Genomic DNA, 57671 nt, shown 5'->3' with positions numbered 1-57671 from the left:
GATATTTAGTAAAGCACGAAGATTATTGTATTAAATGGACGTATATTTGGGTAGATTTTTGTCAACATCAAGATACAAATGAAGTCGGAAATAACATTGTATTCAAGCGTGTTAATAGACGTTACCAGCAAGCCGTATGTGATTTTTTAGGCATTCAAGATATGGTTATAGCTTCCTTTGTCTTAAGCTTGGCTAATGGCTTAATTTTAGAAAAACTCTGGTGTAATCAAACAATAGATTTTCAAGAACAATGTGCCTTGCTAGGAAAAATGCTGACACTTTACCTACAGCACAACCAAATAAATCAAGTGAATAATTCTCATTTAAATTAATTCTAATTTACAGCCTAAATAAAATTATTTTGTGAGGGGAATATGAGTCAAAAACTATTATTTAAACCTGCTAATCAAGGAGTAATAGCATTAGTAATTGCTGCTACTGCCATTACATCGGGAATTGTTTTTTATGCAGTTACTCAGTTTGGGCAAGTTAATAAAACTGCTGCATCCGATGCTGCACCGACTGAGGCGATCGCTCCTAAGATAACTGCTCTAGGTAGGCTAGAACCGGAAACAGAAGTTATCAGTCTATCTGCACCATTGGCTTTAGATGGCGATCGCGTCGCCCAAATCTTAGTTAAAGAGAGTGATGAAGTTGAAATTGGACAAGTTGTAGCAATTTTAGACTCTCGCGCCCGCTTGCAAACCGCCGTACTCCAAGCTGAGAAACAAGTGCGCGTTGCTCAAGCCAAACTCAATCAAGTTAAAGCTGGAGCTAAAACTGGTGACATTCGCGCCCAGCAAGCCAGTGTAGAGCGTCTACAAGCCCAATCCCAAGGCGACAGAACAGAGCAGCAAGAAAGCATAGCCAGGATAGAGGCGCAATGGCAAGGAGACAGAACCGCCCAAGAAGCCACCATTAAGAGGGTAGAAGCAGAACTGAAGAATGCGGAAGCCGAGTATCAACGCTATCAGCAACTTTACTCAGAAGGAGCAATTTCTAGTTCAGCAATTGATAGTAGACGCTTGAGTGTGGAAACTGCCAAACAGCAACTAGACGAAGCCAACGCAGTATTGAATCGGATTAACACCACCGCTAGCAAACAACTAGCCGAAGCCAAATTTGCCCTTAACCGGATTAACGCCACTGGTAACAAACAAATTAGCGAAGCCAAAGCCACACTTACCAGTATTGCCGAAGTTAGATCAGTCGATGTGCAAGCAGCACAAACAGAAGTAGAAAGTGCGATCGCATCCCTCAAACGCGCCACAACCGACCTAGAAGCGGCTTACATCAAAGCCCCAATAGCTGGACAGATTCTCAAAATTCATACCCGTGTCGGCGAAAAAATTAGTGATAACGGCATTGCTGACTTAGCACAAACCACTCAAATGCTAGCCGTTGCCGAAGTCTATCAAACCGACATCGGTAAAGTGAAACTAGGACAACCAGCCGTAATTACCAGCCAAGCTTTTGCAGGTGAACTGCGAGGAAAAGTTTCCCACATCGGCTTACAAGTAAGGCGACAAAACGTATTTAGCAATCAGCCAGGAGAAAATCTCGATAGCCGAGTAGTTGAAGTCAAAATTCGCCTCAATCCCGAAGACAGCAAACAAGTTTCAGGTTTCACCAACTTGCAAGTACAAACATCAATTGAACTGTAGGGAGTGGGAGAAGAAGCAGGGGAGCAGGGAGAGAAGAAAACCAATAACTAATAACTAAATAATATGATGTTTGCCAAAATGTTTCACAAAACTCCGCTAGCTTGGCGGCAGTTAATGAAGGAAAAAACTCGGCTGGCGGTTGCTGTTGCAGGTATTACTTTTGCTGATATGTTGATGTTTATTCAGCTAGGTTTTGAAAGTGCCTTGTTTGATGCAGCAGTACAACCTCATCGCAATTTACAAGCAGATTTGGTGTTGATTAATCCTCAATTTCAAACTCTGTTTTCGGTAAAAAGCTTTTCTAGAGAGCGGCTATATCAGACATTAGGTTATGAGGGTGTGCAATCAGTAACCCCCCTCTACATAGGCACAGGACAGTGGAAAAATCCCGAAACTCGTCAGGATCGAGCCATCTTAGTATGGGGTATAGATCCGGCAACATCGGCTTTTACATTTCCAGAAATCAAAAAAAATCAGAGTCAAATCAAACAGTTAAACCAAGTCTTATTTGATCAGGCTGGTCGTCCAGAATACGGAGCAGTTGGCGATATATTCAAGAAAACCAACAACTTTCAGACAGAACTAAATAATATCAGCATCAATGTTAGTGGTGTATTTAGTAATGGAGCCTCCTTTGCGGCTGATGGTAATGTCATCGCCAGTGATTCCACATTTTTAAGATTATTTCCCGAACGAAAAGCAGACCGTATCGAAGTAGGATTAATCACCCTCAAGGCGGGAGCAGATCCAGAAAAAGTGCGATCGCAACTAGCCGCAGGGCTACCCAATGATGTCAGAGTCTTGACTCCAGAAGGGTTTGCTCAAACTGAAAAAGACTACTGGGCAAACGGTACTGGTATCGGTTTCATTTTCGGGTTGGGTGTGGGAGTAGGCTTTATCGTCGGTATCGTGATTGTCTATCAGATTCTCTACTCTGATGTTTCCGACCATCTGCCAGAATACGCCACTCTCAAAGCAATGGGCTACACAGATCGCTATCTTCTAGTAGTCCTACTGCAAGAAGCATTGTTACTAGCCGTCCTTGGTTATCTCCCAGCTTATATTCTGTCCTTTGGGTTATATCAAGTTACCTACGCTGCAACTATGCTGCCCATAGCCATGAAGCTAGAACGGGCAATAACTGTATTTATTCTCACTATTATCATGTGTACCTTTTCCGGTGCGATCGCTATGCGAAAACTACGCTCTGCTGATCCTGCGGATGTTTTTTAGTCCATAGTTATTTTCCTTTGCCCTCATCTTCTTTAACTCTCTCTACTCCCCTGAAAAAGTTTATGTTACAAGAATCTCTACTAGCCAATTCCCAATCCTCGGCTTTAGAACCTGTAATTTCAGTCAGCAATCTCAATCATTACTTTGGTTCAGGGGGGCTTTGTAAACAAGTCCTATTTGACATTAATTTGAATATTAATACTGGTGAAATTGTCATTATGACGGGGCCTTCAGGTTCAGGTAAAACCACTCTATTAACCTTGATGGGTGGCTTGCGTTCAGCGCAAGAAGGGAGTCTGAAAATTTTAGGACAGGAAATTTGTGGAGCTAACAAGCAGCAGTTAACTAAACTGCGTCGCCAGATTGGCTATATATTCCAAGCCCATAACCTTATGACATTTTTAACTGCAAAAGAAAACGTGCGAATGTCCCTAGAACTACATGATGAGTATTTAAATCAGGACATCAACACCAAAGCGATCGCTATGTTAGAAACTGTTGGTTTAGGGGATAGGGTAAATTACTATGCCGAAAACCTTTCTGGGGGGCAGAAACAACGGGTAGCGATCGCCCGCGCCCTCGTCAGTCATCCGAGAATTGTTTTAGCAGACGAACCCACAGCCGCCCTAGACAAAAAATCAGGACGCGATGTTGTGGAACTCATGCAAAAGCTAGCCAAAGAACAAGGTTGTACAATTTTGCTAGTTACCCACGACAACCGCATCTTAGATATTGCCGACCGCATCATATATATGGAAGATGGTCAACTAAAAAGCGATGATCTGGATATTGCGGCTAAGATGCACTAAAATTTGCAGCCCCTATTCAGGGAACTTATTGTCGCGTACATCTTTCCATACTCCGCGTTCCTCTGTGTTGAAAATAGGGGAGTGCTGAGTGAAATTCTCAACTCAGCACTAATTTGTTCCCAATCCCTAAACTACTACCTTTTCTAAAATTAACTTAGACCGCTTCACCTGCTCAGGAATAGTAACAGGGTAATCACCAGTAAAACAAGCAGAACAGAAACTATTTTTGTCTTCTCTTGTTGTTTCTAACATTCCATCCCAACTGAGATAAGCAAGGCTGTCAACTTCTAGCTGCTTGGCAATTTCTTCTACTGACTTCGTAGCAGCAATTAACTGATCTTGAGAATCGGTATCAATTCCGTAGAAACAAGGATGAGTTACTGGTGGTGAAGAAATCCGCATATGTACTTCGGCTGCACCAGCTTCACGCAAGGCTTTAACCAGCTTGCGGCTAGTAGTTCCTCTGACAATGGAATCATCGACAATAATCACCCTTTTACCCGCCAAGACATCTTTGAGGGGGTTGAGTTTCATCTTAATTCCTGACTCGCGCATGGTTTGGGTTGGCTGAATGAAGGTACGCCCAACATACCGATTTTTAATTAACCCTTCACCATAAGCAATTCCAGAAGCCTGAGAAAATCCAATAGCAGCAGGAATACCAGAGTCAGGTACACCAAAAACAATATCAGCTTCTACACAGGATTCGGCTGCCAGTTGCCGTCCTAAACGCATCCGATAGCTGTATAAGCTTTCATTGTGCATTTGGCTATCGGGACGAGCAAAATAAATCATCTCAAAGATACACAGTTTACGCTGGGGCTGTTCGCTCCAGTGATAGGAAGCTAAACCTTCTTCCGTAATCCAAACTACTTCACCTGGTTCAACATCGCGTAAGTATTCAGCGCCAATAATATCTAAACCACAGGTTTCCGAAGATAAAACATAACGCACGGGATTACCAGCCAAAGTCCCAATTACCAGAGGACGAATCCCATTTGTGTCACGTACCCCCATCACGCCAACAGGAGTCCCAACCACTAAACTAAAAGCGCCCTGGCAACGATGGAATGCTTGAATTGCACCTTCTAACCAGTCTGCACCTGCGTTCACTGCTTGAGCGATCGCAAAAGCAATCATTTCTGAGTCTGTGGTTGTTACTAGGTTGCAGTTACTATTAATTAACTCTTCTCGCAGTTGTACAGTATTGACTAAATTGCCATTATGTGCTAAAGCGAGTTTACCTAAACGTGTGTCCAGTACAGCCGGTTGGGCATTAACTTTGCGGCTGGAACCAGTAGTAGAGTAGCGAGTATGACCAACGCCGATGTTGCCGGGCAGCTCTTCTAAAATCGACTCATTAAAGACTTGGGACACTAAACCCATATCTTTGTGTAAGTGAACTTGTGTACCCTCAAACGTGGCAATGCCAGCTGATTCCTGACCCCGATGTTGCAAGGCATACAATCCAAAGTAGGTCAGTTTCGCAACATTTTCTCCTGGGGCGTAAATGCCGAAAACTCCGCAAGCTTCTTCTGGCTTGTCAGGACGATTTTCTTGACTATGGCTTGGGTTGTTAGTCTGATTGGGGGATTCATCCAAAGTGACGGAATCGATGGGAATCATGCTAGCTTTGCTCCTGGTTGGGGTATCAAGTCAAAATAATTCGTAATTAATAATTCGTAATTCGTAATTTTTACTCCACCAATCATGGCGGGGTTTCGCAGCAAACAGTAAAATTTTTGGTTTTCCATCAATCAATTGAGGGCTTTTACGCTGAATTACGAACTACGTAGCTTGCTTCCGCGTAGCGGTATTACGAATTAAAAATTATTGGGTCACTGGGATTATGTCTAAGGATAGTTGCGGAATTTTCTTAATATATCTTTAACCATCTATTAAAACAGTACCCTAATTGTGATTAAAGATGCTATCAATTTCAGAGAATTAAGATTATGGGGAATCCTGAGTCCTGAGTGGGGAGTTGTCAGTAAGACATTATTTCTCTGGCTCCTGTTCCCTGCTCCCTTAACTTCTCAGGTGGTTGTACTAGATATTGCTAATCGCCTAGCGATCGCATTTTGATAAATATCATTCATTTCTTCGATACTAACGTGGATTAAGGTTTGATTATCAGTAGTTAAAACCGTCAAACCTGCATCAGTATTTTCAACCATGCCTAATTTTTGCCAATTTTCTCCTAGATGTTCCTGTAAATAGGATTCCCACGTTTCCTGTTGTGTGGATGCTACAGAAACTAAAATTCTGGCCCCACCTTCACCAAACAGCACTTCATCCAGGCGTTGTAACTGAGTTGCGGAAACCTCTACGTGAATTTGCGCCCCCAGGTTGCCAGCAAGACAAGATTCTGCTGCGGCAATAGCTAAACCCCCCTCAGCACAATCATGGGCTGAACGTACCCAACCAGAACGAATACCCTCACGACAAACTTTCTGCACGCGGCGTTCTAACTCAAAATCTACCCGTGGAGGTCTACCCGCTACAGTGCCGTGAATAGTAGCTAAATATTCCGATGCGCCTAAACTGCTGGCAGATGTTCCCAAAAGGTAAATAACATCACCTGCGGCTTGCCAACCTTGACCGCAAATTTTGGTTAAATCTGAAATCAACCCTACCATTCCCACAACTGGAGTTGGGTAAATCGGCTGGGGATTGCCTTGAGGATCAAGGGTTTCATTATAAAGAGAGACATTACCACCAGTAACTGGTGTTGCTAATTCTCGGCAACCTTCCGCCAAACCTCGACAAGCCTCCGCCAATTGCCAATAACCAATGGGTTTTTCTGGACTACCAAAATTTAAGTTATCAGTCACCGCCAGAGGTTCTGCACCCACACAGCTAAGATTCCGGGCTGCTTCTGCCACCACTGCCTTAGCACCCTCATAGGGATCAAGGTAAACATAACGAGGATTGCAATCAACAGTAGCCGCAACACCACTTAGGGCATTAGTAATTTTCTCTTGCCCTTCCAGGGGTCTTAATCTCACCACTGCCGCATCTGCACCACCAGGTAGGAAAACTGTATTATTCTGCACTTGGTGATCATACTGACGGTATACCCAATTTTTTGAGGCGATCGTTGGGGTATTGAGCAAAGTTAACAAAATATCATGCCAACTTTGCAGATTTCCTTGAATTTCAATACCGGCAATTGTCCAAGCAGGTAAGGAATCAGAAGACCATTCCCATGCTTGACGAGCATATTCTGGGGGTTCTGCCAGTAACTCGCGCTCGTAAAGTGGGGTATTCTCTGCTAAAGCGTCAGCCGGAATTTCCGCAGCAATTGCACCTTGAAAGAAAATCCTGACTATGGGTTCTGCAATTACCTTACCAGCAACAACCGCTTGTAGCCCCCAACGGTGGAAAATATCAATTAGTTCTTGTTCCCGTCCTTGATGAGCCACAAATAACATTCGTTCTTGAGATTCTGATAAGAGATATTCATAAGGAACCATCCCTGTTTCCCGCACAGGAATCTTATCCAAATCTAATTCAATGCCTACACCACCTTTAGCCGCCATCTCGGAAGTAGAACAAGTGATTCCAGCAGCCCCCATGTCTTGAGCTGCAACCACTGCACCTGTCTTAAACGCTTCTAAACAGGCTTCAATTAAAGATTTTTCTAAAAAAGGATCACCCACCTGCACAGCTGGACGGTCATCTATTGACTCATCACTTAATTCCGCACTAGCAAAACTAGCCCCACCCATGCCATCCCGTCCGGTGGTAGAACCTACGTACAACACCGGATTACCGATACCAGATGCCCCAGATTTGACAATTTCTGGTGTTTCCATTAATCCCAGAGCCATGACATTTACCAGGGGATTCCCCGAATAGGCGGGATCAAAGTACACTTCACCCCCAACCGTGGGAACCCCAACGCAATTACCATAGTGTGAAATTCCCGCAACTACGCCAGAGAATAGTCTTTGGGTTTTGGGGTCTTCTAGGGAACCAAAGCGGAGAGAATTTAGCAAAGCAATGGGACGCGCACCCATTGTAAAAATATCTCTAAGGATGCCTCCTACACCAGTGGCGGCTCCTTGAAAGGGTTCAACAGCCGAAGGGTGGTTATGAGATTCAATTTTAAATGCCAGTTGCAATCCCTCACCTAAATCTACAACCCCAGCATTTTCCCCTGGCCCTACAAGAATGCGGGGGCCTGTGGTGGGAAACTGTTTGAGTAAGGGGCGAGAATTTTTGTAGCAGCAGTGTTCTGACCACATCACCCCAAACATTCCCAGTTCAGCTTTATTGGGATGACGGTCTAATCGTCGGACAATCTCTGCGTATTCTTCTGGTTTGATACCTTCAGCAGCAATTTCTTGGGGGGAAAAGGGAATGGGAGATGTGGCGGTCATGGAAATAATGCACCAACAGGACAGAGCATTATTGTATCTATTATGCGAGCAGTACCACCAAATTTTTGAAGTTGGCGTTGATGGATTCTCATAACTTGGATGATGGAAATAAATTTAGGAGTCTGTAAGGCGATAAAAAAGATCCCTGGGAAAAAATTGCTCTTGTAGCAGTAAAACTCCACCAATAGAATGATCCCAAAAGCATTTAGCCAGCTATAAGATAAACAAAGCTCTGTTACATTTTACTTCAAACGTTAGATATACTTGCTTACCTTGAAGTTATGTGTATTTGTTTTTACTAAAAGAATAAATTTTTCGGTAGATACAGCTTATTAGGAAAAATAATGTGATAACAATCACATATGTTTATGATTAAGATCGCTTACGTAGAATCTACGAGATGACAATATTTAAGTATTACTGAACTCTAGCCGAGTCATTAATAGGGAACACACTAATTGCCGACAGTCTTTTACAAAAGGTTGTCGGTTTTTTGTTTGGAAACTGGAAACTGAGAGGCTCACAGGTGTAAGTTTTTTACGCTTTGTATACAAAAAACGGATTCTGGATCAGGGTGTCAGGTTTTATAAAACTATGATTCTCTCCTTGGTTTTATAGTCATCACTCATTGCGCCTTCCTTGGTTTTATAGTCATCACTCATTGCGCCTTGAAAAACCTACACTTGTCAGGGAATCGGAGGAGGCGCAGGGTTAGAATAAATAATGACTAATAAAATTTCCCCACATCTGGTTGGTAACTTGACAGAGAGAGAGCTTGCCAGAGCCACTACCAAATGTGGGGAGGTTATGATCAAAGGAGAATCTTATGGATTTATGAGGTTATTACCTAAGACTCAATTTAGTAAACCAGAAGCACCTCGTGAATCAGCACAGACTTTGTACTACTAAAGCGTTGCGGAAATAAATTTACCATCCAAAATTATTGAACAGCTTGCTTAATCAGCTTTTGGAATTTTGTTGACGCAAGCCTTCCCTACGGAGGCGTTAGCCTAGTGGTAGGCTATTTTGAATTCCGCGTAGCTTTATTTACTAGGACATTGCCTGAATGATGTAGTCAAAGTAAGGTGCAGCTGCGGCTGCGTCTTCTGCACTTAGTAAATCCAGAGAGGCTTTTTTCAGAGAATTGATAGCTTCTACCATACCGGGTACGGGAACGCCCAAGGAATTGTACATTTCCCTCACACCAATGATGCCGATTTTTTCAATTGGCTCTATGTCTCCGGCTAGTACGCCATAGGTAATCAGGCGTAAGTACCAACCAAAGTCACGGATACACAACGCACGCTGGCGTTCACCATAAGCGTTGCCACCAGGTGCGATAAAATCAGGACGCTTCTGCCAAAGTTGTTTGGTTGCTTCCTGAACGATTTTCTTTTCGTTCTCGGCTAAGGTACCAACAATCCGGGTTCTTTGAACACCGGTTTGCAAAAATTCCCTGATACTCTTGAGTTCGCCACTGCTGGGATAACGCAGTTCGTCGTCGGCTTTGAGAATAACTTGGCTAATTACAGTCATGATTATTTAAATCACGCGAAGTATTATTTGCTAGTTTAACGAGTTGGAGGTACAGAAGTGAAGGGGATAGGGAGATGAGGGAGATGAGAGAGATATTTTAACTATGGACTGTGGACGAATGACCATTGATTAATGACTAATGACTAATGACTAAATCTCTTTGGCTTCAGGGTGAATTGATTGAAGTAGCGATCGCCGACTTGAGTGATACTGGTGATGGTGTGGGACGGTTTGAGGAACGGGTGGTGTTTGTCCCAGATACTGTACCAGGCGATCGCGTTTTGGTACGCTTAATACACGTCAAGCCCAAATATGCCCACGGCAAGGTTCACCAGCTATTAGAACCATCTCCTCACCGTATTCGTCCGGGGTGTATTGTGGCTGATAAGTGCGGTGGTTGTCAGTGGCAACATATTGATTATGAATATCAGTTAATCGCTAAACGTCATCAAGTTATCCAAGCTTTACAACGTATCGGTGGTTTTGCTGAACCACCAGTAGATCCCGTATTGGTAACATCCTCATCTTTAGGCTATCGCAATAAAGCTACCTATCCTCTCGATATTTCTGCTACAGGTCAAGTACAAGCTGGTTATTACCAAAAAGGTAGCCATCATTTAGTTAACTTAAATCAATGCCCAGTTCAAGATCCCCGCTTAAATCCCTTACTGGCAGAGATTAAGCCAGATATCCAACAACGTGGCTGGACTATCTACGACGAAAAACGCCACCAAGGACAAATTCGTCATCTTGGTTTACGTATTGGTCGGCGGACAGGTGAAGTTTTGTTAACTTTGGTAGTCAAGGACTGGAACTTACCGGGAATTGAACAACAAGCCGAGGAATGGCTCCAACGCTATCCCCAGTTAGTAGGAGTGTCCTTAAATCGCAATCCTGAACGCACCAATGCGATTTTTGGCAGAGAAACCCGATGTATTGCCGGGGTTCCCTATTTAAAAGAAGTTTTTGCTGGACTGGAATTTCAAGTCCGCCCCGATACATTCTTCCAGGTTTTCACAGAAACAGCCGAGGCATTATTACAAGTAATTCAGTCAGAACTAAATCTGCAAGGGCATGAGACCCTAGTTGATGCCTACTGTGGTATTGGCACGTTAACCTTACCTTTAACTAAACAGGTACACCAAGCTATAGGATTAGAACTGCAACCAGAAGCTGTACAACAAGCTATTTGCAATGCTCAACACAATGGTATTAATAATGTGGAATTTCAAGTGGGAGCAGTTGAGAAATTGCTGCCAAATATGGGAATAATACCAGATGTGGTACTACTTGACCCACCGCGTAAAGGGTGCGATCGCATTGTCATCGAATCTTTATTAGCATCGAAACCTGCCCGCATCGTTTACGTCAGCTGTAAAGTAGCCACTCTCGCTCGTGACCTGAAATTACTGTGTGAAGATGGCTCATATACTATCCAACGCGTCCAACCCGCCGATTTTTTCCCCCAAACATCTCATGTGGAAGCTGCCGCTTTTCTTGTGCTATCACAGTTGCATAAGGATATTTAATCCTTGAGAACAACTCAAATTTCAAATTTGTAGTCTATTGCATAGTAAAAATGCTAAGATCGAATTAACTTAAAAATAGAAATCATTTTGTTAAAAGAACTAAAGTTGCATGGCTCTAATAACCCATGAATAAGATTGTTTAAAGTAAGAATCGGCGATGTAAAGAGAATTTCATAACTCTTACAAAACTCAGAACTTTTTGGTCAGTTATTACTCTCAAAGCCGTTTTATGTATCAACAATCAAACTTCATAAACAGAGTCGATGCTCCCCAGCATTTTCAAAACTTAGTAATAAAGACGCAAGTTTGAAGGCAGCATGACCACCTCCATTTTTATCAGGGTGCCTGTAACAGCAGACTGATGTCTAGCTAACTGAAAGCTATGGGGTTTCTCTCGTGATAACCATTTCCCTCCGTCCTGTTGGGCGTTATTGGGGCACTATTAGTTTCGCCTCAACCCTCTATCTTTGTCCTATATTAGATTTATTGTTGGCAGAAATTCCTGCCAAATTGCAAGCAGAACTGCGACTAGGGCTGCAAGAGGCCTTAGTGAATGCAGCTAAACATGGCAATAATCTTGACCCAAGTAAAACAGTTGTAGTCCGTTTTTCCCTTATAGATAATCAGTATTGGTGGGTGATATCCGACCAAGGTCAAGGCTTTAGCCCCGCAACCAGTGATGATGAAGATCCCACAGATTATTTACCACCCGATGAGTCAGAAAATGGTAGAGGAATGTGCCTTCTCCACCAAATTTTTGACCAAGTAGAGTGGAATCGTAAAGGCACAGAATTAAGATTGTGTAAACAAATGGAAAACCGCCCCCGTTTATCTCTGCGACGATAATGAAGTTAGTGATAGGTGCTGAATACTGAGTGGATAATATTTCACTCGGAATTTAGCCCTGCTTACTCTCTACTTTCTTATCACCATGAGACGGACAAGGAGGGGCGGATATAGAACGATTTAACCAACCAACAGCTTGTTCTAGTCTAGCAAGAGCTTCTGGGGGTTGATTTTTGAGTAAAAATACCATAGCGGCTGCTAATTGTTCACTAGCGCGAGAATTGCGGTTAGACTTGAGGCGATGCCAATCGTCAGGCGAAATACTCAGCCTTTCCATGAGGGCTTGGGCTAGTTCTAAATCGCTAAATTCATTAAGTTGAGTGGTTTTAGACAGCATATTAGGTTATGAGTGCTGAGTCTGATGACTTCCTAAATATTGGCAGATTAGCCTTTAATTTTAGTTTACTACTTGTCCATGAAGCCGCCTAAACAAGCACAGCCACCAGGGGAAAATCAAGAACCGCACTTTGAGCAAGAACTAGAAGAACTAGAGCGATCGCTCTTGAGCTTAAAACAAAGGTATGATCAAGTAAAGAGCGATCGTCAACAACAGGCACAATGGCAACAACGCCGTCAAGAACTACAGCAAAATAAATATCAGACCCCAGAAATTAAAGCAGAGTTACGACAAATCAAACAGCAACTGGAAATGCTAGAACTAAACTTAGAAAGCCAGTTGTTTTCTTGGCGTAGCTTGAAAAAACCTTTCTGGCAAGCCGTCCGCTTTGGTGGAATGGGCGTTATTATAGGCTGGATATTAAAGTCCTGTGCTGGGTAATTATGGTAAATCTACGGATTGCAGAAATATTGCGTAGTGGTCAACCTGATGAGTCTCTGGTAGTTCAAGGCTGGGTCAGAACTAAGCGTGAACTCAAGGGCTTTGCATTTATTGAGGTTAATGATGGCTCATCACTAGCTAATTTGCAAGCTGTCATTAATCAGGATTTGCCAGACTACGAAGCGATTGTCAAACAACTGAATACAGGTGCGTCAGTAGAAGTTGCTGGCGTACTGGTAGCTTCCCAAGGGAAAGGACAGCGTATTGAATTGCAAGCCGAGGCGGTGAAAGTTTACGGCGAAGCTGACCCCGAAACTTATCCATTGCAAAAGAAGCGCCACTCTTTTGAATTTTTACGCACAATTGGACATTTGCGATCGCGTACCAATTCCTTCGGTGCAGTGTTCCGCGTCCGTAATGCTTGTTCAGCAGCCATTCACCAATTCTTCCAAGAAAGGGACTTTTTGTGGGTACACACCCCAATCATCACCGCCAGCGATTGCGAAGGTGCAGGGGAACTATTTAGCGTCACTAGTTTAGATTTAAAGAAAATTCCCCGCGCAGAGAATCAAGCCGTTGATTACAGCCAAGACTTTTTTGCTAAACCCACCTACTTAACAGTAAGTGGACAACTGGAAGCCGAAGTCATGGCGATGGCTTTTAGCAACGTCTACACCTTCGGCCCTACCTTCCGCGCAGAAAATTCCAACACATCCCGCCACTTAGCAGAATTTTGGATGGTCGAGCCAGAAATGGCATTCTGTGACTTAGAAGGTGATATGGATTTAGCTGAGGCGTTCCTCAAACACATTTTTAATTATGTGTTAGAAAAATGCCCAGAAGACATGGATTTTTTTAATCAACGCATTGATAATAGTGTTTTAGCAACAGCAGAAAATATTATTAATAATCAATTTGAGCGTCTGACTTACACCGATGCCATCAAACTATTAGAAAAAGCTGATGTCAAGTTTGAATATCCTGTCAATTGGGGCTTAGATTTACAATCAGAACACGAACGTTATCTAGCAGAACAACTGTTCAAAAAGCCGGTAATTGTCACAGATTATCCAGCACAAATTAAAGCCTTCTATATGCGTTTGAGCGACGATGAAAAAACCGTCCGTGCAATGGATGTTCTTGCACCGAAAATTGGTGAAATCATTGGCGGTTCCCAACGGGAAGAACGTTTAGATGTGTTGGAACGCCGGGTAATTGCACAAGGGATGAAGCCTGAAGATTTATGGTGGTATCTCGACCTACGCCGATACGGTACTGTTCCTCACGCTGGTTTTGGCTTGGGTTTTGAAAGACTCGTGCAGTTTATCACAGGAATGGGTAATATTCGGGATGTGATTCCCTTCCCTCGGACACCACAAAATGCCGAGTTTTAGTACCAGTATCAGTTGGTAGAATTACATGAACAAAACCCGCAAAAGCGGGTTTTATTATTTCTTGTTAAAGTCACGGAAAATTTGTGAATCATCCGTTTAGATGCCAGATTCTTGTATCTCCTTTTGTAAAGACTGGACTTGCTCAAGTGATAATTCAGTAACTTGGGCAATTTGCTCTAAACTCATGCCAATTCCCAGCAAGTTTACAGCTAATTTTCTTGTTGTTTCAGCTTTACCTTCAGCTTTACCTTCAGCTTTACCTTCAGCTTTGCCTTCCTGTAATATTTCTTGATAAATTACTGATTCGCGCATAATCTCACTCCTTAAAAGTCTGCTAATTACATCTTTCTTTAAAACAATACCTGCTAAAATTGCACTGGCTGCTGCAACATTTCTCTGTAGCTGTTGATTTGTAATTGCTTCAACTGCTTTGGCTACTTGGCTTAATACCATTGTAGGATCTTTTGTCTGACTCAAAACAGCAAAGGGTAACAGACCGGGAACACTCATAAATCTATCTGTCGGTTGTTCCCATAGACGTATGACCTCAAACTCATGGTAAGTTTTTTCTAATCTAAAACTGGTTTCATTAATTAATTTTGAGCTATTTTTTCGCAAATAGATAACTATTTGACGCATTTGTTTGTTACGAAAGCGACGATACACCCTTACCCGATAATCTAACATCCGAAAAGGCATTTCTTCGTCTGCATTAGTTTGAAATTCTGTATGTAGAACTAAGTCATCTGATTATAATAAGATTAACGAATCAGCCCGAATGGGTTCATTTGATAATTCGGTAGGACTCAGTTCTGTTAATTTAATTGGTGAGCCTAGTAACCATGTTGCTAAGTCATCCTTGAAGTTTTCAGCAATGAATTTGCAAATGTTGTCATACATAATGGATTGATAGAAGTAGAATTAGGAAATTTGGATAACTATTAAACATAGATTACAAATAATACCAGAAAAGCGATCGCTACAGATTTAGGTTGGTTTGAGAGATGTTAACACAGCTTTCTCGTAGGGTAAATTAACACCTAAGAACTCTGTCTGTATTGGGTTTCACTTCGTTTTACCAAACCTACGCATCTGTAGCATTCTTTAATTGGTATGAACTATTAATACTAGAAAAAAGACTCCTAGCAAATAACTCTAATAAAACTGTATTTCTGATATCAAAAATATATTCAAAAATTAAATAATTCAGACCATACTAATAAGCCGGAAATTAATGTTTAGGTCCAGGAAAAGTAAATAATTATTCCCTGATTTATGGTGTTCTGTATAAGATGACAATAACCACTGATAAACCAAAATTAACTGTACCTGGGCCTAATCCTTTACCCATTTTTGGGCGTATCATACCGCTTGTAGGATATATCCGAGACTCCATTGATTTATCGCGTTGTCTATTTAAAAAATATGGTTCAGTGGTTTCTCTAGTAGCGGGAGGTGGGACAAATCTTTACTCATCAGAAGATTATTGTCCTGGTACTGTACTAGCTTACGGGTCGGAAAATGTTCGAGAAGTCACAAGTCAGCATGAGGTTTATCATAAATACCCGTTAACTGGAGGCTTGTATCGCCAACGCAATGACTCTCCACGCACAGAAACTCTCAAGCATTTTGGTGTCGGGTTATTTGGAGTTAACAGCAAAACTCATCGTCAACACCGCCAGCTATTAATGCCGGCGTTTCATAGACAGCGCATCGAGTCTTACTGCGATGATATTGTAGCTATTACCCAGTCAGTATTGGAACAATTGCCAGTTGGTAAAGCTATTAATCTTTGTGAAGTGATGCGAACGCTGACTTTACGCGTCGCTACAAAAACCTTGTTTGGTGCTGATATTGGTGATGAGGGTGGTAATAGTGCGAAATTATTGCAGAAAATCGGGGCTTTACTAGGTTCGCCTGCGATCGCCATTTTACCTTTTGATGTGCCAGGGCTACCTTTCCATCGTCTACTAAGTTTAATGGCGCAATTAGATGATGAAATGCGTACCCTAATTCGCCAGAAACAAGCCAGCCAAGAAGACTCAAAGGATGTACTCTCAATGCTCATCCAAGCACGGGACGCAGAAAGTGGCTTGGGACTAACGGAGGATGAGTTGCTCGGTCATGTTAGCGTCATCTTTGCGGCTGGTCATGAAACCAGCGCCAATGCTTTAACCTGGACGCTGTTTTTACTTTCCCAACATCCACAAATAGCAGCCAATTTACTTGATGAACTAGAGAATGTTTTGCAAGGCGCACCACCAACTGTAGAAAAGTTGCAGCAGTTATCTTTGTTGGAGCGAGTGATTAAAGAAAGTTTGCGAATTTTACCACCTGTACCCTGGAATGCGCGGGTGACATCGCAACCAACTTCTTTAGGAGGCTATGAATTGCCAACAGGGACAGAAGTTTTTGTGAGTATTTACCATACCCATCATCTACCGGAAATTTTCCCTCATCCAGAAAGGTTCGACCCCACGCGCTGGGAGAGCAAAGAACCCACCATGTATGAATATAATCCTTTTAGTGCAGGCTCCCGTATCTGTATTGGAGCGCCTTTTGCACTGATGGAAATTAAAATTGTCCTGGCTATGTTGTTGATGCAATACCGCCTACAATACATCTCTCAGCAAAGTCTAGAGCGGGAAGCATTAATTGTCATGGCTCCCAAGTATGGAATGCAAATGCTCATTAATAAGCAAGACCGCCAATTTACCAAAGGTGTAGGAGGTGTAAGAGGAAACGTGTGTGAAATGGTGGAGCTAAATAATTAATCTCGATTGGAACAAGAAACCAGCTACAACAAGTCGTTTCCCATCCAGAATCTCAAATTTAACATCCAAAATGGGCTGAGCTATCAGCTGTCAGCTGTCAGTTAATTATTGTCAAGCTGACGGCTGAATGCTGATAGCTATTTAAGCCATTTGGTTTTCAATCGCCCACCGTGCTAGTTCGGTGCGGTTGTGGAGATTGGTTTTGCCCAACATATTGGAAACGTGGCTTTCAACGGTGCGCTGACTAACATTTAATTCTTCAGCGATTTCCCGGTTAGCTAAACCCCTAGCTACAAACTGCACTACCTTCAGTTCGGTTGGGGTTAACTGCACATCGAAGGGAACTTGAATGCGGGAACCGTTTTCCCCGCCTTTGGCTTGGTGTTCCTTCCAACGAATAGTTTGTTTCAGTGAAGATTCTACTTGTGCTACGAGTTCTTCTGGTTCAAAAGGCTTGACCATATAAACATCTGCACCTTTGTTCAGACCTTTAACTCGGTCTGCACTTTGTCCTTTTGCTGAGAGGAAAAGAACAGGAATCCAACTGGTGCGTTCGTTTTGCCGGACTTGTTCTACAAAGGTATATCCGTCCATTTCTGGCATCATCACGTCGCAGATGATCATGTCTGGAACATCATGTTCAAGAATTTCCAGAGCTTCTCTTCCGTTTTCCGCCGTGATGACTTCATATCCTCTGAATTCCAAGTAGTCCTTCACCAGCAAGATGAGGTTAGGGTCATCATCAATCAATAGAAGTCGTTTGTGATCTTTCATGCTGGGCTCTTTCATAGCAGTGGCACTTGTCGCGCTTCGATCCATCAAAGTCTTGAATGGTTATCCTTTATGGTGGATTGTTGAGATGTTGTCATTTTTCCCACTTAAGTTGCCCTTTCTTCCTTGGAGTCTTAAAAGTGGTTTTCACTTTCTATGACACCACCAGTACATTGGCAATATTCCAGTGAGGATACGCAGAGCAATAGTATTATAATGCGCTATTATATATCCCTTTGAAAGTGGCGGGTGAAAATACACTGATTAAATAATAATCTTTCTAGTTCACAAGTAAGTATTGGCTTAAGATGACCCTAGCTGCAACATGACCCGCGTTTTCATTGGCTTACTGCTCTACAATACCCTTCTGATGTTCAGCCTTTGTTTAGATGTTCACAAGCAAGTAAGGGATTTGTTGGCAAAGGATGGGTTAAAAATGCTGATTCTTGCGCCACCATTATGCCTATCAAGTGTTCTTGGATGATCCGCTCAATAACCTCCGGGTTTGCTTGGCGATACCAGACACTTCCGGTTAGACAACTATTATCGATCTAGAACAACAAACTAGCAAGCTATAAGCTTGAGTTTTGTTGCACTACATCACTGTATTGTTACTCATTGAGCGTCTCCCTGATTACTGTTCTATAACAATTTCCCCAGATTGCAAATAAAGTTGTCCATATAAAAATATTCGTTACTTACAGAAAAGAACCTGAAAAATACGAATAATTGAGTATTAGTACTTACGGGATATTCTGGAAGTGTATTAATTAATCATTAGTTCTCTGCTCCCTATGCTCTCTGCTCCCTACTCCCTAGTCATTCTAGTTCGGGAACCCGTACACACGGAAACATTGCCATTGGGGGCTGGTTTTAGGTAGATTAGCACTCAGGAGTTGAGAGTGCTAACTCTGGAGAATTTAAAATATGGCAGCTGTATCTCTAAGCGTATCCACCGTTAAACCTTTAGGCGATCGCGTTTTCGTAAAAGTGAGCGCCTCCGAAGAAAAGACCGCAGGTGGTTTGTATTTGCCCGACACCGCTAAGGAAAAACCCCAAGTAGGCGAAGTAGTTGCCCTTGGCCCTGGCAAGCGTAATGATGACGGTAGCCGTCAAGAGTTGGAAGTAAAAGTTGGCGATAAGGTGCTGTACTCCAAGTACGCCGGCACTGATGTCAAGCTCGGAACTGAAGAATACGTACTGCTTTCCGAAAAAGATATTTTAGCAGTCGTTGGCTAATTGGTAGTAGTCAAACCATTGACAACTGACAACTAACAACTGACCACTGACACAAAAATTGACTTAACTTCCTGAGATTTAGACACCTATGGCAAAGCGCATTATCTATAACGAAAACGCTCGTCGCGCCTTAGAACGAGGCATGGACATTCTAGCTGAGGCTGTAGCTGTTACCCTCGGCCCCAAAGGTCGTAACGTAGTACTAGAGAAGAAGTTTGGTGCGCCGCAAATCGTGAATGACGGTGTAACCATCGCTAAAGAAATTGAATTAGAAGATCACGTTGAGAACACAGGCGTTGCTTTGATTCGCCAAGCTGCTTCCAAGACCAACGACGCAGCAGGTGATGGTACAACCACTGCTACCGTTTTGGCTCACGCCATTGTCAAAGAAGGTTTGCGGAACGTAGCAGCTGGTGCTAATGCGATTCTGTTGAAGCGCGGTATTGATAAAGCTACCAACTTCTTGGTAGAAAGAATTAAAGAACACGCTCGTCCTGTAGAAGATTCTAAAGCGATCGCTCAAGTCGGGGCAATCTCTGCTGGTAACGACGATGAAGTCGGTCAGATGATTGCTCAAGCAATGGACAAAGTAGGTAAGGAAGGCGTTATCTCCTTAGAAGAAGGTAAGTCTGTAACTACCGAATTGGAAATTACCGAAGGGATGCGCTTTGACAAAGGCTACATCTCCCCCTACTTTGCTACCGACCCAGAACGGATGGAAGCGATTTTCGATGAGCCTTTCTTGTTGTTGACAGACAAGAAAATTGCTCTCGTCCAAGATTTAGTACCAGTTCTAGAGCAAGTAGCTCGTGCTGGTCGTCCTCTGGTGATTATCGCAGAAGATATTGAAAAAGAAGCTTTGGCAACCCTAGTAGTCAACCGTTTACGCGGTGTACTCAACGTTGCTGCTGTAAAAGCTCCTGGTTTTGGCGATCGCCGTAAGGCTATGCTAGAAGATATCGCTATCCTCACCGGCGGTCAACTAATCACCGAAGATGCTGGTCTGAAGCTAGAAAACACCAAGCTGGATAGCTTGGGTAAAGCTCGCCGCATCACCATTACTAAAGACAGCACCACAATTGTTGCTGACGGTAACGAAGCTCCTGTGAAAGCTCGTGTAGAACAAATTCGTCGTCAACTCGAAGAAACCGAGTCTTCCTACGACAAAGAAAAACTACAAGAGCGTCTAGCTAAACTCTCTGGTGGTGTAGCTGTGGTGAAAGTGGGTGCAGCCACTGAAACCGAAATGAAAGACAAGAAACTCCGCCTGGAAGATGCTATCAACGCTACTAAGGCTGCTGTTGAAGAAGGTATCGTTCCTGGTGGTGGTACAACCTTGGCTCACCTCACCCCCGAACTCGAAGCTTGGGCTAACAGCAACCTCAAAGATGAAGAGTTGACTGGTGCTTTGATTGTCGCTCGTGCATTACCCGCACCTCTGAAGAGAATTGCGGAAAACGCTGGTCAAAACGGCGCTGTAATTGCTGAACGCGTCAAAGAAAAAGAATTCAACGTTGGCTTCAACGCTGCTACCAACGAATTTGTAGATATGTTCGACGCTGGTATCGTTGACCCCGCGAAGGTAACACGTTCTGCATTGCAAAACGCTGCTTCCATCGCTGGGATGGTGTTGACAACCGAGTGTATTGTTGTTGACAAGCCAGAACCCAAAGATGCTGCTCCGGCTGGTGCTGGCGCTGGCGGCGGTGACTTCGATTACTAATATTCTGTAGTCAGTTAGATAATTTAAAAAACAGCTGCTTCCTTTGTGGAAGTGGCTGTTTTTATTATTTCACGCAAAGGCACAGAGGCGCAAATAGGGTCAGTGTTTATGCCTTTGACACACTAATTTAAAGTGTTAAGATTGACCAATTTAGGTCAATTTTATACTTAAATAATATATGCGATTTGATATTATTTAGCACGTAATGTCCCTTCAGGCATATCACCAGAATGGTTAGGAATAGTAGTGTAACGATTAGTTTCTGGATTAAACCAAATTTCGTGACTACCTGCGGCTTGACGATAAAAAACAAAGCCAAAGGTTTTTAAGATTTTAATAATTTGTCTGTAACTAAATCCACTTAGCCTACCCATGATTTAACTATTGACTTACAACTAAAGGATAGTTAAATTGCTCGGCTATTGGATGGAAATAATCTGATTCTTGATTTAAAGATTGTGCTTCAATTAACTTACGAGCTACATCACGAGCAATTTCTAAAGTTTCGGCAACTGTTCGCCCTTGTGCTACTAACCCTTGAAGCTCATCAGATGTTGCTAAATAAACACCTTCTGGTAATTTTTCTATATGTATATTTATTAATCTTTCCATTGGTGCGTAGAAATTTTACTTTTTAGTGTACTTAATTAATATCATATCGCTTTCTGAAATAGAGCGATAACCTCCCCTTGAGCAGAAATTATCAATGACACCTCAACGTCCGTATATTATTGATTATTAATGTTGCAGAAACCTAAATGAGCGAAACTGACACTATAGTAAAAGGCTGGCATGGCAAACTTGATTTAGTTTATGCCGATCGCTCAAATTCCACCCAGTTAATTTACAATCACCAGCAAGCACCGCTAAAAGTACAGCGTCCGTTCTATCCAGAAGGGGAAAAGGTCTGTCATAGCGTGATTTTACACACGGCTGGGGGTGTGGTGGGAGGCGATCGCCTATCTTATAATCTCCACCTCCAACCGAACGCGCAAGCTTTAATTACCACCGCCGCCGCCGGGAAGGTATATCGCAGCGACGGCTTACAAGCTAGACAAACCATAGATATACAAGTTGATGCGGGTGCTTGTTTAGAATGGCTACCGCAAGAAACAATTTTATTTAATGGTGCGATTTATCGCCAAGATTTACGGGTAGAATTAGCGACTGGAGCCAATTTCTTAGGCTGGGAAATTACCCGATTTGGTCGTAGTGCTAGAGGAGAGAAATTCTACCAAGGAGAATGGCGATCGCATACAGAAATTTGGCAACAAGGTGTTCCCTTGTGGATAGATCGTCAATGGCTACCGGGGAATGAAGCCGTTTTCCACAGTCCTCATGGTTTGGCTGGACAACCAATAGTAGGTAGTCTAGTTTGGTTGGGTAGTCCCGTTTCCACAAAAATCATCGAAAAAGCCCGAAATTTAGGGAATACTCAAGGCGAAAGAGGCGTTACCAGCTTAGAAAATGGATTTTTATGTCGATATCGTGGTGCTTCCACATCTGAAGTGAGAAACTGGTTTACAGATGTTTGGCAATTGCTGCGAGGTGAGTTTTTCAGTCGTGGTAAATGTATACCCAGAGTGTGGCAAACTTAATTCGTAATTAATCATGCAGCTTACACCACAAGAAAAAGATAAATTATTGATTTTTACCGCCGCTTTAGTAGCAGAAAGACGTAAAAATAGAGGTTTAAAACTTAATTATCCAGAAGCCATTGCTTATATTTCTGCTGCTATTTTAGAAGGTGCAAGAGATGGAAATACAGTAGCAGAATTAATGAGTTATGGCACAACTCTTTTAACAAGAGATCAGGTGATGGAAGGTGTTGCGGAAATGGTGCATGAAGTTCAGGTAGAAGCCACTTTTCCTGATGGAACAAAGTTGGTAACAGTGCATAATCCTATTCGTTAATGTGCAAAGGAGCAAAATATGATTCCAGGAGAAATTATTACACAATCAGGAGAAATTGAACTTAATGCCAATCGAGTTACTACTAGGTTAGTCGTAGCAAATGCAGGAGATAGACCAATTCAAGTTGGTTCTCACTTTCACTTTTATGAAGTTAATGATGCGTTAATTTTTGATAGGGAATTGGCGTTGGGAATGCGTTTAGATATTCCTGCGGGGACGGCGGTTAGGTTTGAACCTGGGGATGAGAAGGAGGTGATTTTAGTTCCTTTGGTTGGGAGTCGTCGGGTTTATGGGTTTAATGGGAGGGTGAATGGGGAAATTAACGCAGAGGGGCGCGGAGGTTAGCGTAGAGGAACGCGGAGTTAGAGGTTGTTGGCTACGCGTTTGATGCCTTCTTTGAGGTGGAGGACGTTAAAGTTGAGGAGGAGTCCGAGTTTGCAATTTGTGAGTTTTAAATAAGTTAGAAGTTGGACTGAGTGAATGGGTTTGAGGGATTCTACAGACTTAATTTCAATAATTACTTTATTTTCTACTATTAAATCAAGGAATATACTATGCCTTACAGAATTCTCCCCACGCCTACTTGGAAACTTACAGCCGCACAGTAGGCAACTATCCTATACAAATTGGTTCTCATTTTCATTTTTGCGAACTCAACATAATTCTGAACTTTGACTAATAACAACCACGATAATTGCTATGTAATAATTTGGATCTTCTATTAAATTTAACAATGATGCAATCTAACACGTTAAGACTACTCGAAACTATTCTCGACGATGCAATTAAATCTAAGAAGAGAGATGAACCAGCAAGAAATGTATTATTAAATGCAATGAAACTTCCTGGTGATCCTAAAAATATTTTAGATTTTTATCTAATTTTAAAGAAAGCTGAAGAAGAAGCAAAAAAATTAAATAATATTCCAAAAATTGATAGATACATTCAAGTAATAGATGGGCTACATCAGCTTTTTGTGGTTAATCATCTTTGGTCTACAGGATGGCATACTTTTGCTGATTATATTGAAAGTAGAAATGTACTCAATACTCTAGATGCACTAGCAAACTATTGTCATGCTCAAAAAGGTACAGTATTTCTAGATATAGATTTTTTAGGAAAACTTAACGTTGAAGTTGAGTCTCTTCGGAAGAAAATAATAAATTCGGATTTATCTCAACAATTAAAAAATTATTTAATTAATAAAATTGAAGATATATTACAAGCCTTGTGTCGATATTCTATTGATGGAACTGAAGGACTAGAAAAAACTGCTAAATCATTAGTGACTGATTTGGTGATTGTAGACAATGAACTTAAAGATGATGATAAAAATAATGTTACGTATAAAGGATTTAAAGCATTTATTCTCAGCCTAGTCTTATGTATTCAACCTCCTAGTGTTTATGACATAATTGGAGCAGTTCCAGATATAACAGAATTTTGGATGCCTAAAATTGAGGAATTAACTAACGGTAAAGAAAAAATAGAAAAGCTCATTGATGATGGATTAAGTATACAAGCTATTTTTGAAAAGGCATCAGAGATATTTAGCATAGACTCAACAAAAAAACTTTCAGGAAAAGAACAAAAAGCTTTACCACCTTCAAAGGAAAATATAGAAAAAAATACTTTGAATACTGAGAATAAAGCATGATATTTGACTATCTACGTTTTATAGATAGTTAAGTTGAGCATACTGAAATATGACTCAATATCAATGCTCAAATTTTATCAAATCATAAATCAATATCATAATACTTTTGCTGGGAGTATACCATGCCCTACAGAATGTCCCGCCACGCCTACGCAGAAACCTACGGCCCCACAGTAGGCGATCGCATCCGACTTGCTGATACAGAATTATTTATAGAAGTAGAACAAGACTTCACAACCTACGGCGATGAAGTGAAATTTGGTGGTGGTAAAGTTATTAGGGATGGTATGGGACAATCCCCCATTTCTAACGCCGATGGTGCAGTAGATTTAGTCATTACTAATGCTGTGATTCTCGATTGGTGGGGGATTGTCAAAGCAGATATCGGCATTAAAGATGGCAAAATATTTAAAATTGGGAAAGCCGGGAATCCCTATATTCAAGATAATGTAGATATTATTATCGGCCCTGGAACTGAAGCCTTAGCCGGGGAAGGAATGATTCTCACGGCTGGCGGTATTGATAGTCATATTCATTTTATTTGTCCCCAACAAATAGAAGTAGCGATCGCCTCCGGTATCACTACTATGATTGGCGGTGGTACAGGCCCAGCCACAGGAACCAACGCCACCACCTGCACCCCCGGCCCTTGGAATATGTACCGGATGCTGCAAGCGGCTGATGCTTTCCCTGTCAACTTAGGTTTTTTAGGTAAAGGTAACACCAGTCAACCCGAAGGATTAGTAGAACAAGTTTTCGCTGGTGCAATGGGGTTAAAACTTCATGAAGACTGGGGAACCACACCAGCCACTATTGACACTTGCTTGAGTGTAGCCGATGAATATGATGTGCAAGTGGCAATTCACACCGACACCCTCAACGAAGCCGGATTTGTTGAAGATACCATCGCCGCTTTCAAAAATCGCGCCATCCACACTTACCATACCGAAGGCGCAGGCGGTGGACACGCACCAGACATTATCAAAGTCTGTGGACAAGCCAACGTCCTCCCATCTTCCACCAACCCCACCCGCCCTTACACCGTCAACACCTTAGACGAACACCTAGATATGTTGATGGTATGTCATCATCTAGATCCAGCGATCGCCGAAGATGTGGCTTTTGCTGAATCCCGCATCCGCCGCGAAACCATCGCCGCCGAAGATATTCTCCACGACTTAGGGGCGTTTAGTATGATTGCTTCCGATTCCCAAGCTATGGGCAGAGTAGGGGAAGTAATAATTCGCACTTGGCAGACATCCCACAAAATGAAGTTGCAACGGGGAAGCCTTGCAGGAGATGGTGAAGCAGACAATTTAAGAGCTAAAAGATATGTTGCTAAATACACAATCAATCCTGCAATTACGCATGGAATCGCTGAGTATGTAGGTTCTGTAGAAGCAGGTAAACTTGCAGATTTATGTTTGTGGAGACCAGCGTTTTTTGGTGTCAAACCAGAGATAGTCATTAAAGGCGGAATGATTGCTTGGTCACAAATGGGTGATGCTAACGCCAGCATTCCCACACCGCAACCTGTCCATATGCGTCCTATGTTTGGCAGTTTTGCAGGTGCTAGAAATGCCACATCTTTAACCTTTGTTTCCCAAGCTGCACTAGAAAGAGAAATTCCTCAGCAGTTGGGTTTGAGAAAATCAGCAGTCGCAGTTTCCGGAACTCGTCAATTAACTAAGGGGGATATGAAGTTGAATGATGCGCTACCTCATATAGAAGTAGATTCAGAAACGTACCAAGTTAGAGCCGATGGGGAATTGTTGACTTGTGAACCTGCGACCGTTTTACCAATGGCACAAAGGTATTTTTTATTTTAATGTCTGAGCCGAGAAGATATTCAAGAATTATTTCGGTTTATTGACTGGGTGATAGTTTTACCAAGGGAATTGGCACTGAGTTTGAAAATAGAAGTCAGGATAAAAGTTAATACAAGCTTTGTATTTATTGGGTGGTTGGTTAACCCATGTACAAATTATAGGGATTGTACATTAAGGTAGCAGGTCAAGGGTGATTTCTTCCCGTATCAATAAAATTGCAAGTTAATTGCCAGAATATCGATGGGAAGATATCCTACTCTACGGCACAGCTAACCCTACCATTGATTTGAGGCGATCGCTCCCGTAACTGCTTGCTCATAACAAAATCCCTGTTACCCTATACTCCGGTGTCACATGAGTTCACAATCTAGCAAAATTTTAGTTGTCGATGATTCTCCAGATAATGTATTTTTGATTAAGACTATTCTGGAAGAAGAAGGTTATACAGTTAGCACAGCCGAAAATGGCATCTCAGCATTAGCCCAATTGCAAGCATCCCCTTGTGATTTGGTGTTGTTGGATCTAATGATGCCAGGAATGGATGGTTATGAAGTCACTAGACGAGTTCGAGGGGAGATGAACTTGCAGCAGTACATCCCCATCTTGCTAATTACCGCCCACGATGCACCAAATGTAGCTTATGGATTAGACTTAGGTGCTGATGATTTTATCCGTAAACCTGTAACAGTGGATGAATTACTCGCAAGAGTGCGATCGCTTCTACGTTTGAAGCATAGTATGGATGAACGTGACGAAATAGCCCGTCAGCGTGAAGATTTTGTCTCTCGTCTCACTCACGATTTGCGTACTCCCCTAGTTGCAGCTGATCGGATGCTCGCACTATTTCAACAAGGTGCTTTGGGAGATTTATCAGCGCAAATGCAGGAAGTAATCGCCATCATGGCGCGGAGTAATATTAACCTGCTGTCGATGGTAAATACCTTATTAGAAGTCTACCGTTTTGAAGCTGGTCGCAAAACCTTGGCATTTCAGCCAGTAAATCTCAACCAATTGCTAGATGAGGTAATTGGGGAACTTACACCTTTAGCCCAAGAAAAAGGTTTGGTAATCAATCGGGATGCAAGTATAGTCACAGGTGATGCTATTCCCCCCACCATAGGCGTTGGCGCTTCGCCCACCGTAGGTGATCGCCTAGAACTGCATCGCTTGTTTACCAATCTTATCGGTAATGCTATCAAGTTTACAACTTCTGGCTCAGTCACTATCCGCCTGAAAACTATAAAATTGAGTAATCAACAAGATGTTTCTGAATCCAGCGACTATATAAATATTGAAATAGCAGACACAGGCCCAGGTATTCCACTAGAAGAACAAGCCACATTATTTGAAAGATTTCGTCAAGGTAGTCATAAAATCTCTGGTAGTGGCTTAGGGTTATATCTTTCTCGGCGCATTGTTGAAGCTCATCATGGCAATATTGTAGTCAATTCAGAGTTAGGTAAAGGTAGTGTATTTATCGTCAGTTTACCTATGAAAAAATAAAAAATAAAAATTATCATTTCTGATTCATATTGCTTTGAAATAAAGCAATTCGTGATTTATCTTTACTTGAGTAAACTAGAAAATTAAGCGTGAATAAAAATATGATTACTGTTGAAACATCAAAAATTCAGGAAATAATCCAGCAACAGCGTAAGTTTTTTCAAAATGGTCAAACAAAAGACATTAATTTTCGGCTGGAACAACTAAAGAAGCTGAAGCAATTAGTTACTGAAAATACACAAGCAATCACTAAAGCGTTAAAAGCAGATTTAAATAAATCAGAATTTGAAACTTACGCTACAGAGATTGGTGTAACTAAAGAAATTGATTATGCCATTAAGAATCTCAGGACTTGGTCTAAACCCAAAAAAGCCCCAGTCTCCTTAGATTTTTTTTCTTATTCAGCAAGAATTTATCCAGAACCACTAGGCGTTGTTTTAATTATCAGCCCGTGGAATTATCCATTTGGCTTGATTATTTCACCTTTAGTAGGGGCGATCGCCGCCGGAAATTGTGCTATTGTTAAACCCTCCGAACTTGCACCCCATACCTCTAGCTTTTTCGCAGAAACTGTTAGTAAATACTTTCCCACTGAATACATTACAGTGCTAGAAGGCGGTGTAGAAACTAGCCAAGAATTACTAACTCAAAAATTTGATCATATATTTTTCACTGGTGGTACATCCATAGGCAAAGTTGTCATGGAAGCAGCAGCCAAACATCTCACACCAGTCACATTAGAATTGGGTGGTAAAAGTCCTTGTATTGTTGATACAGATATTAATCTTGAACACACAGCTAGACGGATTACTTGGGGCAAATTTATTAATTCAGGACAAACTTGTATTGCACCTGATTATCTTTTAGTCAATCAAAAAATTAAAAAAGATTTAATTGCTGCTTTACAAAAAAAACTCAAAGAATTTTATGGCGATAACCCAGCAGAAAGCCCTGATTATGGCAGGATTATTAGCCATAAACATTTTGAGCGTGTAGCTAAATTGCTCAATAACGGTGAAATCATTGTTGGGGGCGAAACTAACTCCACAGAAAAATATATTGCTCCCACATTATTAGATCATGTTTCTTTGACTGATCCTGTGATGCAGGAAGAAATTTTTGGGCCGATTTTACCTGTGATTGAATACACAGATATTCAAGATGCGATCGCCATCATTAATTCTCAACCAAAACCCCTAGCTTTATACCTATTTTCCCAAGATAAAGCCCTACAAAAGCGTGTCCTGCAAGAAACCTCATCTGGTGGAGTATGTATTAACGACACAATGATGCAAGTCGGTGTTTCATCCCTACCCTTTGGTGGCGTGGGTGATAGCGGTATTGGCAGCTATCACGGTCAAGCCAGTTTTGACACCTTTTCCCACTACAAAAGTGTTTTGAAAAACTCCTTCTGGATAGATATAAACTGGCGTTACGCACCCTACAAAGATAAATTATCTTTAATCAAACGAATTATTAAGTAGATTACTGAAGACTGGGGCGGAATTACGAATTAACTATACCGTTCCTCATCCCAAGGTTCACCACGACGATGGTAGCCGTTGCGTTCCCAAAAACCCAATTCTTCCTTGTCTAGAAACTCCAAACCATTAATCCATTTAGCACTTTTCCAGGCGTAGAGATGAGGTACAACAAGACGCATCGGCCCGCCATGTTCTGTAGGAAGGTCTTCACCAAACAATTTAAACGCAAAAAAGTTTTCCTCCCGTACAAAGTCAGACATGGCAATATTTGTAGTGTAATCGCCATAGCAATGTTCCATTACATGAACGGCTTTAGGGTCTACCTCAATCAGACTCATAAAATCTGTCACCTTAATCCCCGTCCATTTGACATCAAGCTTAGACCAACGGGTGACACAGTGGAAATCTGCTGTAAATTCGTGGTGAGGTAAAGCCATAAAATCTGACCAAGTTAAAATGGTAGGCTTTACCAAACCCCACACCCGAAACTCCCATTGTTCTATACTTACTTGTGGCGCTGCACCGTAGGTTAGCACAGGAAAACCCTTAGCTAGATGCTGTCCTGGGGGAACACGGTTACTATTAGTTTGATCTGGTTTCTGAAAAAATTTTCCTAGCATACTTCTTGTATAACAATCAAAAATAGGAATAGATTAATATATTCGTCGCAAATCCCTATAAATATTAATTTTAATAAACACTAAAAAATCAGGAGCTACAGATCACTTACTCTTTATATGATTATTTGATCATCAGTCATGGGTGAAAGGTAATGGGTAATGGGTTCTGCCAATTACTCATTACCCATTTTTTTCTTATTCTTCTTCGTCTTCTTCTTCAGCAGTAGGATAGACAAATGTAGAACGTCCAGTCAAAATTGATTTACCCAAAGAGAGAGCTTTTTGCGCTTCAACAGCAGCCTTGTGTCTCCAGGTAGCTCGACGTTTGTCTCGTTTTGATTTAGATGTTTTCTTCTTAGGAACCGCCATAGTAGCTGATATCGGAATTCTTCACAACCTTTCTATTCTAAGCGATCAAATAACGATGATCACCTTAAGGGGTAAAAAAGGGACTAGGGATGTGGTAATAAACCCTAACCCCATCCTCTAGCCCTTACTGTGGCTGATTGGTAGGCTCTGCTTTTGGTTCCGGGGATGCTGTCGGAATAGTGACGGCGGCGGCTGGGTTGGGAGTGGTTTGTGGCTGTTCAAAAAGTAAGAGCGATCGCGCACTTTTGAAGTAAGTCGCCCAACGTTGCGGATCGGGACGGTTGCGCCATTGCTGACGGCTGACATCTAAAACTAACACTGGTGCGATCGCTCCATAACTTTGTACGGAGACAATCACAGAAATATCTGTAACTAATATATCTTGATCAAAACTACGTTGAGCCGCAGCCCTAGCACTCATTTCTGCCCTGCGTAGTATAGCCTCGTAGGCTTCATCAGGTAATCTATCAATAGTCAAGTCAACTCTGGCTGTGTAAGCTCGCACAATCTGCGGGAAAACCATTTCTGTTACAAGCCATACAGGAACAGGAAATAAAAGCAAAAAGATTAACGGAAATGTCCGGATTTTTTTGTCAATTTGGCTAATAACTGTAAAGGGAATGTTTAATGATAGTTGGTGAGTACAACTCTTGTTCATGACCTGACATCTCCTTAATTGAGGTTCTTTAATTTGAATAGCTTGAGAAAATTTTCCGAAAGTAGAGGTAATAAAAAATACGTATCTTTAATGACTCAATGAGAATCTCCTAGACTATTAGACATAGGTTAGCTTTGTTTTTTCAGCAAAGCCAACCGCAATTTTAGGCAAGCACACAACAACCTACAAAGAGCGGGATGGCAAACTACTGGGCGATCGCCATAGGCGTTAATCAATATCAGTTATTTCAACCTTTACTTTGCGCCCAAGCCGATGCCGAGGCGCTTAAAGACTTTTTGGTTCAACAAGCAGGTTTCGTACCCCAACGCTGCCTGCTGATGACGGATACATCGCCACCAATTGACGATAGATCCACCTATCCTACAAAAGAAAATATATTGCTGTTGCTGGAAGATTTAGCCGCCGCCTGTTGGCAACCAGAAGACCATTTATGGTTCTTTTTTAGCGGTTATGGAGTCAACCACAACGGCAGAGATTATTTAATGCCCACAGAAGGCGACCCTAAACTAGTAGAAGAAACTGGTATAGAAGTGCGATCGCTAATGCAAAGTTTGCAGCTTGCTGACCTCAATGTATTGCTGCTCTTTGATATCAACCGTGCTTCCGCTAGCCAAGGTGATACTCCCGTAGGCCAAGAAATCATCGAACTCGCTGAAGAACTACAACTGTCCACCATTGTTTCCTGTCAATCAGACCAATTTTCTCAAGAAAGTAGGGAACTAGGTCACGGGATATTTACAGGCGCATTGTTGTCAGCTTTACGTTCTGGTTATGGCAGTAACTTAGCAGAATTAGAAAAATACTTAAGTGTTCTGACTCCCGAATTATCTCAGCATTACTGGCGACCTACACAAAACCCCGTAGCCGTTATCCCTTTTGATGAACAGGCAATTTTGCCGCCAGTAGAAACAACAAACAATACTGAAATAGAACTGAGCGCCGCCGTACCCAGTACCTTAGAACCTTCTGAAGCCGAACCAATTATTTTCTCAGAAGAAAGTTTTGCCGTAATGTTAACAGCACCATCTTTGGGAGAACCTCCTAGAACTGCTGTCAACTCGTCAAAATTCGGGATATGGGGAGAATCTCAAGGGTTTGAAACTAATGGCAATGGCAAATCACCAACTGTCACCCTAGATAAACAGCCATACCCAGCAATAAATACTGGCTTCACTCCGCAATACCAACCACCTGCACCTGATGAAGAAGAGGGTACAAGCGGAAGATTCATCCCCAATGCTCCCCAACCTTATATCTCTCGACTACCAGCCAATAAGGTAGAGCCTCCATTATGGAGACAGTTCCTGCTGTGGGGTGGCGGTACTATGGTGGTTGTGGCTTTAATTTCTATTGTTCTACTTCGTAATCAGTCCAGAGTTTTAAGAGCAAAGCAACTACCTACGACTACAAGCGATTCACAACTCATCAAAACTCCCTCAACTCCTCACCCACTCCCTAAGCTATCTCCAGCCCCACTAAATCCACCAAAGAACCAATCAGCTGCTCAAATTGCGCCTATTTCTGAATCAAGAAAACGCAATCAAGCTGTATTAGACCTAGCAAAAATGTCCTTAAGACAGACTCAAGCTAGCGATCTAAGCTTGGCGATCGCCACGGCTAAAAAAATTAAACCCGGTGAACCCCTTTACGACCAAGCTCAGGAAAATATTAAGATTTGGAGCCGAATGATTTTAGATTTAGCAGAAGGTCGCGCCAAACAAAGACAATATGCCAATGCGATCGCAGCTGCTCAATTAATTTCCCAAGACGACACCATCTTATATCCCCAAGCAAAAACAGCCATTGAACAGTGGCGCTCAGAAGCCAAAGAGTTTCTAGCTAATCAAACCCTTATAGATGCTGCTAACGCCTTAATTAGACAAGGACAAGCTTCTACTTATAATCGTGCTATTGAAGTAGCCAAAAGAGTACCCCAAAGTCAACCAGGCTTTGATTTAGCAAAAAAATCTATTAATAAATGGAGTGAAACAATCCTGGATCTAGCCAAAAATCGCGCTGATCAAGGAAACTTCAACGCTGCAATTGAAACTGCTATCTTAGTCCCAGAAGGAACAGCCATTTACGAAGATGCTCAAGAAGCCATCCAAAAATGGCAGGCTAGGAAAAAGAGTCAATAGTCATTAGTCAATAGTCATTGGTTAAAAACCTTTTTTTTTAGCTTTTAGCTTTTAACTGTTGACTGTTGACCGTTGACTAAAAATACTGTGACACATCCTCGCCGCACTCATCCGCTAGATAACACAGCGCCCGGAAACGCAAGCTAACGACTTCTTCGTATAAAGGGTTGAGTTTGCACATTGGTGGAATGTGTAAAATCGTCTTGCCAAATAACTTGATGTCGCGCTCAAAGGGACATTGAGCAGGGATCATTTGACATAGGCGGTGGGCTAGTTGGCGATCGCTTACTTTAATATTGTCTAGCCAGCGTCGCCAGAGTTTAAAAATATCCCAACCTGACTGAGAAGGAGAAGCTTGCAACTGGTGTGGATGATTATTCTGATCTTCTGCGTGGTTGATCGAAATCCAGCTTGCAACAAAAAGCTTTTTTGTGGTATTATCAAATACCTTCATGGTTATGCCTCTTTTTTTACGAGGGAATTCATCTTTCCGATGAACTTATACAATGTGATAACTACCTGGTCGGGAAAAAACTCGTCCTGATCGCTAAATTGTGCAAATATTGGGCAGCTACTGAAATCAGGACATGACTTATTACTACGTCAAGTTAATCGCAATTTTCTCGGAAGCGGTAGTGTAATCATCCGATCTTGTTCATAACTTGACACAGTTTAAATTCTAATGAAGACATCTATCTTCGGGTGGAATTTGCAGAAATATTCACAAAGCTTAACATAATAATTTCTGGTAATAGAAGAATACTTGTATTGAAATATTTCTGCTGTTGGTTAAGTACTCTAGAAACTATCTTTAAACGTTAGAACTTGCAATAACGCAGTAAACACCTCTCCGCCTTTTTCCTCAACGACACTTTGGCGCTAGTGTTTACGCCTTTGACTTTGAGTTTGGCTCAAGCTTTAAGTTTAAATCCGATTCCTTATACCAATTCAAAATTCAAAATTCAAAATTAATAATCAAGGCAGGACAAGCGTTTGGGGCTGTATATCTGTCGCCTTCTTTTTTCAAATTGGTATTATTTACTAGTTATCGCCTCCCCGAACTCGTCTACATTCAATATCGCACATCAAAACGCAAAGACACTTATGCGTCTTTGCGTCTACCATGAGGGTTCCGTTTGGGGTATTGGTTTTTACGTGAGCTTAATTATTACGAAGCGACCTGAGCAGCAGTCCGAGTCCGTCGCCTTCTACCATCGGCAACCTTCACAGGTGGCTCATCAGGAATTTGCATTAGGAAAGTCACAGATGGCTGACATTGCAACTCACGACGAATGGAACGTTGCAACTCACGTTCTAAAGTCCCTTGCAAGCCACCCCAATCTACTTCTGGTTGCTCACCTTCAGAAGATGAAAATTCAGACCAACGCACGCTAATAATTTCTTCAATACGCTGTTGTACCCACTTTTGTAGCAGCGATCGCTCTACACTAGTAACAACACCCCGTATGTGAATTTCTGGTTTAGCCAGCAATTTACCCTGCCAATCAATCGCCGCCGCAATAGTAACAAGACCTTCTTCTGCCATGCGTTGGCGTTCTTGCAGAACTTTCGCACTGACCATGCCAGAACTTGTAGTATCCACCAACTCGATACCAGATTGTACTTTACCTGCAACGCGAATCGATTCTTCCGTTAGTTCGATGACATCGCCATTCTGAATAATCACCATATTCTCAGCAGGAACACCCATTTTTTGTGCTGTTTGGGAGTGTTTCACCAGCATCCGATGCTCACCGTGGACTGGTACAAAGAACTTGGGTCTAGTTAAGGCAATCATCAACTTTTGGTCTTCCTGACAGCCGTGTCCAGAAACGTGAATGCCATGTTCCCGTCCATAGACAACTTTTGCTCCTTGCTGCATCAATTTATCGATGGTGTTGACTACAGCAATTGTGTTCCCTGGAATTGGGTTAGCAGAAAAGACAACGGTATCAGTTGGACGAATTTTAATATGGGGGTGTTCTTTGTTGGCAATCCTGGTCATAGCTGCCATTGTTTCACCTTGGGAACCAGTGGTAAGAACCAACACATTATCATCTGGCAGATTACGCACCATGTGCAAGGGTTGCAACAGATTATCTTCACATTTGATGTAACCTAGATTACGGGCATGGGCTATCAAATTCAGCATGGAACGCCCGACAACCGTCACTACACGGTTATGCTTTCGTGCCAGTTGCAAAATCATGTTGATACGATGGACGCTGGAAGCAAAGGTAGTTACGAATAGTCGTCCTTCTGCTTGACTAAAGACTCTATCTAGGTTGGGAAAAACTGACGCTTCCGACGGTGTGAATCCTGGAACTTCGGAGTTAGTTGAGTCACTCAAAAGGCAAAGTACACCTTTTTCGCCGTGTTCTGCTAGACGTTGTAAGTCAAATTTTTCGCCATCAACTGGAGTGTGGTCAAATTTAAAATCTCCGGTATGAATCACCACGCCTAAGGGAGTGTGAATGGCGATGGTGAAGCTATCGGCAATGGAGTGGGTGTTACGGATGTACTCGACAAAGAAGGATTTACCAATTCGGACAACATCGCGTGGTAAAACTGTTCTTAATTCTGTGCGATCGCGTACTCCTGCTTCTTCTAATTTACCCTCTAGCATTGCCATTGCTAGTCTAGGACCATAAATGACCGGAATGTCAAATTGCTTGAGGTGAAAAGCAATACCACCAATATGGTCTTCATGACCGTGGGTGACAATCATGCCTTTAATTTTGTGGCGATTTTCCCGTAAATAAGTCGTATCTGGCAGAACGATATTTACCCCGTGCATTGCCTTTGTCGGGAAAGCCAATCCTGCATCTAAGAGGATAATTTCATCATCGTATTCAAAAACACAGGTGTTTTTACCAATTTCATGTAAACCGCCCAATGGAATAATTTTTAGGCCGGCATTAGTTTCGTTTTTACTCATTTTCTCCTTAAGATCGTTTGTTGTTTTTGTTTGAGAGTTAATAAATTTGAAAATTCAGCTTCTTTTAGGAATGAAAACATTAGCCTGCTTTTACAAAGCAGCCAAATTTTAATTAAATGTGCAGTTTTTGGTTCAATAAAAAGAAATTTTATGTTGAATAATTCATTGTATGTTTATTCGGTTTTAGCACAAGTTTTAAAAGTATTAGAAGCTAGGTTGGAAATAAAACTTTAATCATCGGATTTTTCTAGTAGATAGTTATTTTTGTCAAGCCCCATTAATCCGGGACTGCCAAATCAAGAAATAATCAGTTGCTTTGGTGAGTAGGGGAAGACGAAATCTGATATTTCTATTAGATAGCAGGAATTGAGTAATTGAATTTTTGGATGTCCCTAATTGATATACAGTTTTCGCAAACAAAACTCAACTAATGCCTAAATAATGGCGATTAAATTAAATCGAGATTTTTCAGTACTGCCTCTAATTTTTGGCTGACTTCTCCATCAGCTTCACTTAGTGGTGGACGAGTTGAACCAACCTCCCAGCCTTGAAGTTTTAATGCTTGTTTAATAGGAATCGGATTTGTAGTGATAAATAAAGCTTTAAACAATGGGAAGAGTCGAAGATGAATATCACTGGCGACTGTCACTTGCCCGGCATTAAAAGCTTGAATCATCTGCTGTAGTTGGTTGCCTACGAGATGGGAAGCTACACTAACTACACCTTTTGCCCCTATCGCTAACAAAGGCAAGGTCAGGGAATCATCTCCAGCGTAAATCTGGAACTCTTTTGGTGTCAAGCGGCGAATTTCTCCCGCTTGGTCGAGATTGCCACTAGCTTCTTTAATACCAACAATATTGTCAATTTCAGCTAACCGCACAACTGTCTCTGGACTGAGATTTTGACCAGTTCGACCAGGAACGTTGTATAACAATAGCGCTAGTTCTGGACAGGCTTGCGCTATCGCCTGAAAGTGCTGGTAGAGTCCTGCTTGTGGCGGTTTATTGTAATAAGGTACTACTTGTAAAGTACCGTGTACTCCTATTTTAGCTGCTTTTTGCGTAGCTGCGATCGCTTCTTTGGTGGAATTGGAACCACATCCAGCTATTACCTTGGCTTTGCCTGCTACTGCTTGCAAAATTTCCACAAACAATTGGTATTCTTCATCCCAACTTAATGTCGGCGATTCTCCAGTTGTACCACACACAACCAATGTATCTGTACCATTATCAGCTAAATGTGCTGCTAATTCTGCTGCTACGGTATAGTTAACACTCCCGTCCGCTTTGAATGGTGTAATCATCGCGGTTAAAACTCTGCCAAAATCTCCCACCCTCTTGTTACTCCTAAAATTACCCTTTTTTGTGTTTGTCAGTTGTTAGTTGCTGCTTTCTTGCTACTAATTAGTGACTACTGACTACTGTACAGACGTTGCAGGCAAAGCCTCTACCTAGCAACATACGCTTTTGTAGGTTGGAGTAAATTTTTTTCTACTAACAACTCGGCTATTTGTACTGCATTTAACGCCGCACCTTTACGAATTTGGTCACCGCAAAGCCAGAGTTCTAAACCGTAGGGGTGAGAAATATCTTGACGAATTCTGCCCACTAAAACTTCATCACGACCGCTAGCTTCTATTGGCATGGGAAAATAATTTCTTTTCCAATCTTCTAATAATTTTACTCCAGGTGCGTGACTTAAAATTTTTCTGGCTTCCTCTGGAGAAAATGGTTCCGCGAACTCTAGATTAATTGCTTCTGAGTGGGCGCGTAGTACGGGAACCCGTACACAAGTTGCCGTGATTCTAATTTCTTGTGTACCAAAAATTTTCCGGGTTTCATTGACCATTTTCAACTCTTCCTCACAATACCCTGAATCTGTTAATGGGGAGTTATGGGGAAATAAATTAAATGCTAATGGATATGGTAATATCTTGGCGACTGGTTCCTTGCCTTGTAAGATAGCACTTGTTTGGGTTTTGACTTCTTCCATTGCTTTGGCACCCGCACCACTTGCAGATTGGTAAGTTGCAGCCACAATGCGTTGCACTGGTCTAACTTGATGTAGGGGCCACACTGCCAACGTCATCAAAATTGTGGTGCAGTTGGGGTTAGCAATGATGCCTTTGTGAGCAAATGCTGCTTGGGGGTTCACCTCTGGCACGATGAGGGGAACATCTGGGTTCATCCTGAAGGCGCTGGAGTTATCGATTACCACCGCACCTTTTTCAACAGCTACAGATGCCCAAGTTTTGGATGTGGAACCACCAGCACTAGCTAAGACTATATCCACATTTTCAAAAGCGCGATCGCTCACTGATTCTACTACTATATCTTCGCCCTTAAAAGGGAGCGATCGCCCAACACTCCTTTCTGAAGCTAATAATTTTAAATCACCTACCGGAAAATTCCGGTTTTCTAGTAATTCCAGCAACTCTGTACCAACAGCACCAGTTGCTCCCAAAATAGCTACGCGATACGATTTAGACAAACTAAACTTCTCCTTCCTCAGAGGTTATGGTGAATTTTTTGGTAGTTTTTTACAGGTTTATAATTTATCTATGAGTTGTGGAGATAACAGTAACCAAATATTTCGATCAAGTTTTCCTAATTTTTAGCAATATTTCTTAAATATCTTAAATAATTACTTTAGTTTTCAAATTTACATAACTTCACTAATGGAAAATTCCCAATAAATTTTGCTTTGCTGCTAATTTTAAAAAATTAGGGATATTATACAATGAATTGCTATTGCGGGGAAAAAAATTTGCAAATTAGCCCATTTTAGTCATTATCTAGAAATCCATTTTGCAAAATAATCACACTTTTGATGTGGATTCGCTGGATTGGCAATGTACTATGATTCAATGTAAACGAAGTCAATACAGTCAAGCAATTTTGGACTCACCCTGATAGCGTTGATGCTTACACTAGTAAACAAGCACAACATCCTAACATAGGATACAGACTGTTGATTTGCTGGTTGTGAGAACCAGGATATCACGATAACAGTCCTATAGAGCTGATGCTGTAAGTTAACTGTGACTCTTTCGGTAAAGTTATGGCGCTAAAGCGTCAAGTCTTTTGCCATTAGCAGTAAACTGGATCTCTACTGTAGGCCTAGAAATCTGCCTTGTAGACACCTTCAATCCTTACCAAGAGACATCAACTCACAGAAGCGGTCAATCGCATCTTGTATGTACTTGGAGCCACAAATCCCCAAAACTAGAGACGAAGCATGAAAGTTACCCAGGAAAAACTCCCCGCCAGCCAAATTGGTCTGGAAATAGAAATTACACCAGAAATTACACAAAAAACTTACGAACAGGTAATTAAAAATTTAGCCAATACTGTCAATATTCCTGGGTTTCGTAAAGGCAAAGTACCTAGACCAGTATTATTACAACGTCTAGGCACAACTCGCATCAAAGCCGCAGCCTTGGAAGAATTACTGCAAGATGGGATTGAGCAAGCAATAAAACAGGAATCTATCCCAGCAATTGGTCAACCACAGTTGCGTTCATCCTTTGATGATTTAATCAATAACTACGAACCAGGAAAACCCCTGACTTTTGCGGCAGCTGTTGATGTAGAACCAGAAGTTAACCTAGTGCAGTACACTGGTTTGACAGCCAAAGCCGAGGAAATCAAGTACGACCCAGCACGGGTTGATGAAGTTTTAGAAAAAGAACGTCAAGAACTGGCGACATTAATTCCAGTAGAAGGAAGAGCAGCCCAGATTGGTGATGTGGCTGTAGTAGATTTTAAAGGTGTGATAGCCAAAGCAGACGGCGACGACGACACAACCGAACCAGAACCAATTCCAGGTGGTGAAGCCAGCGACTTCCAAGTTGAGTTGCAAGAAGACAAATTTATTCCCGGTTTTGTGACTGGTATGGTGGGGATGAATCCTGGCGAAACCAGAGAAGTTTCGGCTCAGTTTCCAGACCCTTATGCTGACCCAAGCTTGGCTGGTAAACCCGCACTTTTCACGGTGACACTTAAAGAAATTAAAGAAAAAGAACTGCCAGAATTAAATGACGACTTTGCCCAAGAAGTCAGCGATTTTGAAACATTAGAAGCACTGCGTTTGTCTTTGGAAGAGCGTTATCAAAAGGAAGCTGAAGACAAAACTAAGAATAATCAGCAAGAAGCTTTGTTAACCGAACTACTTAAGCACATAGAAGTAGATTTACCAGAAACCCTGATTGAGAAAGAAGTAGACGCGATGCTGACTCAAACAGCTATGCGGCTATCGCAACAGGGAATGGATGTGAGGAAACTATTTACCCAAGATATTATCCCGCAGTTACGAGAGCGATCGCGCCCTGAGGCTGTAGAACGCCTCAAACGATCTTTAGGATTGCAAGAAGTTGCTAAACGTGAGTTGATTGAAACCACCCCAGAAGAAATTCAAGCTAGAGTTACACAACTGGTGCAACAGTATCCTGACGAAGATATTGACGAAGACAGACTGCAAACAATAGTAGAAAATGAGCTGTTATCGGAGAAAATCATTGATTGGCTATTAGCAAATTCCACCATTGAACTTGTACCCGAAGGTTCATTAATTAGCCAAGAGGAAGAGTTAGAGACAACTGCACCTGAGACTGAGGCAGAAACCACGGAAGCTGTAGCAGAATCAACAACAGGGGAATAACCCCTCACACAAACTGCGATTTTTAGGTTATAACTGCTGAGTTATGAGTATTAAAAATTTTTACTCAATACTCAGCAACTAGCATACATAGCTTAGTAAGTGGGGACATCTACAATCGCCCTTGCCTAATTCGGGGTAACACGAGAAGAATATAGATGAGGCATAATGGTTAACACATAGGTAAATCAAAATCTCATTTATTGGCTCAAAGGCATCTATTGTTGCCAAAATCTCTGTACCAACTATCCCAAACTTTCGCGTATGCTTGTATCGCAGTCGGCAAATTACCCCATCAACAGTTTAAGTCGATTTGGAATGTCTTCCCACCTCAACGGCATAAGTAACATTGTACCGATGGTCGTAGAACAATCAGGTATGGGAGAAAGAGCCTTCGACATCTACTCCCGCCTGCTGCGAGAGCGGATTATATTTCTGGGAACTCCCATTGATGATGCTGTAGCCAACACCATTGTCGCCCAGTTGTTGTTTTTAGATGCTGAAGACTCGGAAAAAGACATTCAACTCTACATCAACTCCCCTGGCGGCTCTGTCTACGCAGGCATGGCAATCTATGATACAATTCAGCAAATCCGTCCCGATGTTGTTACTATCTGTTTTGGGTTAGCAGCAAGCATGGGGGCATTTCTCCTAACCGCAGGAACTAAAGGTAAACGTATGTCCCTACCTGATTCCCGCATTATGATTCACCAACCCCTGGGTGGCGCTCAAGGTCAAGCCATTGATATAGAAATTCAAGCAAGGGAAATTCTTTACATTAAGGCTCAGTTGAATCAGTTAATGGCTAATCATACTGGTCAACCCCTAGAAAGAATTGAAGCAGATACCGATCGCGACTTCTTTATGTCAGCAGAAGAAGCAAAAAATTACGGTTTGATCGATCAAGTCATCTCCAGACAAAATCTTCCCACAGCAGGGGAAAACGTCACCATCGTGAAATAAGAGGCTGGTATGTCTAAGTACGACTCCCATTTAAAATGTTCTTTCTGTGGCAAGTCTCAAGAGCAGGTGCGGAAATTGATCGCAGGGCCGGGAGTCTACATCTGCGATGAATGCGTAGACTTGTGTAATGAAATACTAGATGAGGAGTTGCTAGATACTAGTGGTGCGGCGGCGCAACCAACACCAAAATCAGAACAACCTCAAAAACGCCGCGCCCGTTCTGCTAATCTCTCCTTGACCCAAATACCAAAACCCAGAGAGATTAAAAAGTACCTAGACGAACACGTTATAGGTCAAGATGAAGCAAAGAAAGTTTTATCTGTTGCCGTTTACAATCACTACAAACGATTGGCAATCTTGCAGTCTAAAGGTAGTGGCAAAAATGGAGATGATGCAGTAGAACTGCAAAAATCCAATATTTTGTTAATTGGCCCTACTGGTTGTGGCAAGACTCTTCTAGCTCAAACCCTAGCTAAAATTCTCGATGTCCCCTTCGCTGTGGCTGATGCGACCACGCTCACAGAAGCAGGGTATGTAGGGGAAGATGTAGAAAATATCTTACTGCGATTATTACAAGTAGCTGATTTGGACGTAGAAGAAGCCCAAAGAGGCATTATCTACATAGATGAAATTGATAAAATTGCCCGCAAGAGTGAAAACCCCTCCATTACCAGGGACGTTTCCGGCGAAGGTGTACAACAAGCATTGCTAAAAATGCTGGAAGGCACAATTGCCAATGTTCCACCCCAAGGAGGACGTAAGCACCCTTACCAAGACTGCATCCAAATCGATACTAGTAATATTCTATTTATCTGTGGTGGTGCTTTCGTAGGGTTAGAAAAGGTTGTAGATCAGAGGGGTGGCAAAAAGTCAATAGGCTTTGTACAACCAGGAGAAGGACAATCAAAAGAAAAACGAGCAGCAGATGTCCTGCGTCATCTAGAGCCAGATGATTTGGTGAAATTTGGCATGATTCCCGAATTTATCGGCCGTGTGCCAATGGTAGCCGTGGTAGATCCGCTAGATGAAGAAGCTTTGATGGCGATTCTGACTCAACCACGTAGCGCTCTAGTCAAGCAGTACCAAAAACTGCTGAAGATGGATAATGTCCAATTGGACTTTAAACCAGATGCGCTCAAAGCGATCGCTCAAGAAGCCTACCGTCGGAAAACTGGTGCTAGAGCATTACGAGGTATTGTGGAGGAACTCATGTTAGATGTGATGTACGAGCTACCATCTCGTAAAGACGTGACTCGCTGCACAGTCACCAGAGAAATGGTAGAGAAGCGCTCAACAGCAGAATTACTAGTACATCCGTCTTCATTGCCTAAACCAGAATCAGCTTAGTAGTCGTTGGTCAATAGTCATTGGTCATTAGTTCATCGACTGTTGACTATTGACTATTGACTTTGAACTATTGACTATTGATTATTGAATTTGGACTAATGCCTTATATTACTGTTCGTGGCGTTGAGCATTATTATGAATGGGTCAAACAACCATCGGGTGATTTAGTCAAGCCTGTGATGGTGTTCATTCATGGTTGGGCTGGTTCGGCTAGATACTGGAGAAGTACTGCGAACGCTTTGTCAGACCAATTTGATTGTCTGCTCTACGATTTGCGGGGATTTGGACGTTCCCAGGGAAAACCAACTGTTGTCCAAGCTACTGAGTCTGTTGTTGAGGCTGAGTCAAATCAAGAAAAATATCAAGCAGTTCAAGAATTAACTTATGAAATAGAAGAATACGCTGAAGATTTAGCTGTTTTACTTGATGAATTGCAGCTTGGGCGTGTTTATATTAATGCTCACTCAATGGGTGCTTCCGTCGCCACATTATTTTTTAACCTCTATCCCCAACGAGTGGAAAGAGGAATTTTAACTTGTAGCGGTATTTTTGAGTACGACGAAAAAGCTTTTACCGCTTTTCATAAATTTGGTGGTTATGTAGTAAAATTTCGTCCCAAGTGGTTAGGAAAAATACCATTTGCTGACCGGATGTTTATGGCGAGGTTTTTGCATCGTCCTATACCCAAAGGTGAGCGTCAAGCTTTTTTAGAAGATTTCCTAGTTGCCGATTATGATACGGCTTTAGGAACAATTTTTACTTCTGTGAGTAAAGCGCAAGCTGAATTAATGCCCCAGGAGTTTGCTAAATTGCAAGTACCTACTCTATTGGTAGCGGGGGAGTATGACCAGATTATTCCGGCTGACATGGGGCGACAAGCGGCCGCTTTAAATGACAAGGTGGAGTTTGTCGTAATTCCTGATACCGCACACTTTCCGATGCTAGAGGATGCACCTACTTATTTACGGCGGGTGCGGGAGTTTTTGCAAATACCTACACCAGAATTACAGGTAAGCTGAGATGATTCACAAGATTACTGTAGTTGAACATCACAGCTAAATTTACCTACTTTTGGGATTTTGCTTTTACACTGAAGATGTAATTTCAACGATCAGGCTATCCTCATGCAGTCTCAACAAGGCTACACCACCGTGAACCGCCCTGGCGATAATAGTACATTTGTTGCAAACATCTCAACAATGTCCGGTTATCATCCTTGGGGAAAAACACCGGATCAAGCTCGTGGTGAACTTATTGACGTTCTTGACATGATTCAACAAGAGTACGAGGAAAATGAACGTTTTTTACCAGAAAATGTTGAACTAATAGCAGAAGAAGAGCGTCATCAACTAAGGTAAATAGTTTTATCTCACTCTCACTTCCCAGAGCGTGTAGAGTAGCTTTCCATAAAACATCGCCTACTCCACAACTGCCAATAGCTCAAATGTAGAATTAGGCGAACATTATTTTGTACATCGGGGAATAAACAAGCGCTACGAGACGCTACCCATAGCTTGCTTCTTTGCAGGAGTATGTACGCTTCTATTAAGGTGTAGCTTATCGCATCTGCCTACCTTAGCTATTAGCTCATACTTGTAATTAACACCTGGCAATAGTCAATAGTCTATAGTCTTGGATTTTTGTTTAACGACTAATGACTATTGACTAACAGTTAACCAAACCAGTGAGATGGTTCACAGCCTGCTTGCACGGATTCACAAAGGTGATGACTAATCCAGTCTGATTTTTCTTGAAAAATAGAATAAATACCTTCGTGAATCAAACGTTGTAGGTGTTGTTGCTGTTCTAAAGGACTACGAGGTAATTTGTTGTTCAACCAGCTTTCTTTGTCACAGCGTTGCATTAGTAATTGTTCGTCAGATATGGCGCTATAAAGGCATGGAATCCGGTTGAGAACAAAAGCAATTAGCTCTTGGCGCAAATCAGGGATTGCAAATGCTTGTTGATAAGGACGATATGGATACGTATCTAAAACATTTTCAATCTCTCCCAAGACGGATTGCTGTGTGAGATTGACTACTGTTTTCATCATTTTTTAACTCCTTTTTTATCTGGTTGGTAATTTAATTTTTACAAAGGGCAAACTTTCTAAATAGCCATCTCTTTCAGGCAAACATTTAGAAGTTATCTTTGTTTTTACACTCCGACAATAAACAAACTTTTTATTTTGGTAGCTTTCCAGAAATCTGGTTCTACGCATATTTTTGAAACTGAGACTGATTGACAGTATAACGCTTGAAAAAGAGGATTCGATAGACTGGTATAGTCTAATGTTTTTTATTTATATTTCAATTTTTCCAAATTCCCGTTTTCTTAACGAAAATCTACATAAAATGCAGTATAGATTGCTAGGGATCAACGTAAAGCCGATTTACTTACTATTAATTACGGTAAAGAGTTTAGTGAAGTAAAACTTTCTGGATTTGTTAACATTACTTATTACAAACTAATTTAAATCATATATAGCTTTGTGTAATTATCTGTGTGTTTGATTTTAAGGAATAACTTAGGAAGTCACAAAAGTGAGACTTCCTATATCGAGCAACTAGTCTAACGATAGATGCAATTATTAGGTGAAAACTTTGAGAAAATTCATATCAGGTAGAAGTAACTGGTTTAAATGATTGTTGATTTCCACAGATGCAGCTAGTCCAGAAAGCATGGCACCTTCTGCGAGATTGCCACCACACCAATCACCACAACAAACTAAAGGTAGTTCAGTTTGAGCAGATAGTATTTGATCTTGCCAAAGAACACTGGGAAAGGCATACCGCCAACGATGTACTTGCAACCAATCTGGTGTATCTAACCAAGGAATTTCTAGCGCTTGGGCTGCATAGCTTAACATCTCCTTTCCTGAGGGTTGTAAATCTGATGACTCCAGATGAAGTTGAGCAAAATTAGCGCTACTTTGTAAGACAAATACTGGCTGTAAGGGTTGAGAACGCTTGCTGCTATCTAAACCAATCCACCCCAAAATAGCATCATCGACAAAGTTGAGGGCTTTCCAATCTGGAAGTGGATGAGATGAAGTAGGATAGCCAGCGATCGCACTAATACAGGGAGAAAATTCTATAGTACTCAAATTTGTCAGAAATTCTTTACTTAAAACTTCTTCACCTAAAGATGTCAACAACATCAAAGCCTGGGGTGCAGGAATGGCAATAACTAAAGCTTTAGCAGTTAATTCTTCATTACTGGATTCTAAAGTTAAACGCCAAAGATTATCGGGTGTTAAGTTAATTTCTGTAACACGCTGATTGAGCAAAATATTGAGATTTTGGGCGATAAATTTAGCGATCGCACTCATTCCCGCAGGTGCAACATAACGAGGTGCTACATTGGGTTGGAGTTCATAAACCTGATCAGTCCAAACTTCTAGAATATGGCGATCGCGCAATAACTCTACAAAACTGGTGAATAATTCACCTTTGGACTTTAAATAACAGGCTCCATGATCTGCCCAAGTCCCGTGTAAGCGCCGTGTAGCGAGTCGTCCCCCCAAACCACGGGACTTTTCCACAACCAACACCGAATATCCGGCTTGACTTAACTGCTGGGCGCAAACCAAGCCAGCCATACCTGCACCAATAACGACAACATCATTCATAAATTTAAGGATTAGGGACAAATCAATTCAAAATTAAAAATGAAAGAATTCTTGGAGACTGAGGAAGTTTTACAAGGGTAGGTTTTTAATAAAGTTATGAGTGATGACTATAAAACCAACGAAAGAATATAGTTTTATCAATCCCAATACCCTAAAAGCAATGTTTTGGGGAAGAAATCTTACTTAGTACTCATAACTAATAACTCAGGACTCAGAACTCCCCAAACCCAATTTCTGCTGAAAGCTAATAGTAGAATAGGGTACAGGAAAGCTTCATGGAAGGGAGGAAGGGAAATTGGATGAACTGAGGGCGGCGCTAGAGTTAGCAACTGAAGAAGAATTGCAGGATTTAACAGCAATTCTGTTTAGTCGTAAGTTCAACCCCCTAGATTATGTTCAGACACCTGAACCAATCGAAATTCAGAGCCAAAACAGAGAAGTTTGGCTAGATTCACTAGAAAATCGCTTTCGGTTTTTAGCCGCCGATGGGGTAACAGTATTACGAGGACGGACAACCCAAGTAACTTATCGTCAAGCATTAATTCAAGTCTGTAAGTATTTAAAAATCCCTTACTCTCAAGATTTAACAACAATTGATTTAGAAGCAGAAGTATTTTTACATCTGCTAGGACAGGTGTGGAAAAAATTACCAGAAAAAGAAAAAGAAAAATTGGCTGTGCAGGTACAGCTTCAGCTTGTGAAATCAGAGGTGAAACACCCCTTACCACCCTTACTACAGCGTGACCCTTTAGGCTTGCTGTTCAAAGGTGGTAGTGCTTTAGCTGTCACATCCCTTGTTAAACCTTTTGTGCTGCAACAAATTGCCCGTCAATTTGCCATCCACTTTGCTACTTACCAAGTAGCTAAAGATGCTGTGGTTAAAGGTTCTCAGGCAGCGACAACACAGTTTCAAAGCTACGTTGCATTGCAAATGGCACGCCAGGGTATGACCGTGAGCGCAGCCCGTTATGGAACAGTTCGCACTATCTTTGCCTTTGTTGGCCCAGTCATGTGGGCTTGGTTTTTTGCCGATTTAGGCTGGAGAACGATCGCCACTAATTACGGTCGGATCATCCCCACTGTTTTTGCCTTAGCGCAAATTCGTCTTACCCGTGCTGAATGTTGGGAATTGGCTTGAAAATAGGGAATGGGAATTGGGCAGAGTGAGGAACAAGGTGCAGGGGAAAAAGGATAAAGCTTTCTTTCCTGCTCCCTGTTCCAATTCCTCTTGTTGCTCCCTTTCCTCTTCTCATACCCTAATTGTGTGATTATTAACCTGGGGTTCTAGCTTGAAGATAGCTTTTTACCATCCCAAACCTGACTGTCAATTTCCTTGGAATTGCTTTCAATTAGGACTATTAATCTTTCCACTCACACCTTTTTTGGGATTTGTGAGCATGATGTTAGCAGTATTGGTTACTTGGATACGCCAATACCGCGCCATTATCCGTCGTCCCATCAACTGGGGATTTGGGCTGCTGAGTCTTGTACTCTTTGTTTCTGCCGGCTTTGCCTATGACAAAGGAGCAGCTTTTGTCGGGTTGTTTAATTTACTACCATTCTTCTTATTATTTACAGGTTTAAGTTTCCTAATTCAAACAACTGCTCAGTTACGGCACATAGCTTGGATTTTGGTTATTAGTTCCGTACCAGTCCTAATTATGGGCTTTGGACAATTGTTTTTTGCCTGGAACCTGCAAATACAAGTTTTGTGGGTTTTGTTAGATTTTGGGATCGCACCCGGTGGAAATCCGCCAGGGCGTATGGCTGCTATATTTATGCACGCTAACCTCTTTGCGGCTTATTTAGCGATCGCTTTCACTCTCAGCCTGGGATTACTCTTAGAACATTGGCAAGCAAGGCGTACAGGATCAAGGGAGGAAACTTATACCCAGTCTCCACTCCTGATTATCTTCCTAACAGTCTCCATAATTGCCGACTTTGCTGCCTTGATTTTAACTAACTCGCGTAATGGGTGGGCGATCGCCATCATCGCCTGTTTAGCTTTTGCATTTTATCAAGGTTGGCGTTTACTCATCAGTGGCGTTGCAGCAGCAGTCACCAGCCTCCTGTTGGCGGCTTTTGCACCTTCCCCAGTGGCTCAAATTTTTCGCCGCATCGTTCCCGCTTTCTTTTGGGCAAGATTAAACGATCAAATGTATCCCGATAGACCAATTGCCTTAATGCGAAAAACTCAGTGGCAATTCGCCTGGTCTTTGACTCAACAACGTCCCTGGACAGGGTGGGGATTACGTAACTTTCCCGACCTTTACAAAGCGCAGATGAACATTGATTTGGGACATCCCCATAATTTATTTTTAATGCTGTCTGCTGAAACCGGATTTCCCAGTACTTTACTATTTTTTGGATTACTTAGTTGGATATTGTTTGCAGGTACTCAAATTCTAGTCCAAGAAAACTATATAAATAAGAAAGATAGATTGATATTTTTCAGTTATCTTGTTGTTGTGGGAGAGTGGTTGTTATTCAACACAGTAGATGTAACCCTCTTTGATTTCCGATTAAATACTTTATCTTGGTTAATGATAGCTGCTATTTCTGGAAGTACATATCACTACAATCAACACAATAAACTTGTTAAATAACGCAATCTTTAATCCAAAATCAAAAATAGAATAAGTAACTACTAGTAGTAAATTTAACGAACTATTCATTGATAGTCAAAAAAATTTTCAGTGGTTACACTGCGGCATTCAGAGCTACTAATTAATAAGATGATTATATTCACGTTTGTGACTGTGAGTGTGGCTAATCACTAATTAGTCACTGTTGCTGATTGTTGGGAAGGTGTAGGGATAACCCTTTAAGGTGTTCCTGCATGACGGGCATCTAAAAAGATGCCCTTTTGTATTTTTATTTTTTTTATTATTCAAACACTAAAGTAGTCTGAGATTATCCATACTACTTATTCATAGTGAAGTTTTATTTTTATAACTTATCTAAACTACACCATATCCTGTATTGAAGAATCATAAAGTGAGTTTAAACATAATACAGTATTTTCTTTTATCACATCTAATTCAAAAATTCTTTAACTAAATCCATATCGTTATCATACCTTCGCCAATATGTAGAGGAAATTTGCTCGTGATACCAAAAATGGTACGGCTATTAAAAAGTAAAATGTAGCCTATCCTCATGATGAATTTGGGGATAAGCTACATTGATTTTTGGTTACTGCTTTTTTGGTTTCTCAGCTAGGGTATTCAGAAATTCTACTAACCTCTTCTACTGTTCCAAGGACCCCAAATTGCCAGAGTAACACCGGAATAGATATTGACGAACATAGTACGACCATCAGGAGAGAAACAAGCTCCAGCAAACTCACTATTATTTAAAGCGTTGCGAGCAAAATTATATATTTCTCCTTGGGGAGTTACACCTCTCAAGTATTGCTCACCAGGACCATCTTCGCAGAGAATGAGATCACCAAAAGGTGCAACAACTATATTGTCTGGCATATCGAGTTCCTCTCTAGATTGAGACTCGACAAATAGTTCAATAGTCTCATCTTCTGGAATATAGCGCCACACTTGACCACCACCAACAGGACCACCAGTGGTAGCAACAAAATACAACTCACTCTTGCCACTTAGTCCTGAATACCAGATACCTTCCCCACGAACAAACTGAGCAGCGCCTTTATTGCGACCCTCCACTCGGACAGTATCTGTAGCTGGATCTGGATCATCAATTGTTACCCAATCTACACTAAACTTTTCAAATGGTACGAAGCCAGTAACGGTATTTACTCCTGGTCTATCTATAATTCTTAAGGCTTGCAGTGTACCACCTTCTGCTAATTTACCAGGAACATTTGGAATGAAACGGTAGAAAAGGCTATTTCCTCTATCTTCAGTTTCATAGACAATTCCAGTTTTGGGATCTACAGCCACAGCTTCATGGTTAAAGCGTCCCATAGCCTTTAAAGGTACTGGTTCTACAGGGCCAGTAGCACTAGCGGGAACCTCAAAGTTATAACCGTGGAACTGGGTAGACCCGTCAGAGCTACCAGGTACACTGGTATTTTCTTCACAACTAATCCATGAACCCCAAGGAGTTGGACCACCAGCACAGTTACGAATGGTTCCGCCGAGAGTTGCAAACTGTTTGATTAGCTGATTATTAGAACCCACAACCAAGTTGGTAGTACCACCTCTGCTGACGGGATCATAGCGATTTGGTACTCGTACTTGTGTGCCAGAAGTGTTGCTCAATTCATGGTTACAAACCAAGATTGTTGTATTTCTGGGTCCGGGGAAGGCTGCCATTCCATCAAAAGCGCCAGGTACTGGGTTACCATCAGCCATGATTTGGTTTACGCGAGATATAACTCGATATTGAAATCCTTCTGGTACTTCTAAAATCCCATCAGCACCTCGGAAAAGTGGACCATATCCTGTACCGGGACGTTGACCAAAGGCTTTTCCAGCCAACAAACCTTCTAAAGGAGAAGCTAGTACAGTACCAGCTGCGCTTGCACCCGCTATTGTAAAAAATTTACGTCTAGATACTTTCATGAGAATTTTTTGGTTAATCAAAATGCCTAGTAAAAGTTAATTCCGCTTGATTAAGTTCTGGTAATGATTTATTTAAAAAAGCCATTAATTAATGGAATTCACATAATTTACCGTTTTCCCTAAGATGGGAAAATCAATATATATTAATCAGGTATTGACAAATCCATATCTGATGAAATCTGTAGAAATGGGCTTGTAAACAATGGCATACATTAATTTATTCCATTAATTACAATTAAAGGAATTGAAAAAGAAGAATGATGATGGATGTGCAAACCAACCCACTAATTAAGGAAAATCTGTAATATTTAGGGATAAAGCAATATTTGGTTAAGAACAGTTAAAGAGTAATTTAATTACAAGGAAATATAATAACTCTGCACATATATATATGTTTTATTTTTATATTGAAAAATAAAGCCTAAACTATTAAAACTAAATTGAATCTAATGATAGAATTCCCACTAGTGGTTTTAGACATTATTAATGTCTGACAGCACCAATTGTCTTCATAATTCCCAGGAGCTAGGAATCTAGCTATTAGTAACCAAGCCTATAGAAATCCGGTTTGATTTTTGAAAAAAGTCTGTAAAATAAACTTGAAACCTAAGTGTTAGGTGGCTAGTGTCCACACATATCCAGATTTTCGTGGGTATTACCCATCCTACTTACATTTCAAAAATCAGATGGAAATCCTAATATAGGCACAGGCAATTCTGACTTCTCATGTGCTTAGGTAATTACATGAAAGTAATTTCTAGAGCTTACTTATCGCTAAAATTGTCTACGTTTTTATAACGCAGAAATAGAAATTAGCGATCGCTGCAACCACATCGGAATTTACTTCTTTTATCAAAAAAATGAAAAGCATTTTGAACCAAATACAAACTACTGTAGCTGTAGCTGCTGTTGCTTCAATGGCTACTTTAGCCAATATCTCCAGTGCTGACGCTGCTACTTACAGAATTGATTGGACAGGAAATCAGGGTTATTCGGCTCAAGGTTATTTTGGTTATGACAATGCTTTCCAAGGAAGCATTGTTACTAGAGATCAACTGAATCGGTTCGGTATTTCTTTCTTCGACCCCGCAGGAAGTTTGTTGCAAAGTTTCAGATATAATTTTCCTACTTCTAGTAGTAATTTTAATTTCAACTTTGATACAGTTTCAGAGACTGTTTTGCAATCTGATAGCTTTGATACAGCAAATGGTTTTGATGTAGGTGCTGACTTTAACACAAGCTTAACAGACCTTCTTTTCTATACCTATCGCAATCCTGACCAAGGATTACCTATAGCTGCTATCTTTTTGAAAGATGATCTGTCTCCAGAAGTCTGTGACACATTCCCCAACTGTAGATTAGATAATGGTGGTCAACTCACAGCTACTCTTGTTCCTGAACCTGGAATAATTTTCGGTTTGTTGGTTGTTGGTTCCTTGGGTAGAGTCCTAAAGAAAAAGCCAGCATCCGCCTAGACAGTAAACCTGCACAGTGGAAGCCAGCTTGATTAGAACTTTAAGTAATTGCTATTCTACCTCTGATTTCCCTGAAAAATTGGGGACACTGAGTTAAGGATAAAAGGGTTTTTATGCTTTGCTGTGCGGTTTAATTACTTAGGTTGTTACTATTCCTAATTCTCAACACTGTTGTATCAAATAAGCAAAGCCTGTCTAAGTAGGCTTTGCTTATTTTGCATAATATCGTCAAGGAGATGGGCTATTAAACTAGATTAAAAGCGACTGACAACTGACGCGTACAGCCTAGTAAATAATTAAACTTGATTTTGATATCTCTGATAACAGTTGTCAAGGACTGTTTCCTTCATAATAAACTTCTATAGATGAGAAAACAAAACGCTTAATTATCACTTCGTTGTCAAAATACCAGATGCTGTTTGCAGGATGCTGGACGACCATGAGTAAGCGATCTCGCCTACAGTGAGTGAGTGGGGCAAGTGGGGCGTAGCCCATCGCTCCCTAACTAAATTCGGCTATAATACCACCCCACTCACAATATCACCATAATTTAGTTACTGTGTACCACAAAAAACACTCATTATTTAGATCGCCTGCAATACCATAAGTACCTACAATCGTACTATGAGGATTTTTAGGTGTGGCAAACCAACAGATAATTGATACATCTTGCCCACTCATAAATACTATTTTGTGATAAGGAGGCTCTGGATGGATAGTTTTGTTTTGCAGATAGTTTTTTATTCACAAAATAAAGTAAACAATTGTAACAACCTTATTTTGGAGACAAGGAGCCAGATTGTAGGAAGGGTAACATAATCAGGATGAAAATTTCATGTATTTTCATCCTGATTGATCAATTCTGTTAGTTTTAAGGTTTATGTTAGATTTAAAATCTTTTTTATAATCAAGACAGAAATCTTTGTATCTACCAAAGGTTCTTATTTATCCTTAATAAGTAGTAATAATTTTTTAAGAATGCCGAGGATTCTTGTAATAGACGATGACCCAGCGATTTCAGAACTCGTAGCTGTCAATCTAGAGATGGCTGGCTACGACGTAAGCCAAGCTGAAGATGGCATTAAAGGTCAAGCACTAGCTCTCCAGCTACAACCAGACCTGATTATGCTTGATTTGATGTTACCCAGAGTTGATGGTTTTACGGTTTGCCAACGGCTACGTCGAGATGAACGTACATCGGAGATTCCTGTTTTGATGTTGACTGCTCTCAGCCAAACTCAAGACAAGGTAGAAGGCTTTAATGCAGGCGCAGACGACTATCTTACCAAGCCATTTGAAGTGGAAGAGATGCTGGCACGGGTGCGGGCATTATTGCGACGCACTGACCGCATTCCTCAAGCAGCTAAACATAGCGAAATTTTGAACTACGGGCCTCTAACTTTAGTTCCTGAAAGATTTGAGGCTATATGGTTCGGTCAAACTGTGAAATTGACTCACTTGGAATTTGAACTCCTCCACTGTTTACTTCAGCGTCACGGACAGACAGTTTCTCCAAGCGAAATTCTCAGGGAAGTTTGGGGTTACGATCCAGATGACGACATTGAAACTATTCGAGTGCATATCCGGCATTTGAGAACTAAGTTAGAACCAGACCCCCGCCATCCTCGCTATATCAAGACAGTATATGGTGCGGGATATTGCCTGGAATTGCCCAGTGTTCCACCATCGGGAGAGGGCGCTGCTGCATCAGTTGTTGAATGAAATTCGGTTCCAGTCATTGCTCTGAGTCCTGATTTCATCAATCCGTAAGATTATGTGTCACATTGAGGGAAATGCAGTTCGTAAGGTAGGGTAGTATCACGGGATATATGCTCTTCGAGAAGTCGCGTTATACGCGCCTAAATTCCCTAAACTACGTATCCTACAGAATGACACTCACATCGCTACGAATCAACAATAGACTTAACTAGGTAATAAAATGGCACTCCCTGTTGGTATTAGGGGAGTGCCATTTGACGTTAATTCGTAGTTCGTAGTTACAGATTCAATTACGAATTAATGTACAGTTACGTTAAGTTTAGGGTGCTAAAGCGTTACCACGGATGAGACTACCGATTGTCTTGGCAGTGATTTTTAGCTGGGTGATGGGGTTAGCGGGAACAACAGTTTTATACAGATAACTGTCGAAGGTGAGCTTCTGCACATCTAAGTCTCCACACATCTCTACAAATGCCTCGCGGGTAGCATCAGAACGGTAGAATACTGTTTGCAGGATGTCCAACACTTTGTAAGTGAGTCCGTATTTTTTATCCCAGCGTTTGAGATAAAGCTTGAGTTCGTTTTCTGTGGGAATACGGCTACCCTTTTGAGAAACTTCTACAATGGTTTCTGCACACATCCGCCCAGATTTAGCAGCAAAGTAAATCCCTTCACCAGAAGACTTAGTAACGTAGCCAGCCGCATCTCCCACTAAGGCAATACGACCAACAACACGCCGGGGACGGGGATGTTCGGGAATGGGGTGGGCTTCTACTTTGATGATTTTACCGCCTGCTAGTTTTTCGCTAGCGCGGGCGCGGATACCAGCTTGTAACTGTTTGATGCTGGCTTTGTGGACGTGCATTGTGCCGGTACCAACGGCTACGTGGTCATATTTGGGGAATACCCAGGCATAAAAGTCTGTGGAAACGTCATTACCGACATACATTTCGGCAAGGTCGTTGTAATATGCCATTTTGTCTTCGGGTAAGCGGATACGCTCTTGGAAAGCGATCGCATAATTATAATCCCCTGCATCCATTTCTTTGGCAATGCGGGAATTAGCCCCATCTGCACCAATAATCAAATCTACTTTTAAAGTTTTTGTGACACCTTGCGCGCCGCCTTCATTATGGTCAACATAATGAATGGTGTACGGGTCGGTGTTATTTCCAGGTATATCAACTTTATGAACGGTGGCATTAATTAAATTTGCCCCTAATTTTGCCGCCCGATTGCGTAAGAAGCCATCTAGCACCTCACGACGGCACATTCCTATATATTCTTCTTCATTTATCAGATTGATATCAACTTCACGATTGGAAGGTGAAATCATTTTCATCTTCCGCACTTGGCGATCGATAATTTCTGGTGGTAAGTCAAACTCACTTACCATACATAGGGGAATTGCCCCCCCACATGGTTTAGCATTATCTAATTTGCGCTCAAACAGGTAGGTCTCAATCCCAGCTTTGGCTAGTGTTTCAGCAGCAGAGGAACCAGCTGGGCCTGACCCAACAACAGCAACCCGTAGTGTCAAAGGTCGTCTCCCAATCTTCACATTTACCGAAAGCATCCTACCACGGTCTTTTGGGTGATTTCGCGCTCTACCTCTAGGTTTTGACAGAAATGCAATATTCCTTAACATTTCGACATAAATATGGCTGAAATAGATAGAGTTTAGAGAATGGATACCATCAGTAAACATCCGTCAGGAGTAAGGAGTAATAAGTAATGAGTAATGAGTAATGAGTAATAGGATTTAAGTCCCCCACTTTCTTGTTCTGAGTTCTGTATTCTTCTTCAATATGATTGAGTTCGTAAGTCAGGTCTTTAGGCTGAAAAGAAGGAATAAAGTCCTAACTACAAACCTTGAATTATTTGTAGCGAGAAAAACATAGTAATTTCTTCTAGAAAGCAAATAAAATCTTTTTCGGAGTAACACAATCTAACTACATTTAGATATGGTATATATAAAAAACACGGTAAACCTAGCAATTAGCCGTAGATAGATTTGCAGAGGTGTAGCGGCAGTGGGCATAGTAGTTGAAAACGTATCCAAACAGTTCGGTAGTTTCCAGGCAGTTGATCAGGTAAGCTTAGAAATCCAGAGTGGTTCACTCGTAGCTCTGTTGGGGCCTTCTGGCTCTGGTAAGTCTACTTTGCTCCGCTTAATTGCTGGTTTAGAAACACCAGATAGTGGCAAAATTATTCTTACAGGTAAGGATGCTACAACCCAAAGTGTACAAGAACGCAACATTGGGTTTGTGTTTCAACACTATGCCTTATTTAAGCATTTAACTGTCAGGCAGAATATAGCTTTTGGGTTAGAGATTCGCAAAGCTCCAAAGAATAAAATTAAGGGCAGGGTAGAGCAGTTATTAGAACTAGTACAATTAACCGGGTTAGGCGATCGCTATCCTTCACAACTATCTGGTGGTCAAAGACAGAGGGTAGCTTTAGCTAGAGCCTTAGCAGTAGAACCTAGTGTATTACTTTTAGATGAACCCTTTGGTGCGCTTGATGCCAAAGTCCGTAAAGACTTACGCGCATGGTTACGTCGGCTCCATGATGAGGTTCATGTTACCACAGTTTTTGTCACCCACGACCAGGAAGAAGCGATGGAAGTTTCCGATGAAGTCGTGGTGATGAATCAGGGACGGGTAGAACAGGTAGGGACACCGGCGCAAATTTACGACAACCCAGCCACATCCTTTGTCATGAGTTTCATCGGCCCAGTTAATGTCTTACCCAGCAACTCTAGGATTTTCCAAAGTAGCCAGTTAGAGATAGAACATCCCAATGTATTTTTACGCCCACAAGATGTAGTAATCGAGAAATCAGCTAACGGTACAACTGCACCTGCTACAGTCACCCGATTAATCCATTTGGGTTGGGAGATTAAAGTTGAATTAACCTTAGATGATGGGCAAGTAGTGAATGCTCATTTAACACGCGATCGCTACGACGAGCTACAGTTAGAACCAAAGCAAAAGGTGTACGTCAAACCCAAAGATGCAAAATCCTTTCCTCTGTACTACTCGATTTAAAAGTGAAACTTTTGTGAGAGGAAGGGTGTAGGGGTGTAGATATTTAAAACCCTTACGCCCAGTCTCAACATATAACCTGGGTGCGTAAGTCCTAGTTTATGGAAATCACGAAAAACTACGCCTTATGTTAGAGGGTTGAGCGATCGCTTATGCCTTATAAAAGAAAATAGTTAATAAATTTTTGATTTAGAAACTTAATTTTCGCAAGGGGAGCATGAGATATGGATATGCAAGTCCTGAGAGAGCGTGCGGGTCTTAGCCGTGCAGAAGTCGCCTTCAGGCTTGCTATCAGTGAAACCAGTGTCCGCAACTGGGAAGCTGGACGCACTGAACCCACAATGACACCCAAAAAATATTTAGATACTTTACGTCTGTTCAAATGTACACCGGAAGAACTAGCAGCAGCCAGCGAAAAATCGATTAATCAGCGTCATAAACGTAAACCAGGAAGACCTAGACGTTTCCCTGAAAATCCTG

The 57671-nt window shown here is 41.6% G+C and carries 50 protein-coding genes and 1 pseudogene (2 of these 51 cut by a window edge); 31 read left to right on the top strand and 20 right to left on the bottom strand.

What is annotated here, in order from left to right; translation table 11 throughout:
- The 4 genes from H6G18_RS07825 to H6G18_RS07810 all read left to right on the top strand — a co-directional run.
- Positions 1-332: the 3' portion of a TetR/AcrR family transcriptional regulator gene (locus H6G18_RS07825; RefSeq protein WP_190406523.1), read on the top strand. Its footprint begins 271 nt before the window's first position; only the last 332 of its 603 coding nucleotides appear in the window; the start codon falls outside the window, past its left edge; its stop codon occupies positions 330-332.
- 42 nt (positions 333-374) lie between these two features.
- Positions 375-1664 carry an ABC exporter membrane fusion protein gene (locus tag H6G18_RS07820; RefSeq protein ID WP_190406522.1) on the top strand — a complete coding sequence of 430 codons (1290 nt, stop codon included), beginning with the start codon at positions 375-377 and terminating at the stop codon, positions 1662-1664.
- Between the two features lie 66 nt (positions 1665-1730).
- Positions 1731-2897: an ABC transporter permease DevC gene (gene devC, locus H6G18_RS07815; RefSeq protein ID WP_190406562.1), complete on the top strand. Its 1167-nt coding sequence runs from the start codon at positions 1731-1733 to the stop codon at positions 2895-2897.
- 62 nt (positions 2898-2959) lie between these two features.
- A complete protein-coding gene (locus H6G18_RS07810; protein ID WP_190406521.1) occupies positions 2960-3706 on the top strand; it encodes a DevA family ABC transporter ATP-binding protein in 747 nt (248 codons plus the stop codon).
- 126 nt (positions 3707-3832) lie between these two features.
- Here H6G18_RS07810 and purF read toward each other — a convergent pair whose 3' ends face one another.
- From purF to H6G18_RS07795, 3 genes are all read right to left on the bottom strand, one after another.
- Entirely contained in the window at positions 3833-5332 is a 1500-nt protein-coding gene (gene purF / locus H6G18_RS07805) for an amidophosphoribosyltransferase (RefSeq protein WP_190406520.1), read from the bottom strand.
- Between the two features lie 410 nt (positions 5333-5742).
- Positions 5743-8091: a phosphoribosylformylglycinamidine synthase subunit PurL gene (gene purL, locus H6G18_RS07800; RefSeq protein WP_190406519.1), complete on the bottom strand. Its 2349-nt coding sequence runs from the start codon at positions 8089-8091 to the stop codon at positions 5743-5745.
- Between the two features lie 1050 nt (positions 8092-9141).
- Positions 9142-9627 carry an allophycocyanin subunit alpha-B gene (locus H6G18_RS07795; protein ID WP_190406518.1) on the bottom strand — a complete coding sequence of 162 codons (486 nt, stop codon included), beginning with the start codon at positions 9625-9627 and terminating at the stop codon, positions 9142-9144.
- A gap of 146 nt (positions 9628-9773) precedes the next feature.
- Between H6G18_RS07795 and rlmD the strand changes: the two genes are divergently transcribed.
- Positions 9774-11156 carry a 23S rRNA (uracil(1939)-C(5))-methyltransferase RlmD gene (gene rlmD, locus H6G18_RS07790; RefSeq protein WP_190406517.1) on the top strand — a complete coding sequence of 461 codons (1383 nt, stop codon included), beginning with the start codon at positions 9774-9776 and terminating at the stop codon, positions 11154-11156.
- 396 nt (positions 11157-11552) lie between these two features.
- Positions 11553-12002, top strand: a complete 450-nt coding sequence (locus H6G18_RS07785) for an ATP-binding protein (protein WP_190406516.1) — start codon at positions 11553-11555, stop codon at positions 12000-12002.
- Between the two features lie 52 nt (positions 12003-12054).
- Here the strand turns inward: H6G18_RS07785 and H6G18_RS07780 are convergent, their stop codons facing one another.
- Positions 12055-12339 (bottom strand): DUF6439 family protein, encoded by a 285-nt coding sequence (locus H6G18_RS07780; protein WP_190406515.1) that lies wholly within the window; start codon positions 12337-12339, stop codon positions 12055-12057.
- 78 nt (positions 12340-12417) lie between these two features.
- Between H6G18_RS07780 and H6G18_RS07775 the strand changes: the two genes are divergently transcribed.
- Both H6G18_RS07775 and asnS read left to right on the top strand, forming a co-directional pair.
- Entirely contained in the window at positions 12418-12780 is a 363-nt protein-coding gene (locus tag H6G18_RS07775; RefSeq protein ID WP_190406514.1) for a hypothetical protein, read from the top strand.
- A gap of 2 nt (positions 12781-12782) precedes the next feature.
- Positions 12783-14174 (top strand): asparagine--tRNA ligase, encoded by a 1392-nt coding sequence (gene asnS, locus H6G18_RS07770; RefSeq protein WP_190406513.1) that lies wholly within the window; start codon positions 12783-12785, stop codon positions 14172-14174.
- Positions 14175-14270: 96 nt separating this feature from the next.
- On the opposite strand, the pseudogene H6G18_RS07765 reads toward asnS, so the two are convergent.
- Positions 14271-15074, bottom strand: a pseudogene (locus H6G18_RS07765) (Rpn family recombination-promoting nuclease/putative transposase).
- Between the two features lie 392 nt (positions 15075-15466).
- On the opposite strand from H6G18_RS07765, the gene H6G18_RS07760 reads away from it, so the two are divergent.
- Positions 15467-16948 (top strand): cytochrome P450, encoded by a 1482-nt coding sequence (locus tag H6G18_RS07760; protein WP_190406512.1) that lies wholly within the window; start codon positions 15467-15469, stop codon positions 16946-16948.
- A gap of 141 nt (positions 16949-17089) precedes the next feature.
- On the opposite strand, the gene H6G18_RS07755 is transcribed toward H6G18_RS07760, so the two are convergent.
- The gene (locus tag H6G18_RS07755; protein WP_010997804.1) at positions 17090-17767 is read right to left on the bottom strand and encodes a response regulator transcription factor; all 678 of its coding nucleotides are present in this window, start codon (positions 17765-17767) and stop codon (positions 17090-17092) included.
- 879 nt (positions 17768-18646) lie between these two features.
- On the opposite strand from H6G18_RS07755, the gene groES reads away from it, so the two are divergent.
- Complete coding sequence (gene groES / locus H6G18_RS07750) at positions 18647-18958, top strand: co-chaperone GroES (RefSeq protein WP_190406511.1); 312 nt, start codon at positions 18647-18649, stop codon at positions 18956-18958.
- A gap of 88 nt (positions 18959-19046) precedes the next feature.
- A complete protein-coding gene (groL, locus tag H6G18_RS07745) occupies positions 19047-20681 on the top strand; it encodes a chaperonin GroEL (RefSeq protein ID WP_190406510.1) in 1635 nt (544 codons plus the stop codon).
- Positions 20682-20872: 191 nt separating this feature from the next.
- Here the strand turns inward: groL and H6G18_RS07740 are convergent, their stop codons facing one another.
- Together H6G18_RS07740 and H6G18_RS07735 are read right to left on the bottom strand one after the other, a co-directional pair.
- Positions 20873-21055, bottom strand: coding sequence for a type II toxin-antitoxin system HicA family toxin (locus tag H6G18_RS07740; RefSeq protein WP_190406509.1), 183 nt, complete (start codon positions 21053-21055; stop codon positions 20873-20875).
- Between the two features lie 7 nt (positions 21056-21062).
- On the bottom strand, positions 21063-21293 hold the full coding sequence (locus H6G18_RS07735; RefSeq protein WP_190406508.1) for a type II toxin-antitoxin system HicB family antitoxin: 231 nt from the start codon (positions 21291-21293) through the stop codon (positions 21063-21065).
- 146 nt (positions 21294-21439) lie between these two features.
- Between H6G18_RS07735 and H6G18_RS07730 the strand changes: the two genes are divergently transcribed.
- Genes H6G18_RS07730 through H6G18_RS07720 form a run of 3 tightly spaced genes read left to right on the top strand, consistent with a single transcriptional unit; the run spans position 21440 to position 22940 of the window.
- Complete coding sequence (locus H6G18_RS07730) at positions 21440-22279, top strand: urease accessory protein UreD (RefSeq protein WP_190406507.1); 840 nt, start codon at positions 21440-21442, stop codon at positions 22277-22279.
- A gap of 13 nt (positions 22280-22292) precedes the next feature.
- Positions 22293-22595 (top strand): urease subunit gamma, encoded by a 303-nt coding sequence (ureA, locus tag H6G18_RS07725; RefSeq protein WP_190406506.1) that lies wholly within the window; start codon positions 22293-22295, stop codon positions 22593-22595.
- 18 nt (positions 22596-22613) lie between these two features.
- Positions 22614-22940 carry an urease subunit beta gene (locus H6G18_RS07720; RefSeq protein WP_190406505.1) on the top strand — a complete coding sequence of 109 codons (327 nt, stop codon included), beginning with the start codon at positions 22614-22616 and terminating at the stop codon, positions 22938-22940.
- A 17-nt stretch (positions 22941-22957) separates the two neighbouring features.
- Here the strand turns inward: H6G18_RS07720 and H6G18_RS07715 are convergent, their stop codons facing one another.
- Positions 22958-23200: a GxxExxY protein gene (locus H6G18_RS07715; protein WP_277875575.1), complete on the bottom strand. Its 243-nt coding sequence runs from the start codon at positions 23198-23200 to the stop codon at positions 22958-22960.
- Here H6G18_RS07715 and H6G18_RS25245 point away from each other — a divergent pair.
- The 5 genes from H6G18_RS25245 to H6G18_RS07690 all read left to right on the top strand — a co-directional run bounded on the left by H6G18_RS25245 (position 23179) and on the right by H6G18_RS07690 (position 29068).
- Positions 23179-23274, top strand: coding sequence for an urease subunit beta (locus H6G18_RS25245; protein WP_190406504.1), 96 nt, complete (start codon positions 23179-23181; stop codon positions 23272-23274). The two genes, H6G18_RS07715 and H6G18_RS25245, sit on opposite strands and share 22 nt — an antisense overlap.
- Before the next feature lie 54 nt (positions 23275-23328).
- Positions 23329-24252 (top strand): hypothetical protein, encoded by a 924-nt coding sequence (locus tag H6G18_RS07705; protein ID WP_190406503.1) that lies wholly within the window; start codon positions 23329-23331, stop codon positions 24250-24252.
- Between the two features lie 122 nt (positions 24253-24374).
- Positions 24375-26081 carry an urease subunit alpha gene (ureC, locus tag H6G18_RS07700; protein ID WP_190406502.1) on the top strand — a complete coding sequence of 569 codons (1707 nt, stop codon included), beginning with the start codon at positions 24375-24377 and terminating at the stop codon, positions 26079-26081.
- A gap of 354 nt (positions 26082-26435) precedes the next feature.
- Positions 26436-27584, top strand: coding sequence for a hybrid sensor histidine kinase/response regulator (locus H6G18_RS07695; RefSeq protein ID WP_190406501.1), 1149 nt, complete (start codon positions 26436-26438; stop codon positions 27582-27584).
- 101 nt (positions 27585-27685) lie between these two features.
- Positions 27686-29068 (top strand): aldehyde dehydrogenase family protein, encoded by a 1383-nt coding sequence (locus tag H6G18_RS07690; RefSeq protein ID WP_190406500.1) that lies wholly within the window; start codon positions 27686-27688, stop codon positions 29066-29068.
- 29 nt (positions 29069-29097) lie between these two features.
- Here the strand turns inward: H6G18_RS07690 and H6G18_RS07685 are convergent, their stop codons facing one another.
- The 3 genes from H6G18_RS07685 to H6G18_RS07675 all read right to left on the bottom strand — a co-directional run bounded on the left by H6G18_RS07685 (position 29098) and on the right by H6G18_RS07675 (position 30715).
- Positions 29098-29688, bottom strand: coding sequence for a sulfite oxidase-like oxidoreductase (locus tag H6G18_RS07685; RefSeq protein WP_190406499.1), 591 nt, complete (start codon positions 29686-29688; stop codon positions 29098-29100).
- 195 nt (positions 29689-29883) lie between these two features.
- Positions 29884-30057, bottom strand: coding sequence for a 50S ribosomal protein L32 (gene rpmF / locus H6G18_RS07680; protein ID WP_011320324.1), 174 nt, complete (start codon positions 30055-30057; stop codon positions 29884-29886).
- Positions 30058-30181: 124 nt separating this feature from the next.
- On the bottom strand, positions 30182-30715 hold the full coding sequence (locus H6G18_RS07675; RefSeq protein WP_190406498.1) for a hypothetical protein: 534 nt from the start codon (positions 30713-30715) through the stop codon (positions 30182-30184).
- 197 nt (positions 30716-30912) lie between these two features.
- Between H6G18_RS07675 and H6G18_RS07670 the strand changes: the two genes are divergently transcribed.
- Positions 30913-32874 (top strand): caspase family protein, encoded by a 1962-nt coding sequence (locus tag H6G18_RS07670; protein WP_190406497.1) that lies wholly within the window; start codon positions 30913-30915, stop codon positions 32872-32874.
- Between the two features lie 76 nt (positions 32875-32950).
- Here the strand turns inward: H6G18_RS07670 and H6G18_RS07665 are convergent, their stop codons facing one another.
- From H6G18_RS07665 to H6G18_RS07650, 4 genes are all read right to left on the bottom strand, one after another.
- On the bottom strand, positions 32951-33328 hold the full coding sequence (locus H6G18_RS07665) for a Mo-dependent nitrogenase C-terminal domain-containing protein (RefSeq protein WP_190406496.1): 378 nt from the start codon (positions 33326-33328) through the stop codon (positions 32951-32953).
- Between the two features lie 714 nt (positions 33329-34042).
- Positions 34043-35812, bottom strand: coding sequence for a ribonuclease J (locus H6G18_RS07660; RefSeq protein WP_190406495.1), 1770 nt, complete (start codon positions 35810-35812; stop codon positions 34043-34045).
- 448 nt (positions 35813-36260) lie between these two features.
- Positions 36261-37145: a 4-hydroxy-tetrahydrodipicolinate synthase gene (dapA, locus tag H6G18_RS07655; RefSeq protein WP_190406494.1), complete on the bottom strand. Its 885-nt coding sequence runs from the start codon at positions 37143-37145 to the stop codon at positions 36261-36263.
- 113 nt (positions 37146-37258) lie between these two features.
- Positions 37259-38302, bottom strand: coding sequence for an aspartate-semialdehyde dehydrogenase (locus tag H6G18_RS07650; RefSeq protein WP_190406493.1), 1044 nt, complete (start codon positions 38300-38302; stop codon positions 37259-37261).
- A 747-nt stretch (positions 38303-39049) separates the two neighbouring features.
- Here H6G18_RS07650 and tig point away from each other — a divergent pair.
- The 5 genes from tig (at position 39050) to H6G18_RS07625 (ending at position 44136) form a co-directional block, all read left to right on the top strand.
- A complete protein-coding gene (gene tig / locus H6G18_RS07645; RefSeq protein WP_190406492.1) occupies positions 39050-40471 on the top strand; it encodes a trigger factor in 1422 nt (473 codons plus the stop codon).
- A gap of 261 nt (positions 40472-40732) precedes the next feature.
- Complete coding sequence (gene clpP / locus H6G18_RS07640) at positions 40733-41431, top strand: ATP-dependent Clp endopeptidase proteolytic subunit ClpP (protein ID WP_190406491.1); 699 nt, start codon at positions 40733-40735, stop codon at positions 41429-41431.
- Positions 41432-41440: 9 nt separating this feature from the next.
- Complete coding sequence (gene clpX / locus H6G18_RS07635) at positions 41441-42778, top strand: ATP-dependent protease ATP-binding subunit ClpX (RefSeq protein WP_190406490.1); 1338 nt, start codon at positions 41441-41443, stop codon at positions 42776-42778.
- Positions 42779-42876: 98 nt separating this feature from the next.
- Complete coding sequence (locus H6G18_RS07630) at positions 42877-43797, top strand: alpha/beta fold hydrolase (RefSeq protein ID WP_190406489.1); 921 nt, start codon at positions 42877-42879, stop codon at positions 43795-43797.
- Between the two features lie 105 nt (positions 43798-43902).
- Entirely contained in the window at positions 43903-44136 is a 234-nt protein-coding gene (locus tag H6G18_RS07625; protein ID WP_190406488.1) for a hypothetical protein, read from the top strand.
- 314 nt (positions 44137-44450) lie between these two features.
- On the opposite strand, the gene H6G18_RS07620 is transcribed toward H6G18_RS07625, so the two are convergent.
- Positions 44451-44828 carry a hypothetical protein gene (locus tag H6G18_RS07620; protein WP_190406561.1) on the bottom strand — a complete coding sequence of 126 codons (378 nt, stop codon included), beginning with the start codon at positions 44826-44828 and terminating at the stop codon, positions 44451-44453.
- Positions 44829-45368: 540 nt separating this feature from the next.
- Positions 45369-46409: an NAD(P)/FAD-dependent oxidoreductase gene (locus tag H6G18_RS07615; protein WP_190406487.1), complete on the bottom strand. Its 1041-nt coding sequence runs from the start codon at positions 46407-46409 to the stop codon at positions 45369-45371.
- 295 nt (positions 46410-46704) lie between these two features.
- Between H6G18_RS07615 and H6G18_RS07610 the strand changes: the two genes are divergently transcribed.
- Complete coding sequence (locus H6G18_RS07610) at positions 46705-47547, top strand: YaaW family protein (protein ID WP_190406486.1); 843 nt, start codon at positions 46705-46707, stop codon at positions 47545-47547.
- 151 nt (positions 47548-47698) lie between these two features.
- On the top strand, positions 47699-49015 hold the full coding sequence (locus tag H6G18_RS07605; RefSeq protein WP_190406485.1) for an O-antigen ligase family protein: 1317 nt from the start codon (positions 47699-47701) through the stop codon (positions 49013-49015).
- 633 nt (positions 49016-49648) lie between these two features.
- On the opposite strand, the gene H6G18_RS07600 is transcribed toward H6G18_RS07605, so the two are convergent.
- Positions 49649-50950: an alkaline phosphatase PhoX gene (locus H6G18_RS07600; protein ID WP_190406484.1), complete on the bottom strand. Its 1302-nt coding sequence runs from the start codon at positions 50948-50950 to the stop codon at positions 49649-49651.
- Positions 50951-51810: 860 nt separating this feature from the next.
- Here H6G18_RS07600 and H6G18_RS07595 point away from each other — a divergent pair.
- The gene (locus H6G18_RS07595; protein ID WP_190406483.1) at positions 51811-52425 is read left to right on the top strand and encodes a PEP-CTERM sorting domain-containing protein; all 615 of its coding nucleotides are present in this window, start codon (positions 51811-51813) and stop codon (positions 52423-52425) included.
- 978 nt (positions 52426-53403) lie between these two features.
- Complete coding sequence (locus tag H6G18_RS07590) at positions 53404-54147, top strand: response regulator transcription factor (RefSeq protein WP_190406482.1); 744 nt, start codon at positions 53404-53406, stop codon at positions 54145-54147.
- Between the two features lie 316 nt (positions 54148-54463).
- On the opposite strand, the gene chlP is transcribed toward H6G18_RS07590, so the two are convergent.
- Positions 54464-55720: a geranylgeranyl reductase gene (chlP, locus tag H6G18_RS07585; protein ID WP_190406560.1), complete on the bottom strand. Its 1257-nt coding sequence runs from the start codon at positions 55718-55720 to the stop codon at positions 54464-54466.
- Positions 55721-56177: 457 nt separating this feature from the next.
- Between chlP and H6G18_RS07580 the strand changes: the two genes are divergently transcribed.
- Positions 56178-57194, top strand: a complete 1017-nt coding sequence (locus H6G18_RS07580; RefSeq protein WP_190406481.1) for a sulfate/molybdate ABC transporter ATP-binding protein — start codon at positions 56178-56180, stop codon at positions 57192-57194.
- 221 nt (positions 57195-57415) lie between these two features.
- Positions 57416-57671, top strand: partial view of a helix-turn-helix domain-containing protein gene (locus H6G18_RS07575; RefSeq protein ID WP_190406480.1) — the 5' portion only. Its footprint extends 35 nt past the window's final position; the window shows 256 of its 291 coding nt (coding positions 1-256); it begins with the start codon at positions 57416-57418; its stop codon lies beyond the right edge, outside the window.

Origin of the sequence: Anabaena subtropica FACHB-260 (assembly GCF_014697105.1) — a bacterium.
Lineage (GTDB): Bacteria > Cyanobacteriota > Cyanobacteriia > Cyanobacteriales > Nostocaceae > Trichormus > Trichormus subtropicus.
The sequence above is the reverse complement of the archived record's forward strand: the minus strand, read 5'-3'. Positions and strand labels throughout refer to the sequence as shown.

Coding starts and splice junctions, on each gene's coding strand:
- H6G18_RS07820 (WP_190406522.1), top strand. CDS start 375: ATGAGTCAAAAACTATTATTTAAACCTGCTAATCAAGGAGTAATAGCA.
- devC (WP_190406562.1), top strand. CDS start 1,731: ATGTTTGCCAAAATGTTTCACAAAACTCCGCTAGCTTGGCGGCAGTTA.
- H6G18_RS07810 (WP_190406521.1), top strand. CDS start 2,960: ATGTTACAAGAATCTCTACTAGCCAATTCCCAATCCTCGGCTTTAGAA.
- purF (WP_190406520.1), bottom strand. CDS start 5,332: ATGATTCCCATCGATTCCGTCACTTTGGATGAATCCCCCAATCAGACT.
- purL (WP_190406519.1), bottom strand. CDS start 8,091: ATGACCGCCACATCTCCCATTCCCTTTTCCCCCCAAGAAATTGCTGCT.
- H6G18_RS07795 (WP_190406518.1), bottom strand. CDS start 9,627: ATGACTGTAATTAGCCAAGTTATTCTCAAAGCCGACGACGAACTGCGT.
- rlmD (WP_190406517.1), top strand. CDS start 9,774: ATGACTAAATCTCTTTGGCTTCAGGGTGAATTGATTGAAGTAGCGATC.
- H6G18_RS07780 (WP_190406515.1), bottom strand. CDS start 12,339: ATGCTGTCTAAAACCACTCAACTTAATGAATTTAGCGATTTAGAACTA.
- H6G18_RS07775 (WP_190406514.1), top strand. CDS start 12,418: ATGAAGCCGCCTAAACAAGCACAGCCACCAGGGGAAAATCAAGAACCG.
- asnS (WP_190406513.1), top strand. CDS start 12,783: ATGGTAAATCTACGGATTGCAGAAATATTGCGTAGTGGTCAACCTGAT.
- H6G18_RS07760 (WP_190406512.1), top strand. CDS start 15,467: ATGACAATAACCACTGATAAACCAAAATTAACTGTACCTGGGCCTAAT.
- H6G18_RS07755 (WP_010997804.1), bottom strand. CDS start 17,767: ATGGATCGAAGCGCGACAAGTGCCACTGCTATGAAAGAGCCCAGCATG.
- groES (WP_190406511.1), top strand. CDS start 18,647: ATGGCAGCTGTATCTCTAAGCGTATCCACCGTTAAACCTTTAGGCGAT.
- groL (WP_190406510.1), top strand. CDS start 19,047: ATGGCAAAGCGCATTATCTATAACGAAAACGCTCGTCGCGCCTTAGAA.
- H6G18_RS07740 (WP_190406509.1), bottom strand. CDS start 21,055: ATGGGTAGGCTAAGTGGATTTAGTTACAGACAAATTATTAAAATCTTA.
- H6G18_RS07735 (WP_190406508.1), bottom strand. CDS start 21,293: ATGGAAAGATTAATAAATATACATATAGAAAAATTACCAGAAGGTGTT.
- H6G18_RS07730 (WP_190406507.1), top strand. CDS start 21,440: ATGAGCGAAACTGACACTATAGTAAAAGGCTGGCATGGCAAACTTGAT.
- ureA (WP_190406506.1), top strand. CDS start 22,293: ATGCAGCTTACACCACAAGAAAAAGATAAATTATTGATTTTTACCGCC.
- H6G18_RS07720 (WP_190406505.1), top strand. CDS start 22,614: ATGATTCCAGGAGAAATTATTACACAATCAGGAGAAATTGAACTTAAT.
- H6G18_RS07705 (WP_190406503.1), top strand. CDS start 23,329: ATGATGCAATCTAACACGTTAAGACTACTCGAAACTATTCTCGACGAT.
- ureC (WP_190406502.1), top strand. CDS start 24,375: ATGCCCTACAGAATGTCCCGCCACGCCTACGCAGAAACCTACGGCCCC.
- H6G18_RS07695 (WP_190406501.1), top strand. CDS start 26,436: ATGAGTTCACAATCTAGCAAAATTTTAGTTGTCGATGATTCTCCAGAT.
- H6G18_RS07690 (WP_190406500.1), top strand. CDS start 27,686: ATGATTACTGTTGAAACATCAAAAATTCAGGAAATAATCCAGCAACAG.
- H6G18_RS07685 (WP_190406499.1), bottom strand. CDS start 29,688: ATGCTAGGAAAATTTTTTCAGAAACCAGATCAAACTAATAGTAACCGT.
- rpmF (WP_011320324.1), bottom strand. CDS start 30,057: ATGGCGGTTCCTAAGAAGAAAACATCTAAATCAAAACGAGACAAACGT.
- H6G18_RS07675 (WP_190406498.1), bottom strand. CDS start 30,715: ATGAACAAGAGTTGTACTCACCAACTATCATTAAACATTCCCTTTACA.
- H6G18_RS07670 (WP_190406497.1), top strand. CDS start 30,913: ATGGCAAACTACTGGGCGATCGCCATAGGCGTTAATCAATATCAGTTA.
- H6G18_RS07665 (WP_190406496.1), bottom strand. CDS start 33,328: ATGAAGGTATTTGATAATACCACAAAAAAGCTTTTTGTTGCAAGCTGG.
- H6G18_RS07660 (WP_190406495.1), bottom strand. CDS start 35,812: ATGAGTAAAAACGAAACTAATGCCGGCCTAAAAATTATTCCATTGGGC.
- tig (WP_190406492.1), top strand. CDS start 39,050: ATGAAAGTTACCCAGGAAAAACTCCCCGCCAGCCAAATTGGTCTGGAA.
- clpP (WP_190406491.1), top strand. CDS start 40,733: ATGCTTGTATCGCAGTCGGCAAATTACCCCATCAACAGTTTAAGTCGA.
- clpX (WP_190406490.1), top strand. CDS start 41,441: ATGTCTAAGTACGACTCCCATTTAAAATGTTCTTTCTGTGGCAAGTCT.
- H6G18_RS07630 (WP_190406489.1), top strand. CDS start 42,877: ATGCCTTATATTACTGTTCGTGGCGTTGAGCATTATTATGAATGGGTC.
- H6G18_RS07625 (WP_190406488.1), top strand. CDS start 43,903: ATGCAGTCTCAACAAGGCTACACCACCGTGAACCGCCCTGGCGATAAT.
- H6G18_RS07620 (WP_190406561.1), bottom strand. CDS start 44,828: ATGAAAACAGTAGTCAATCTCACACAGCAATCCGTCTTGGGAGAGATT.
- H6G18_RS07615 (WP_190406487.1), bottom strand. CDS start 46,409: ATGAATGATGTTGTCGTTATTGGTGCAGGTATGGCTGGCTTGGTTTGC.
- H6G18_RS07600 (WP_190406484.1), bottom strand. CDS start 50,950: ATGAAAGTATCTAGACGTAAATTTTTTACAATAGCGGGTGCAAGCGCA.
- H6G18_RS07595 (WP_190406483.1), top strand. CDS start 51,811: ATGAAAAGCATTTTGAACCAAATACAAACTACTGTAGCTGTAGCTGCT.
- H6G18_RS07590 (WP_190406482.1), top strand. CDS start 53,404: ATGCCGAGGATTCTTGTAATAGACGATGACCCAGCGATTTCAGAACTC.
- chlP (WP_190406560.1), bottom strand. CDS start 55,720: ATGCTTTCGGTAAATGTGAAGATTGGGAGACGACCTTTGACACTACGG.